The sequence below is a fragment of the Arthrobacter sp. MSA 4-2 genome (assembly GCF_016405885.1).
GTDB lineage: Bacteria > Actinomycetota > Actinomycetes > Actinomycetales > Micrococcaceae > Arthrobacter_D.
On record NZ_JAEKGC010000012.1, the window covers coordinates 56291 to 112235 of the forward strand.

At 70.8% G+C, this 55945-nt stretch carries 53 protein-coding genes and 1 tRNA gene (2 of these 54 cut by a window edge); 35 read left to right on the top strand and 19 right to left on the bottom strand.

Annotated elements, in window-relative coordinates:
* The 4 genes from I6N91_RS13685 to I6N91_RS13700 all read left to right on the top strand — a co-directional run.
* Positions 1–527 carry the final stretch of an NADH:flavin oxidoreductase/NADH oxidase gene (locus I6N91_RS13685; protein WP_198813551.1) on the top strand. 589 nt of this gene lie to the left of the window's left edge, so 527 of the gene's 1116 nt are visible here — the last part of the coding sequence; its start codon lies beyond the left edge, outside the window; it ends in the stop codon at positions 525–527.
* A gap of 30 nt (positions 528–557) precedes the next feature.
* Positions 558–857 (top strand): DUF3039 domain-containing protein, encoded by a 300-nt coding sequence (locus tag I6N91_RS13690; RefSeq protein ID WP_198813553.1) that lies wholly within the window; start codon positions 558–560, stop codon positions 855–857.
* 73 nt (positions 858–930) lie between these two features.
* Positions 931–2382, top strand: a complete 1452-nt coding sequence (locus tag I6N91_RS13695) for an MFS transporter (protein WP_198813555.1) — start codon at positions 931–933, stop codon at positions 2380–2382.
* Positions 2379–4157 carry a DEAD/DEAH box helicase gene (locus I6N91_RS13700; protein ID WP_198813557.1) on the top strand — a complete coding sequence of 593 codons (1779 nt, stop codon included), beginning with the start codon at positions 2379–2381 and terminating at the stop codon, positions 4155–4157. The genes I6N91_RS13695 and I6N91_RS13700 overlap by 4 nt, the downstream gene beginning before the upstream one ends.
* Positions 4158–4229: 72 nt before the next feature.
* On the opposite strand, the gene I6N91_RS13705 is transcribed toward I6N91_RS13700, so the two are convergent.
* Together I6N91_RS13705 and I6N91_RS13710 are read right to left on the bottom strand one after the other, a co-directional pair.
* Positions 4230–4853 (bottom strand): isochorismatase family protein, encoded by a 624-nt coding sequence (locus I6N91_RS13705; RefSeq protein WP_198813558.1) that lies wholly within the window; start codon positions 4851–4853, stop codon positions 4230–4232.
* Positions 4850–6193: a nicotinate phosphoribosyltransferase gene (locus tag I6N91_RS13710; protein ID WP_374058952.1), complete on the bottom strand. Its 1344-nt coding sequence runs from the start codon at positions 6191–6193 to the stop codon at positions 4850–4852. The genes I6N91_RS13705 and I6N91_RS13710 overlap by 4 nt, the downstream gene beginning before the upstream one ends.
* 78 nt (positions 6194–6271) lie before the next feature.
* On the opposite strand from I6N91_RS13710, the gene clpS reads away from it, so the two are divergent.
* From clpS to I6N91_RS13755, 9 genes are all read left to right on the top strand, one after another.
* The gene (gene clpS / locus I6N91_RS13715; protein ID WP_120165220.1) at positions 6272–6580 is read left to right on the top strand and encodes an ATP-dependent Clp protease adapter ClpS; all 309 of its coding nucleotides are present in this window, start codon (positions 6272–6274) and stop codon (positions 6578–6580) included.
* Between the two features lie 6 nt (positions 6581–6586).
* Positions 6587–7153: a DUF2017 domain-containing protein gene (locus tag I6N91_RS13720; RefSeq protein WP_159618477.1), complete on the top strand. Its 567-nt coding sequence runs from the start codon at positions 6587–6589 to the stop codon at positions 7151–7153.
* An 82-nt stretch (positions 7154–7235) separates the two neighbouring features.
* Positions 7236–8153, top strand: a complete 918-nt coding sequence (gene murI / locus I6N91_RS13725) for a glutamate racemase (RefSeq protein WP_198813562.1) — start codon at positions 7236–7238, stop codon at positions 8151–8153.
* Entirely contained in the window at positions 8150–8947 is a 798-nt protein-coding gene (locus tag I6N91_RS13730; protein ID WP_198813564.1) for an MBL fold metallo-hydrolase, read from the top strand. Before murI ends, I6N91_RS13730 begins: the two co-directional genes overlap by 4 nt.
* A gap of 122 nt (positions 8948–9069) precedes the next feature.
* Complete coding sequence (locus tag I6N91_RS13735; RefSeq protein ID WP_233091850.1) at positions 9070–9825, top strand: class F sortase; 756 nt, start codon at positions 9070–9072, stop codon at positions 9823–9825.
* 92 nt (positions 9826–9917) lie between these two features.
* Positions 9918–10736, top strand: a complete 819-nt coding sequence (gene rph, locus I6N91_RS13740) for a ribonuclease PH (protein ID WP_374058953.1) — start codon at positions 9918–9920, stop codon at positions 10734–10736.
* Positions 10729–11376 carry an RdgB/HAM1 family non-canonical purine NTP pyrophosphatase gene (gene rdgB / locus I6N91_RS13745; RefSeq protein ID WP_198813566.1) on the top strand — a complete coding sequence of 216 codons (648 nt, stop codon included), beginning with the start codon at positions 10729–10731 and terminating at the stop codon, positions 11374–11376. Before rph ends, rdgB begins: the two co-directional genes overlap by 8 nt.
* A 45-nt stretch (positions 11377–11421) precedes the next feature.
* Entirely contained in the window at positions 11422–12093 is a 672-nt protein-coding gene (locus tag I6N91_RS13750; protein WP_233091851.1) for a DedA family protein, read from the top strand.
* 64 nt (positions 12094–12157) lie between these two features.
* Positions 12158–12823: a GNAT family N-acetyltransferase gene (locus tag I6N91_RS13755; protein ID WP_198813568.1), complete on the top strand. Its 666-nt coding sequence runs from the start codon at positions 12158–12160 to the stop codon at positions 12821–12823.
* Here the strand turns inward: I6N91_RS13755 and I6N91_RS13760 are convergent.
* Entirely contained in the window at positions 12804–13418 is a 615-nt protein-coding gene (locus tag I6N91_RS13760) for an HAD family phosphatase (RefSeq protein ID WP_198813570.1), read from the bottom strand. The two genes, I6N91_RS13755 and I6N91_RS13760, sit on opposite strands and share 20 nt — an antisense overlap.
* Positions 13419–13512: 94 nt before the next feature.
* On the opposite strand from I6N91_RS13760, the gene I6N91_RS13765 reads away from it, so the two are divergent.
* A complete protein-coding gene (locus I6N91_RS13765; protein ID WP_198813572.1) occupies positions 13513–14502 on the top strand; it encodes an exonuclease domain-containing protein in 990 nt (329 codons plus the stop codon).
* 53 nt (positions 14503–14555) lie between these two features.
* On the opposite strand, the gene I6N91_RS13770 is transcribed toward I6N91_RS13765, so the two are convergent.
* On the bottom strand, positions 14556–15605 hold the full coding sequence (locus I6N91_RS13770) for an ADP-ribosylglycohydrolase family protein (RefSeq protein WP_198813574.1): 1050 nt from the start codon (positions 15603–15605) through the stop codon (positions 14556–14558).
* A 117-nt stretch (positions 15606–15722) separates the two neighbouring features.
* Between I6N91_RS13770 and I6N91_RS13775 the strand changes: the two genes are divergently transcribed.
* The 6 genes from I6N91_RS13775 (at position 15723) to I6N91_RS13800 (ending at position 24366) form a co-directional block, all read left to right on the top strand.
* Positions 15723–16670 (top strand): aquaporin, encoded by a 948-nt coding sequence (locus I6N91_RS13775; RefSeq protein WP_198813576.1) that lies wholly within the window; start codon positions 15723–15725, stop codon positions 16668–16670.
* Positions 16671–16781: 111 nt separating this feature from the next.
* On the top strand, positions 16782–17942 hold the full coding sequence (locus I6N91_RS13780) for an exonuclease SbcCD subunit D (protein ID WP_198813577.1): 1161 nt from the start codon (positions 16782–16784) through the stop codon (positions 17940–17942).
* Between the two features lie 90 nt (positions 17943–18032).
* Positions 18033–21098, top strand: coding sequence for an AAA family ATPase (locus I6N91_RS17520; protein ID WP_198813578.1), 3066 nt, complete (start codon positions 18033–18035; stop codon positions 21096–21098).
* Between the two features lie 64 nt (positions 21099–21162).
* The gene (locus I6N91_RS13790; protein ID WP_374058954.1) at positions 21163–22500 is read left to right on the top strand and encodes an MFS transporter; all 1338 of its coding nucleotides are present in this window, start codon (positions 21163–21165) and stop codon (positions 22498–22500) included.
* A 178-nt stretch (positions 22501–22678) separates the two neighbouring features.
* A complete protein-coding gene (locus tag I6N91_RS13795; RefSeq protein ID WP_198813579.1) occupies positions 22679–24007 on the top strand; it encodes an MFS transporter in 1329 nt (442 codons plus the stop codon).
* Between the two features lie 173 nt (positions 24008–24180).
* Positions 24181–24366: a hypothetical protein gene (locus I6N91_RS13800; RefSeq protein ID WP_120165235.1), complete on the top strand. Its 186-nt coding sequence runs from the start codon at positions 24181–24183 to the stop codon at positions 24364–24366.
* Positions 24367–24394: 28 nt separating this feature from the next.
* Here the strand turns inward: I6N91_RS13800 and I6N91_RS13805 are convergent, their stop codons facing one another.
* The 5 genes from I6N91_RS13805 to I6N91_RS13825 form a co-directional block, all read right to left on the bottom strand.
* Entirely contained in the window at positions 24395–25363 is a 969-nt protein-coding gene (locus I6N91_RS13805; RefSeq protein ID WP_198813580.1) for a serine/threonine-protein kinase, read from the bottom strand.
* A gap of 189 nt (positions 25364–25552) precedes the next feature.
* Positions 25553–26353 carry an alpha/beta fold hydrolase gene (locus I6N91_RS13810; RefSeq protein ID WP_198813581.1) on the bottom strand — a complete coding sequence of 267 codons (801 nt, stop codon included), beginning with the start codon at positions 26351–26353 and terminating at the stop codon, positions 25553–25555.
* A 46-nt stretch (positions 26354–26399) separates the two neighbouring features.
* Positions 26400–26729 (bottom strand): biotin/lipoyl-containing protein, encoded by a 330-nt coding sequence (locus I6N91_RS13815; protein WP_198813582.1) that lies wholly within the window; start codon positions 26727–26729, stop codon positions 26400–26402.
* Complete coding sequence (locus I6N91_RS13820) at positions 26722–27765, bottom strand: alpha-ketoacid dehydrogenase subunit beta (RefSeq protein ID WP_198813583.1); 1044 nt, start codon at positions 27763–27765, stop codon at positions 26722–26724. The genes I6N91_RS13815 and I6N91_RS13820 overlap by 8 nt, the downstream gene beginning before the upstream one ends.
* Positions 27758–28780: a thiamine pyrophosphate-dependent enzyme gene (locus I6N91_RS13825; RefSeq protein WP_198813585.1), complete on the bottom strand. Its 1023-nt coding sequence runs from the start codon at positions 28778–28780 to the stop codon at positions 27758–27760. The genes I6N91_RS13820 and I6N91_RS13825 overlap by 8 nt, the downstream gene beginning before the upstream one ends.
* A 228-nt stretch (positions 28781–29008) precedes the next feature.
* Here I6N91_RS13825 and I6N91_RS13830 point away from each other — a divergent pair, with 228 nt between their 5' ends.
* Genes I6N91_RS13830 through I6N91_RS13855 form a run of 6 tightly spaced genes read left to right on the top strand, consistent with a single transcriptional unit; the run spans position 29009 to position 35296 of the window.
* Entirely contained in the window at positions 29009–29509 is a 501-nt protein-coding gene (locus tag I6N91_RS13830) for an Lrp/AsnC family transcriptional regulator (protein WP_198813587.1), read from the top strand.
* A 58-nt stretch (positions 29510–29567) separates the two neighbouring features.
* Positions 29568–30275 (top strand): NUDIX domain-containing protein, encoded by a 708-nt coding sequence (locus I6N91_RS13835; protein WP_198813589.1) that lies wholly within the window; start codon positions 29568–29570, stop codon positions 30273–30275.
* Positions 30272–31558, top strand: a complete 1287-nt coding sequence (gene nadA, locus I6N91_RS13840; RefSeq protein WP_198813591.1) for a quinolinate synthase NadA — start codon at positions 30272–30274, stop codon at positions 31556–31558. The genes I6N91_RS13835 and nadA overlap by 4 nt, the downstream gene beginning before the upstream one ends.
* Positions 31555–33204 carry an L-aspartate oxidase gene (gene nadB / locus I6N91_RS13845; protein WP_198813593.1) on the top strand — a complete coding sequence of 550 codons (1650 nt, stop codon included), beginning with the start codon at positions 31555–31557 and terminating at the stop codon, positions 33202–33204. Before nadA ends, nadB begins: the two co-directional genes overlap by 4 nt.
* The gene (nadC, locus tag I6N91_RS13850) at positions 33201–34148 is read left to right on the top strand and encodes a carboxylating nicotinate-nucleotide diphosphorylase (protein ID WP_198813595.1); all 948 of its coding nucleotides are present in this window, start codon (positions 33201–33203) and stop codon (positions 34146–34148) included. The genes nadB and nadC overlap by 4 nt, the downstream gene beginning before the upstream one ends.
* Entirely contained in the window at positions 34145–35296 is a 1152-nt protein-coding gene (locus I6N91_RS13855) for a cysteine desulfurase family protein (protein WP_198813597.1), read from the top strand. Before nadC ends, I6N91_RS13855 begins: the two co-directional genes overlap by 4 nt.
* Before the next feature lie 133 nt (positions 35297–35429).
* Here I6N91_RS13855 and I6N91_RS13860 read toward each other — a convergent pair whose 3' ends face one another.
* The 9 genes from I6N91_RS13860 to bcp form a co-directional block, all read right to left on the bottom strand.
* Positions 35430–36353, bottom strand: a complete 924-nt coding sequence (locus tag I6N91_RS13860; RefSeq protein WP_198813599.1) for an oxidoreductase — start codon at positions 36351–36353, stop codon at positions 35430–35432.
* A 77-nt stretch (positions 36354–36430) separates the two neighbouring features.
* The gene (locus I6N91_RS13865) at positions 36431–36868 is read right to left on the bottom strand and encodes a MarR family winged helix-turn-helix transcriptional regulator (protein WP_307843363.1); all 438 of its coding nucleotides are present in this window, start codon (positions 36866–36868) and stop codon (positions 36431–36433) included.
* Between the two features lie 19 nt (positions 36869–36887).
* Entirely contained in the window at positions 36888–37985 is a 1098-nt protein-coding gene (locus I6N91_RS13870) for an LLM class flavin-dependent oxidoreductase (RefSeq protein ID WP_198813601.1), read from the bottom strand.
* Positions 37986–38108: 123 nt separating this feature from the next.
* Positions 38109–41459 carry an efflux RND transporter permease subunit gene (locus I6N91_RS13875; RefSeq protein ID WP_198813603.1) on the bottom strand — a complete coding sequence of 1117 codons (3351 nt, stop codon included), beginning with the start codon at positions 41457–41459 and terminating at the stop codon, positions 38109–38111.
* Between the two features lie 50 nt (positions 41460–41509).
* Complete coding sequence (locus tag I6N91_RS13880; protein ID WP_198813605.1) at positions 41510–43006, bottom strand: malate:quinone oxidoreductase; 1497 nt, start codon at positions 43004–43006, stop codon at positions 41510–41512.
* A gap of 64 nt (positions 43007–43070) precedes the next feature.
* Positions 43071–44786, bottom strand: a complete 1716-nt coding sequence (locus I6N91_RS13885; RefSeq protein ID WP_198813607.1) for an ABC transporter substrate-binding protein — start codon at positions 44784–44786, stop codon at positions 43071–43073.
* Between the two features lie 209 nt (positions 44787–44995).
* Entirely contained in the window at positions 44996–45688 is a 693-nt protein-coding gene (locus I6N91_RS13890; protein WP_198813609.1) for a fasciclin domain-containing protein, read from the bottom strand.
* A gap of 290 nt (positions 45689–45978) precedes the next feature.
* A tRNA-Leu gene (locus tag I6N91_RS13895) sits at positions 45979–46060 on the bottom strand.
* A 46-nt stretch (positions 46061–46106) separates the two neighbouring features.
* On the bottom strand, positions 46107–46577 hold the full coding sequence (bcp, locus tag I6N91_RS13900) for a thioredoxin-dependent thiol peroxidase (protein ID WP_198813611.1): 471 nt from the start codon (positions 46575–46577) through the stop codon (positions 46107–46109).
* A 132-nt stretch (positions 46578–46709) separates the two neighbouring features.
* Here bcp and I6N91_RS13905 point away from each other — a divergent pair, with 132 nt between their 5' ends.
* Both I6N91_RS13905 and I6N91_RS13910 read left to right on the top strand, forming a co-directional pair.
* The gene (locus I6N91_RS13905; RefSeq protein ID WP_198813650.1) at positions 46710–47234 is read left to right on the top strand and encodes a MarR family winged helix-turn-helix transcriptional regulator; all 525 of its coding nucleotides are present in this window, start codon (positions 46710–46712) and stop codon (positions 47232–47234) included.
* Positions 47235–47500: 266 nt separating this feature from the next.
* On the top strand, positions 47501–48274 hold the full coding sequence (locus I6N91_RS13910; RefSeq protein WP_198813613.1) for a sigma-70 family RNA polymerase sigma factor: 774 nt from the start codon (positions 47501–47503) through the stop codon (positions 48272–48274).
* 61 nt (positions 48275–48335) lie between these two features.
* Here I6N91_RS13910 and I6N91_RS13915 read toward each other — a convergent pair whose 3' ends face one another.
* On the bottom strand, positions 48336–49295 hold the full coding sequence (locus tag I6N91_RS13915) for a glycosyltransferase family 9 protein (protein ID WP_198813614.1): 960 nt from the start codon (positions 49293–49295) through the stop codon (positions 48336–48338).
* Between the two features lie 113 nt (positions 49296–49408).
* On the opposite strand from I6N91_RS13915, the gene I6N91_RS13920 reads away from it, so the two are divergent.
* The 7 genes from I6N91_RS13920 to I6N91_RS13950 form a co-directional block, all read left to right on the top strand.
* Entirely contained in the window at positions 49409–49954 is a 546-nt protein-coding gene (locus tag I6N91_RS13920) for an HAD family hydrolase (RefSeq protein ID WP_198813615.1), read from the top strand.
* Positions 49951–51051 (top strand): glycosyltransferase family 9 protein, encoded by a 1101-nt coding sequence (locus I6N91_RS13925; protein WP_307843364.1) that lies wholly within the window; start codon positions 49951–49953, stop codon positions 51049–51051. The genes I6N91_RS13920 and I6N91_RS13925 overlap by 4 nt, the downstream gene beginning before the upstream one ends.
* Positions 51048–52049 carry a glycosyltransferase gene (locus I6N91_RS13930; RefSeq protein WP_198813616.1) on the top strand — a complete coding sequence of 334 codons (1002 nt, stop codon included), beginning with the start codon at positions 51048–51050 and terminating at the stop codon, positions 52047–52049. Before I6N91_RS13925 ends, I6N91_RS13930 begins: the two co-directional genes overlap by 4 nt.
* Positions 52046–53329: a glycosyltransferase gene (locus tag I6N91_RS13935; RefSeq protein ID WP_198813617.1), complete on the top strand. Its 1284-nt coding sequence runs from the start codon at positions 52046–52048 to the stop codon at positions 53327–53329. The genes I6N91_RS13930 and I6N91_RS13935 overlap by 4 nt, the downstream gene beginning before the upstream one ends.
* Before the next feature lie 116 nt (positions 53330–53445).
* Entirely contained in the window at positions 53446–54015 is a 570-nt protein-coding gene (locus I6N91_RS13940; protein WP_307843365.1) for an SIS domain-containing protein, read from the top strand.
* Positions 54012–55373, top strand: coding sequence for a PfkB family carbohydrate kinase (locus I6N91_RS13945; protein WP_198813618.1), 1362 nt, complete (start codon positions 54012–54014; stop codon positions 55371–55373). Before I6N91_RS13940 ends, I6N91_RS13945 begins: the two co-directional genes overlap by 4 nt.
* Before the next feature lie 73 nt (positions 55374–55446).
* Positions 55447–55945 carry the 5' portion of an SDR family oxidoreductase gene (locus I6N91_RS13950; protein WP_198813619.1) on the top strand. The gene runs 248 nt beyond the window's last position, so the window shows 499 of its 747 coding nt (coding positions 1–499); the start codon lies at positions 55447–55449; its stop codon lies off the right edge, out of view.

Genomic DNA, 55945 nt, shown 5'->3' on the forward strand with positions numbered 1-55945 from the left:
ACCAGTTCCTGACCCCGCTGGTCAACACCCGCACCGACGGCTGGGGAGGCTCCGAAGAGGCCCGGTTCCGCCTCACGCTGGAGGTCATCGACGAGGTCCGCAGGAACATCCCGGCCGAGATGCCGCTGCTCCTTCGCATCTCCGCTTCCGACTGGGTCGAGGGGGGCCTTGACGGTGCCGCATCGGCGCGGCTCGCCGCGAAGGCGGCCGAGCACGGGGTCGACTTCGTCGATGTCTCCTCCGGCGGAGCGGTGGCGCATGTGCGGATCCCCGTCGGTCCGGGCTACCAGGTGGAGTTCGCCGAGACGGTGCGGGCGGCAGGGCTTCCCACCGGCGCCGTCGGCCTGATCGATGACCCGGAGCAGGCGGAAGGCATCATCCGCGAGGGGAAGGCCGACGTCGTCCTGATCGCCCGGGCCGCCCTGCGCGACCCCCACTGGTGGCTTCGGGCGGCGCACGTCCTGAAGCATGAGCTCGCCCCGGTGCCGCAGTACCAGCGGGCTGGATCGTTCGGCCGGGCCAGTTAACCGGCAGGGGGCCGGCGGTAGACTGGTTCCATGACGATGCCCGCAGACCCCTTTGCCAACGACCCTCTGGAGAGCCCCGGCGCCGGCTCGACCGCCACCCTCGAGCGGGAGGAACAGCGCCAGGAGGTGGAGCCGGGCGACAGTGAGCGCTTCGCGCACTATGTGCGCAAGGAAAAGATCATGGAGTCGGCACTCAGCGGTGAGCCCGTCATCGCCCTGTGCGGCAAGGTCTGGACGCCGGGCCGCGACCCTGAGAAGTTCCCGGTCTGCCCCGAGTGCAAGGAAATCTACAACGGCCTGCGCCCCGGCAAGGACGACACGCCGAAGTAGGCCTCCCGGCCGGTGTCCGGCCCCCACCACCTCCTGCGCCGCGCGGGAGGGAAGCAACGACGCGTAAGGTGCCATGACGGATACCCCCGCGCCCGAATCCGCAATGGCGGCACGCCTGCGCCCGCTGACCTTCGGGCTGATCGCAATCATCACCTGTGCGGCCTTCGAGGCCATGGCCGTGGCCACCGCCATGCCCGCGGTGGCGGACGAGCTCGATGGCGAGGCCAGCTATGGGCTCGCCTTCTCGATGTACCTCACCGCCTCCCTGCTGGGCACGGTCCTCGCGGGGTCCTGGACGGACCGGCGGGGGCCGCGCCCCGCGCTGAGGGTCGGCATGGCCCTGATGATCGCCGGCCTGCTCCTGTCCGGGGCCGCGCCGGAGTTCTGGGTGGTGACGGCGGGACGGGCGGTCTCAGGGCTCGGCGGCGGCTTCCTGATCGTCGCCGTGTACGTGGTGATCGGCCGGGCGTTCCCCGCCGGCGCGCAGCCCGTGGTCTTTGGCTGGCTCTCCGCCGCCTGGGTGGTGCCCTCGCTGGTGGGGCCCTTCGTGGCGGGGGTGGTGGCCGAGGAACTGCACTGGCGGTGGGTGTTCCTCGGGGTGGCCCCGCTGGTCGCGGCGGCCGGGCTGGTCGTAGCTCCCCGGATCCGCTCCCTGGGCCCTCCGGCGGACCCCGGCACCGGCGGAACCGGGGGCGCCGGCTGGCGCCGCGCCCTGCGGGGCCTTGGGCTGTCGGGCGGAGTGTTCGCCGTGCAGTGGGCCGTCATCCGCCTGGCGGCCGACGGCAACAGCGCCGCCGCGACGGGCCTGCTTGCCGCCCTCGCCGCCGCCGGGCTCGCGGCGGTCTTCATCACCCTCCCGGGGCTGCTGCCGCGCGGGACCCTGCGTTTCGGCCGGGGCCTGCCGAGCATCATCGGCACCCGCGGCCTCGTGAACGTCGCCTTCTTCGGCGCCGAGGCGTTCATCCCCCTGATGCTCGTGAGCGCCCGCGGCGTCGACGCCGCCACGGCCGGGCTGGCCCTGAGCGCCGGGGCGCTCGGCTGGAGCGCCGGGGCCTTCCTGCAGACCCGCGTGCGCTTCCGCCGCCAGTGGCTGCTGGTGGCCGGCTCGACCCTGCTCTCGCTCACCCTTGGCGGCTTCGCCCTCGCCTCGGGGGCCCAGGCGCCCCTGCCGGTCCTGATCCTCATCTGGGCCTTCGCCGGCATGGCCATGGGGATGACCCTTTCGAGCACCTCGGTCCTCGTCCTGTCGCTCTCACCCAGGGCCGAACAGGGGCGCAATTCGGCGTCGCTGCAGATCGCCGACCAGCTCGGCGGGGTGGCCGGGACGGCCGGAGCCGGCACCCTCTTCGCCCTGCTGCGCGATCCTGCGGCGCCGGGGCGCGTCGAGGTGTTTGTTGCGATCTGGCTGGCTCTGTGCCTGTTCGCGGCAGCAGGTATAGTTTCCGGTCTGAGAGGGGCACAGGCACCCAAGGCCGGCCCCAAGAAGGACACCAAGAAGTCAATGGAAGGTACTGTCCCGGCGTGAGTAGTGACACCCTGTTCGGGGCCGGCCCAGCCCTGCCGCCCGCCTACCCGGAGCGAGCGGCGTGGGGCGCGGCACCCAAGCTCCGGCAGTGGCAGAGCGAGGCCCTGGAGAAGTACTTCGCCGATTCGCCGCAGGATTTCCTCGCCGTGGCGACCCCCGGGGCGGGAAAGACGACCTTTGCCCTGCGGGTCGCGACCGAGCTCGTCGAGCGGGGCATCGTGAACCGGGTCACCGTGGTGGCGCCGACCGACCACCTCAAGCGCCAGTGGGCCGACGCCGCCGCGCGGGTGGGCCTGGCCATCGACCCGAACTTCAAGAACGCCGACGGCCGCCACGGCAACGGCTTCATCGGCGTCGCCGTCACCTACGCCCAGGTGGCCAGCAAGCCGATGCTGCACCGGGCCAAGACCGAAGCCGCGAAGACCCTGGTGATCCTCGACGAGATCCACCACGGCGGCGACGCCCTGTCCTGGGGCGACGGGATCCGTGAGGCCTTCGAGCCGGCCACCCGACGGCTCGCCCTGACCGGAACGCCCTTCCGGTCCGACACCGCGGCAATTCCATTCGTCGAGTACGTCGAGGACGGCGACGGCATCCGCCGGTCGCGTTCCGACTACACCTACGGGTACGGCCAGGCGCTCCGCGATCACGTGGTGCGCCCGGTGATCTTCATGGCCTACTCGGGCCAGATGCGCTGGCGCACCAGCACCGGCGACGAGATGGCGGCGTCCCTCGGCGAGGCGGCGGTCACCAAGGACATCACCGCCCAGGCCTGGCGCACCGCGCTGAACCCGGCAGGGGAGTGGATTCCCGCGGTGCTGGCGGCGGCCGACAAGCGCCTCACCGAGGTGCGGCGGACGGTGCCCGACGCCGGCGGCCTCGTCATCGCCACCGACCACGACGACGCCCGCGCGTACGCCGGCCGGCTGAAGAAGATCACCGGGGAATCCCCGACGGTCATCCTCTCCGACGACGTAAAGGCCTCCTCGAAGATCGAGGAGTTCTCCGCCGACACCACGCGCTGGATGGTCGCCGTCCGCATGGTCTCCGAGGGCGTGGACGTGCCGCGCCTGGCGGTCGGGGTCTATGCCACCTCCACCGCGACCCCGCTCTTCTTCGCCCAGGCCGTCGGCCGGTACGTGCGTGCCCGGCGCCGCGGCGAAACCGCGTCGATCTTCCTGCCCTCGGTCCCGAACCTGATGGCCCTGGCCAACCAGCTTGAGGCCGAGCGCGACCACGCCCTGGACCGCCCCACGACGGGGGAGGAGGACGGCTTCGCCCTCGAGGAGGGCCTGATGGAGGCGGCGAACCGCGAGGAAAAGGCCTCCGATTCGCTCACCAAGCAGAAGTTCGAAGCCCTCGAATCCCAGGCCTCCTTCGACCGCGTGCTCTTCGACGGCGGCGAGTTCGGCACCGGCGGTGAGATGGGCAGCGAGGAGGAGTTCGACTTCCTGGGCATCCCGGGGCTCCTTGACGCCGACCAGGTGGGGCAGCTGCTCCGCCAGCGCCAGCAGGAGCAGCAGTCGCGGCGCGGACGCGCCCCCGAACCCGCACCGGCCGACCCCGCGGTGCCCGACCACCGGCAGCTGACGGAACTGCGCGGGCAGCTCGCCAAGAACGTTTCGGCCTGGTCGGCGCGGACCGGCACCCCCCACGGCGTGGTGCACACCGAACTGCGCAAGGCCTGCGGCGGCCCGGCGGTGGCCCAGGCGAACGAGGAGCAGCTGCAGCGCCGGCTGAAGAAGCTCCAGGACTGGTTCATCGGACGGAAATAGTCCAGCCCGGTGTGCTCCGGCACCCCGGTCAAGGGGTGCCGGAGCTCAGTCAAGGGTGCCGGAGCATGGCGCTCAGTGCTGGACCTCGACCCCTGCCGCTTCCAGTTCGTCGAAGGTGTCGTCGAGCTTCTCGGCGTGGACGGCCCGCGTCAGGTCCGTCAGCACCGACACCGAGTAGCCGGCGGCCACGGCGTCGAGGGCGGTGGCGCGCACGCAGTAGTCGGCGGCGAGACCGGTAACCACCACCTCGTCGACGTCCCGGTCGCGCAGCCAGTCGTCCAGGCTCAGCGGCGTCTCATCGGGTTCGGTCAGGGCCGCCCCGAGCTTGCGCTCCCCGGTGGGAACCTCGTCCTCGGGGGCCAGGACCCCCTCGAAGCCCGAGTAGGCCGCCTCGAACTGTCCCTTCCGGAACACCGCGTCGACGTTCTCGGTGTCGAGGTCGGGATGGAAGTCCGCCCCGCGGGTGTCGGCCACGCAGTGGACGGGCCAGGAGTCGATGAAGTCGGGGGTTTCGGAGAAATGGGGGCCCGGATCGATGTGCCAGTCCTGGGTCGCGACGACGTAATCGTAGTCGGCGGCGCGGGCGTCGGCGTGGTCGCTGATGGCGGCCGCCACCTCGGCGCCGCCCTGCACCGCGAGGGAGCCCCCCTCGCAGAAGTCGTTCTGGACGTCGATGATGATCAGTGCACGCGTCATGGGAGGGTCTCCTCGTACTCGGTGGGGATGGCAGGCTCGCCGCGCTGGAGCCGGTGCACCGACTCCGGAAGCTCGGCGATGGACTCTGAGTGGCGCAGTGCCGCCCGCTGGACGCCCTCGGGCCCGGTCCAGCCCGGAAGGACCTCCCCGCCCTTGACCAGCTGCTGCAGCAGGGGCCGGTCGTTTCCGTCGTCGGAGGGCGATGCGGAGATGCCCACCACCTCGGCGGTGGCCGTCCCGTTCTCGTCGAGCCGGCGCAGGGCGTACTTCCGGCCGCCCACGGAGACCTTGTTCTTGGCGGCCTTGGCCACGGAGACGAAGGTGCCGTTGTTGTCCTCGCGGCTGACGAGCTTGTAGACCATTCCTGCGGTCGGGGCGCCCGAGCCGGTCACCAGCGAGGTGCCGACGCCGTAGGCGTCAACCGGGGCCGAAGCCAGCAGGCCGATGGCGAACTCGTCGAGGTCGGAGGTCACCACGATCCGGGTGTTGGTGTTGCCCAGGTCATCGAGCAGTTCGCGCACCCACCGGGCCTGGGTCACCAGGTCGCCCGAGTCGAGCCGCACCGCGCCCAGTTCAGGGCCGGCCACCTCGACGGCGGTGCGCACCCCCTGCTCGACGTCGTAGGTGTCGACGAGGAGGGAGGTGCCCCTGCCGAGGGCCTGGACCTGCGCCTCGAAGGCCTGGCGTTCGGTGTCGTGGAGCAGGGTGAAGGAGTGGGCGGCAGTGCCCACGGTCGGCACCCCGTATCGCCGCCCGGCCTCAAGGTTGGAGGTGCTGGCGAAGCCGCCGATGATCGCGGCCCGGGAGGCGGCCACGGCCGACTCCTCGTGGGTGCGCCGGGAGCCCATCTCGATGCACGGCCTGCCCGCGGCGGCGCTGGTCATGCGGGAGGCAGCCGAGGCGATGGCGCTGTCGTGGTTGAGCACCGAGAGCACGAGGGTCTCGAGGATGCACGCCTCCGCGAAGGTCGACTCCACGATCAGGATGGGGGAGTTGGGGAAGTAGGCCTCGCCCTCGGCGTAGCCGAAGATGTCGCCGGTGAAGGAGAAGCCGGCGAGCCAGTCCAGGGTCTTGTCATCGACGATTGAATTGTCGGAGAGGAACCCGAGCTGGTCGTCACCGAACCGGAACGCGGCGAGCGCTTCGAGGAGGCGCCCGGTGCCGGCGGTGACGCCGTACCGCCGGCCGTCGGGCAGGCGGCGGGCGAAGGCCTCGAAGACCGAGCGGCGGTGGGCCGCCCCCGAGTGCAGGGCCGCCTGCAGCATCGTGAGCTCGTACTGGTCGGTGAACAGAGCGGTGTTGGGCTGCCGGGGCGCCGGAGCGCTGCTGGGAGAAGTCACAGTCAAAACATTAGCCCTGCGTTCGCTTTGTGAGTACCGGGGCCACCCGGGTCCGCGGCGCATCTTAGAATGAGGTACATGACACTTGGCACTGCGACCGATACCCGTGTGCGGGACGAGGCCTCGACCCGTTCCGAGGCCGGCCTTGACCAGCCCTGGGTCGTTGTGGTGTGGAACGACCCGGTGAACCTGATGACCTATGTCAGCTATGTCTTCCAGACCTACTTCGGCTACAGCGAGTCAAAGGCGCGCAAGCTGATGCTCGAGGTCCACGAGCAGGGCAGGTCGGCGGTGGCCACCGGCAGCAGGGAAAAGGCCGAGCGGGACACCGTCGCCATGCACTCCTTTGGACTGTGGGCCACCTTCGAAAAAGCCGGAAGCGAGTAGGGCCCCATGGCGAAACCCTTCAAGTCAACCCGCCGCGGGATCACCGGGCATTTCGAGCCCGGTGAGGTGCGCCTGCTGGGCACCCTGTTCAGCGACATCATCACCATGCTCGAACCGGACACCGCCCCCAGCACCGATCCGCTGGCCGCGATGGTGGGCGTCGACGCCGAGGCGGCACGGCCCGAGGATTCGGCGCTGCAGCGGCTGCTGCCCGACGCGGTGCGGGACGACGACGCCGAGGCCCTCGAGTTCCGCCGGCTCACCGAGCGCTCCCTGCGGGAGCAGAAGATCGGTGCGCTGCGCAGCAGCGCCCTGCTGATCGAAAACAACCCGGTGACCCTGAACCCCGAGCAGGGGCGGCTGATGGCTCAGGCCTTCAACGACGTCCGGCTGGTGCTGGCGGACCGGCTTGGGATCGAAACGGACGAGGACGCCGCCCGCCTCCACGGGATCGACGACTTCGCCGACGCCGAGGACGTCGAGGCGTACCTGGCGCTGGTGTACAACTTCCTGACCTGGCTCCAGGAGTCCCTGCTGCAGGCACTGCTCAGCAGCACACGCACCGCCCGGTAGCCGGGAGCTCCCGCGGGGTGTGATGGATCCCACGCGGAATCGGTTAGTGTCCGGGCCCGACACGCCCTATTCTCAGTAGATTATGAGTTCAGAGCCTGCGGGAACACCGCTCTCGAGCAAGACCGGGGCGCCGATCGGTATTTTCGACTCCGGAGTCGGCGGCCTGACGGTCGCCCGCGCCGTCATCGACCAGCTGCCGAATGAATCGATCCTCTACGTGGGCGACACGGCCAACGGCCCGTACGGGCCGCTGCCGATCGCCAAGGTTCGCGCCCACGCGCTCGCCGTCATGGACGAGCTCGTCGACTCGGGCGTGAAGCTGCTCGTCATCGCCTGCAACTCGGCCTCCGCCGCGGTGCTCCGCGACGCCCGGGAACGCTACACGGCGCGGTACGGCATCCCCGTGATCGAGGTAATCCAGCCCGCGGTCCGGCGCGCGGTGGCCGCCACCCGCAGCGGGGACATCGGCGTCATCGGAACCGCGGCCACCATCGGCTCGCGTGCCTACGAGGACACCTTCGCCGCCGCCCCGCACCTGCGGATCACCTCGGCCGCGTGCCCGGAGTTTGTTGAGTACGTCGAGGCCGGCGTCACCGCCGGGCCCGGGCTGCTCTCGGCCGCGAAGCGCTACCTTGAGCCGCTGAAGCGTGCCGGCGTGGACACCGTGGTGCTTGGCTGCACCCACTACCCGCTGCTGACCGGGGTCATCTCATTCGTCATGGGGGACAGCGTCAGCCTGGTCTCCAGCGCCGAGGAGACCGCCAAGGACGTCTACCGCGCCCTCGTCTCCCACGACCTGCTCAGCAGCGGAACCGGTCCGGCGGTCCACCGCTTCCTTGCCACCGGTGACGCCGAGAGCTTCGAGGTCCTCGCCCGGCGCTTCCTCGGTCCCGAGGTGCTCAGCGTCCAGCACGTCGACCACGTCGCCGCGCAGTACCCGACGGGAAGCCTGGCGAGGATCACCCCGGACATGATCACGGCCTCCGGTGGCCCGCGATGAAGCTGACGATCGTGGGCTGCAGCGGCTCCTTTCCCGGCCCGCAGTCGCCCGCGTCGTGCTACCTGATCACCGCCGAGTCCGAGGGCCGGATCTGGCGGATCCTGCTTGACCTCGGCAACGGCTCCCTCGGGGCCCTGCAGCGGTACATGGACCTGCGGCAGATTGACGCGGTCTTCCTGAGCCACCTCCACCCCGACCACTGCATGGACCTGTGCGGGCTCCACGTCGCCGTCCACTGGGACCCCGCCGGCTGGGGTCGGGAGCGGATCCCCGTCTGGGGTCCGGCGGCGACGGCCGACCGCATGGCGACCGCGTACGGCCTGGCCCTGAACCCGGGCATGCACGAGGACTTCGAGTTCCACTCCTGGCAGGACCGCACCGCGGTCCGGCTCGGGCCCTTCAGCATCACCCCCTTTGCGGTGCTGCACCCCGCCGAGGAGGCCTACGCCCTGCGCATCGAGGTCACCGAGCCGAACGCGGACGGGGTGCCCGAAACCCGCGTGCTGACCTATTCCGGCGACACAGACTCGTGCGAGGGCCTGATCGAGGCAGCGGCAGAGGCCGATCTCTTCCTGTGTGAGGCTGCGTTCCAGGAGGGGCGCGACGACGGGATCAGCGGGGTCCACCTGACCGGACTGCGTGCCGGGGAAATGGCGGAGGCCGCGGCCGCCAAGCGCCTGCTGCTGACCCACCTGCCGGTGTGGAACGACGCCAATGTCTCGATCGGGGAGGCGCGCTCGCGCTACAGCGGGCAGCTCGCCGTCGCCGTGGCCGGGGTGTCCTACACCGTCTGACCGGCTGCCCTTTCCACCGGCCGGAGCACCGGTCTCCGCCACAACCGCGGCGGGGCCTGTACCCTATGCGGAAGTACCGGTCCCGAGCGGACCGGTAGGTCTCTCCGATTGAAAGGCTCAGCATGGCACCCTCGGCGCACCCCGACGAGCCCCCGGTCCCCGCGGAGCCGCCCCGGTCCGGGCACCCGCAGCAGGACAGGTCCCGGCGCCGGCGCATTCTCGTTGCGCTCCTGGGCTCGGCCGCGGCGCTCGTGCTCGTCCTGCTGGTGCTTCTTCCCCAGCTGCAGCAGGGATCGTCGGCGGCCGGTGATGACCGCCCCACCTCAACGCCCTCTCCGGCGCCCTCGGTAACCACCGCCCCTGCCTCTCCCAGCGCGTCGCCCGCCGTGCCCCCCAAGGCGCCACCGAAGACACCCGCCGGACCGGCCGCCGCCGCTCCCACCCACATCAAGGTGGAGGCCGCCGGCATCGACGTCGCGGTGCTCCCGCTGCAGCCCACCGCCGCCGAAGTGGCGAGCCAGTCGATCGTGCCGCCGTTCACCGACGACGGCTACTGGCTTTCCTCCTATGGCACCCCGGGCGCCGGCTCGATCAACACGACCTACATCACCGGCCACAGCTGGGAGGGCAGGGAGGCACCCTTCGACCGGTTCAGCACCCACACCGAAGTCGGTGACACCGTGACTGTCACGACGAAGACGGGCACCCTGCGCTACACCGTCGACTCGATCACCACCCATGACAAAGACACCTTGAAGACCAGCGACATCTGGAACATCATCCCGAACCGCCTCGTCATCATCAGCTGCTACACCGAGGACCCCTGGGGCAAGAACGTCGTGGTGACCGCCTCACCGGTTCCACCGGCCGCGGGCTGACCGGCCGTCCGCCCAGCCCAGGACCGCCCCGGCCCGCCCCGCGGCCGGACCGCGCCACCGGGGCGGGCATGCCGCCGGTTTAGACTGGCTCCATGAGCCCAGCCGATCCGCACCCCGCCACGTCCACCGCCGCAACGGCCAGCCCCGACGGCGTTAGCCCCGCTCTGCCGACAGTGCGGCGGGCCGACGGCCGCACCCCGGACCAGCTGCGGAACATCAGCATCACCCGGGGCTGGTCGAACCAGGCCGAGGGCTCGGCGCTGATCGAGTTTGGCAACACCCGCGTGCTGTGCACGGCTTCGCTGACCAGCGGAGTCCCACGCTGGCTCAAGGGGGAGGGGAAGGGCTGGGTCACGGCCGAGTACGCCATGCTGCCCCGGGCCACCAACACCCGCTCCGACCGCGAATCGGTCAAGGGGAAAATCGGCGGTCGCACCCACGAAATCTCCCGCCTCATCGGCCGGTCGCTGCGCTCGATCATCGACACCAAGGCGCTCGGGGAGAACACCATCGTGCTCGACTGCGACGTGCTCCAGGCCGACGGCGGCACCCGCACCGCGGCGATCACCGGCGCCTACGTGGCGCTTGCCGACGCCATCCGGTACGCGAAGGACAAGAAGCTGATCCCGGCCGGTGCCAAGCCGCTGATCGACACGGTCGCCGCCGTCAGCGTCGGCATCATCGACGGCGTCCCCATGCTCGACCTTCCCTACGTCGAGGACGTGCGCGCCGAGACCGACATGAACGTCGTGGTCACCGGCTCCGGAAAGTTCGTCGAGGTCCAGGGCACCGCCGAGGGTGCGCCCTTCGACCGGGCCGAACTCGACGCGCTGCTCGACCTCGCCCTGCTGGGCACGGCCCAGCTCGCGCAGATCCAGCTCGACACCCTCAAGGAAGCAGCCGGTGCCTGAGCAGGTGCACCGGCTGGTGCTCGCCACGCGCAACCCGGGCAAGCTCCGCGAACTCCGCGAGCTGCTGCGCGGACAGGTTCCCGGGCTCGACGTCGACACCCAGGTCGTTGACGCCGAAACCGCGGGCGCGGCCGACGTCGTCGAAAGCGGGGTGACCTTCGAGGAGAACGCCGTGCTCAAGGCGCGCCAGACCGCCGCGGCCACGGGGCTGGTGGCCGTGGCCGACGACTCCGGTCTCGCCGTCGACGTCCTGGGCGGCGCCCCCGGGATCTTTTCCGCCCGCTGGTCCGGCCGCCACGGCGACGACGCCGCGAACCTCGACCTCCTGCTCGCCCAGCTCGCGGATATCGGCCCGGAGCACCGCGGCGCTGCCTTCCACTGCGCCGCAGCGCTCGCCGTGCCCGGCGGTGCCGTGCACGTGGAACTGGGCGAACTGCGCGGCACGCTGCTGACCGGGCCGCGGGGCACCGGCGGATTCGGCTACGACCCGGTGCTCGTCCCCGAAGGGCTCGACCGGACCTGTGCCGAGCTCGCCCCCGAAGAGAAGAACCGCATCAGCCACCGCGGCCTTGCCTTCCGGGCGCTGCTGCCGCACCTGATCCGGGCGCTCGACGGCGGCCGGGACGGTGTCCGGTCCTGACCGTGTTTGGCGGCAGGCGCCGGACATAGGGCAGACTTGAGGGCGATGACTATTTTTCTGCAGCAGGGCCTGACCACCGAGTCCGACGGATCCGCACTGGGCGGGGTTGCCGAGTGGGCGGTGAACGTGATGGAGACGATCGGTGCTCCCGGAGCCGGCCTCGCGATCGCCCTGGAGAACCTCTTCCCCCCGCTGCCGAGCGAGGTCATTCTTCCCCTCGCCGGATTCACGGCGAGCCGCGGCAACTTCACGCTGTTCGAAGCGATCTTCTGGACCACCCTCGGCTCGGTGGTGGGCGCCTACGCGCTTTACGCGCTCGGCGCGGGGCTGGGCCGCCGGCGCATGCGTGCGATCGTGGCCCGGGTTCCCCTCGTGGACCTTGAGGACATAGACAGGGTGGAGGCATGGTTTGCCCGTTACGGCTACCGCGCCGTCTTCTTCGGCAGGATGATCCCGCTCTTCCGCAGCCTGATTTCCATTCCGGCGGGGATCGAAAGGATGCCGCAGGGGAAGTTCCTGCTCCTGACCGCCGCCGGCAGCCTCATCTGGAACCTCATCTTCGTCCTGGCCGGGTTCTACCTGGGGGAGAGCTGGCACCTCGTGGAGCGGTACGCCGACACGTTCCAGAAAATCGTGATCGCCGCGGTGGGCCTCAGCGTCGCCTACTTCATCATCAGCAGGATCCTCAAGCGCCGCCGGGCCCCCGAAGCGCGATGACCGGGACCGTGCGATGACAGGGACCGTGCGATGACGGGGACCGTGCGATGACGGGGACCGTGCGATGACGGGGACCGCCGGCACGCGTCTGGCTGAGTTCTGGCCGCTCTTCGGGCTGTCGATCAGCACCCCCCGGCTCGTCCTCACCCCGGTGCGCGACGACCAGCTGCCCGGCCTCGTTGACGCGATCCTCGCAGGCATCCACGATCCCTCGGTCATGCCCTTCAGCCCAGCCTGGACCGACGCGCCCCGGGACACCCTCATCCGCGAAAGCCTGAAATACCACTGGGGCCTGCGGGCCGCGGTGTCGCCGGAGAGCTGGACCATCAGCTTCGCGGTCCAGCACGAAGGACGCATCATCGGCGTCCAGGACCTCTCGGCGCGCAGCTTCGCGCTGCTGCGCCGGGTCAGCACCGGCTCCTGGTTGACGCTGGACGCGCAGGGCAGGGGTCTGGGTAAGGAAATGCGCTCCGCCGTCCTCTCCTTCGCCTTCGACCACCTTGGAGCGCACTCGGCCGTCTCCGATGCCGCTGTCTGGAACGCGGCCTCGCTCGGGGTGTCGGCGGCGCTCGGGTACCAGCCCAACGGCACCACCCTCACCGAGGCGCGCCCGGGCGAGGTGCGCGAACAGCAGCTGCTGCTCCTGACACGGGAGGATTTCCGCCGCCCTGAGTGGACGGCCGCCGTCGAAGGCGTCGACGCCGTCCGGCCTATACTGGCAGGCGCCTGAGCTCGCGTGAAAGATCGGTCTCCCGCAGGTGCAGCCGGGCGTCGATCCCGAGACCGCGTGCGGCCGCGATGTTCGCCGCCGAATCGTCGATGAACAGCACCCGGCCGGGCTCGGCGCCCAGTTCGGCGAGGACGTGGGAGAAGATGGCGCCGTCCGGCTTGATCAGGCGCAGCGACGAGCTGAAGAACAGCTTTTCGAAGTGTCGAGTCCACGGGGCTCCGGCGAAGTGCCCCACCATCGGGGCAGGCATGTTCGAAAGCAGCGCCAGGCGTGCGCCGGAGCCGGACAGTTCATCGAGAACGTCGAGGGTTTCAAGGTTGTAGTGCGACCACTGGTTGGCATCGAGGACATCGAGCCATGAGGCGCGGGCGTCGCTGACTGCGTGTCCGGTCACCCGCGACCAGTACAGCACCGGGGTCAGGTCTCCGGCGTCGTAGCCGTCGCGGTGCTGCCAGTAGGCGGACGAGCGCTCCCGCAGCCCCGGAACGCCGGCCTCCTCCTCGAGCCGGTCCCAGTCCTCGTCCGTGGGCTCGGTGGAGATCACCATTCCGTAATCGAAGAGATACCACTGCGGGGGAGAAAAAAATCCGGGCATGGTTCAGCCTACGACCCCCCGGCGGTTCCCGGCACGCCACCGGGGTTAACGTTGGATGAACGGTTTCGCCATCCGACACAGGTAGCCTTGAACGGTGGGAATTGAGTTCACGGCGATCGACTTTGAAACAGCTAACGGGTTTCGGGGCTCGCCCTGCGCAGTGGGACTCACGAAGGTCCGGGACGGACGAGTCGTTGACGAGGCCTCCTGGCTGATGCGTCCACCCGCCGGCCACGACTACTTCGATTCCCGCAATACCGCCATCCACGGCATCACGGCCGACCAGGTGGCCACCGCGCCCCGGTTCGGCGAGCTGTTCCCCGAGATCGGCGGCTTCATCGGCGGGGATATCCTGGTGGCCCACAACGCAGCCTTCGACCTCGGGGTGATCCGCTCGGCGCTCGAAGTGTCGGAGCTCTCAGGGCCCGGCTGGGACTATGCGTGCACCGTGATGCTCTCGCGCCGCAGCTACTCCCTGGCCTCCTACTCCCTTCCGTTCGTTGCCGAGGCCGCGGGAGTCCCGCTGGTGAACCACCACGACGCCGTTGAGGACGCGCGGGCCTGCGCGGGCATCCTCGTCGACATCGCCCGGCGCAGCGGCGCGTCGACGGTTGAGGAGCTGATGGCCGTCCAGCGGCTCCCGCTTTCGCGCGCCGAGCCCTATGAGCCCGGTGTCGACGAACTGTCCAAGGCCACCCGGACAGCGCTGGAGCGCGGCGCTGCGGCAGGGTGGGCCGGGTGGCCGGAGGAGGGCGACAACCCGCCGCCCAACCCGGCCGCCGACGCGAACCACCCCCTCTACGGGCAGACCGTCGTCTTTACCGGCGACCTTGGCATGCCCCGCCCGCAGGCGAAGGAACGGGCGGCACGGGTGGGGGCGCAGCCGGCCAGCGCGGTCACCCGCCGCACCACGGTGCTGGTGGTCGGCGACGGGTTCGTGGCCTCCGACCTGCGCAACGGCCGCGTCACGGGCAAGGCCCGCCGGGTGCTCGAACTACACGAGCGTGGACAGCAGATCGAGGTGCTCTCGGAGGCGGAGTTCCTGCAGATGATCGGCGGCCTCTGGCCCGTCGGCAGCCAGTAGGCCCCGCCGCAGGTCCCACGCGGCCGGCTCCCGCCACCGCGGGCCAGGTCCGGCTACTCGCCGGTTGCCGCCTTGATGAGGGAGGAGCCCACGGCCTGGATCACTTCGGTGCCGTCCAGGCGGTCGAGCCACGGCCGGGGCAGGGCGGCCTCCCCGTACAGCGCCCCCAGAATGTTCCCGGTGACCGAGCCGGTCGTGTCGCTGTCGCCGTCGTGGTTCACGGCCAGGACGACGCCGGCGGTGAAGTGCTCCGCGGGGTCCGGCCGGGCGGAGGCGAGAGCGGCATAGACGGCAAGGGCGAGTGCCTCCGGCGCGAGCCATCCGCGGCCCAGCTTGTCGGGCAGCCGTTCGGGCGCGACAGGACCATCGGCGGCAAGGGTGGCAGCAGCCGTGAGGCTCCCGGCGAGCTCCGTATCGCCAAGGAACCCGGCATGGGCGACCGCGGACTGCACGGCGGCCTCAAGTCCCAGCTCGTCGAGGGCCAAGGCGCGGATGAGGTGGCTGAAGACGGCGGCCGGAGTCTGCGCGGCGGGATGGCCGTGCGTCAGGGCCGCGGCGTCGAGGGTCAACCGGTCCGCCATCTGCCCGGGGATCCGCGGCACCAGGCCGAACGGAGCGGAGCGCATCAGCGCCCCCGATCCCTTGGCCTGCGGGTTGAGCGGACGCTTCCGGGTCCCCATGACCCCGGTGAGCAGCCCGGTGAGGCAGGCGTTGCCGGGGTCCCTGCGGTGGTGAAGGACCTCCTGGGCGTCGATCCACCGCGGCGGCGGAACCGGCGCGGGATCCGGAGCGGTTTCGCCCTGGGTCGCAAGCCAGCGCAGGTATGCCAGCCAGAGAATGGCCATCTCATCGGCCGACACGCCGTCATTGGCCCATTCGAGCGCCTCGACCAGTCCGTCGACCGTGTACAGGGTCAGCTGGGTGTCATCCGAGAAGACGAACGGCGAACCGTCCTCCGGCGGAGCGGTCACCCCGCCGGGGCCGAACCGGGTGCGGATCGCCTCGAGGCTGTCGCGTTCGACCGTGTAGCCGAGGGCGTCTCCGAGTGCGCCGCCGAGCAGACTCCCGGACACCCGCTGGGGGTAGGTTGCGTGGTATGCCATCGTTCAAGTCTAGGTCCGCCTAGGATGGGAGACTGGACGGGTGTGCGCCGCCGCCCGTAAGCGCGAGCGAGGGCGGCGGACACAGCCAATGGCCCCAACCGAAGGACGCACTGCCCTATGTCGCATGAAATCCAGCCCTCCACGGACGCGGGACAGGACCGGACCGGAGCCCTGGCCCCGCGCTCCTACGGCCCGGCTGCCCGGACTGCCGCCGAGGCGGTCGGCTCGTTCGTTGTCGTCCTCACCGGACTGGGCGTCACCATGCTCAACACCCAGTCAGGCGTGCCCCCGACCCTGGCTTTCGGAATCGCGCTGCTCGCGGCGATGATCGCCTTCGGCTACATCTCCGGCGGGCATTTCAACCCCGCGGTCACCCTTGGCTCGGCCGTCGCCGGCCGCACCGGATGGGGCTCCGTGCTGCCCTACATACTGGCCCAGCTTGTCGGCGGCCTCGCCGCCGCCGGCCTCCTGTGGCTTCTGCTCAGCGCCAACTCCCAGCTGACCGACGTCAACGGACTCTTCGCCGCGGCCTCCAATGGCTTCGAGGAGCACTCGGCGGCGCAGTTCCCGCTGAGCAGCTCGTTCCTGGCCGAGGCCGTCTGCACGGCCATCCTCGTCGCCGTGTTCCTCGGCGCCACCGCCCGGCACGCCGGCCGGAGCACCGCACCGTTCGCCGTCGGCCTGACCTACGCCGCCCTGCTCACCCTGCTGCTCCCGGTCACCAACGGCGGGCTCAACCCGGCACGATCCACCGCCTCGGCCCTGTTCACCGGTGACTGGGCGCCCGCCCAGCTGTGGCTGTTCTTCGCGGCGCCGCTCGTCGGAGCGGTCATCGCCGGTCTGGTCTTCCGAAGCGTCGACGCGGCCGGCCGGAAGTCCGAGTCAGCGCCCGCCGCGGCCGTCGCCACCACCGCTGCCCCTCCCGTCTCCACCGGCACGGACACGGTCGATGCCGCCACCGGAGCTCCGGCGGCAGCCCCGGCCGGCCCGGCGGCTTCTGCAGGTTCCGCGGACGACGCGCGCTCCTTCTTCGACAAGGGACCCGGGACGACGGGCCGCAGCTGACGGCTCCCCACCCCCAGACGCGGGCGCCGGGAAACCCCTTCGGGGGTGGAATTTCCCCGGCGCCCGCGCGGTGCCCGCAGGAATGTCCGGGGCGGGCGGTAGCGTAAAAATATGCTGTTACTCCACACCTCGGATTGGCACCTCGGCCGCTCCTTCCACGGAGCGGGAACCCTCGCAGCCCAGCGGATGTTTATTGACAATCTCGAAAAGACGGTGCGTGACGCCCAGGTGGACGTGGTGCTCGTCGCCGGGGACGTGTATGACCGGGCCCTGCCCGGGGTGGATGTTGTTGCGCTCTTTGACGAGGCGCTCGACCGGCTGCGCGCGGCGGGCGCCGAGGTGGTCATCTCGAGCGGCAACCACGACTCCGCGACCCGGCTGGGCTTCGGCGGACGCATCCTCGAACGCGGCGGAGTGCACCTGCGGACCCGAACCGAAGACATCGGGCGGCCGATCACTTTTCCGCTCGGGCCCGGGGCCGAACTCGCCGTCTATGGCATCCCCTACCTTGAGCCCCGGGTCGTCGCCGGCGCTCTATCCGCCGAACCGACCCACTCAAGCGTCACCCGGGCCGCGGTGGGGTTGATCCAGGAGGACCTGCGCCGCCGGAGGTCCTCTGGCACCGTGCACTCGGTGGTGATGGCCCACACCTTCGCCAGCGGCGGCATCAGCTCCGACAGCGAGCGGGAACTGGCACAGGGCGGGCTCGGCGCGGTCCCGCTGGACCTGTTCGATGCCTTCGACTACACGGCACTGGGCCACCTGCACGGGCAGCAGAAGCTTTCGCCCACGGTGAGGTACTCCGGTTCGCCGCTTGCCTACTCCTTCTCGGAGGCCCGCCAGACCAAGGGTGCCTGGCTCGTTGAGATCACCGCCGCGGGCCTTGGCCCGGTGACGCCCGTGCAGTGGCCGGCACCCAAGGAACTCGCGGTCCTCAAGGGCCGCATCGGGGACCTCCTGAGCGATGAGTCCCTCGCCGACGCCGAACACGCGTACTGCTCGATCACCCTTACCGATGCGGAGCGCCCGCCGCGCGCCATGGAACGGCTCCGCGCCCGCTTCCCCGACACCCTCGTCCTCGCCTTCGAGCCCGAGGGCGGACACACCGGTGACCTGCGCACCTACAGCCAGCGCATCGCCGCAGCGACGAACGACGCCGAAATCTGCTGCGGGTTCCTCGAGCACGTGCGCTCGCGCGAGGCCTCACCCGAGGAGCGCGAACTCCTGGCCGCAACCGTGGACGCCGCCCTCAGCCTTGCCTCCGAGCGGTGAGCCGCCGGTCGCGGGACCCAATAGCTAACCAGACCCAGACGATGACCGGCCCAGAAGCAGTCCAGTGAACAGGAACAGGGGAAAAGCAGCGTGAGGATCTCCCGCCTTGAAATCCAGGCCTTCGGCCCCTTCGCCGGGCGGCAGGTCGTGGATTTCGACGCGCTGAGCGCCCAGGGCCTGTTCCTGCTCAACGGCCCGACGGGTGCGGGGAAGTCGAGTGTCCTCGACGCGATCTGCTACGCGCTGTACGGATCGGTGCCCGGGGTCCGGCAGGGCGCCAAGCGCCTGCGCAGCGACCATGCTCCCGTCGGGCTCGCTCCGGAGGTCGAGCTCGAGTTCACCGTCGGCGCGCGCAGGTTCTCGGTCACCCGGTCCCCGCAGTGGGAGCGGCCCTCGAAGCGCGGCGGCGGAACCACGACCGAGCAGGCCCGGACCCTGCTCCAGGAATTCGTCGACGGCGCCTGGATGCAGAAGTCCGCCCGCAACGACGAGGCGGGCCTCGAGCTGCTGAATGTGCTGGGCATGGACAAGGAACAGTTCACCCGGGTGGTGATGCTGCCGCAGGGCGAGTTCGCTGCCTTCCTGCGCGCCGATGCCGGTTCCCGGCGCGAGCTGCTCCAGCGCCTGTTCTCCACCGATCGATTCGAGAACATTGAAAAACTGCTGAGCGACCAGGCCGGCCAGGCGGCGTCCCGCCTGGCCGCCGCGGAGGACGGACAGCGGCAGACCATCCAACGGGCGCTCGACGAGGCGGCACGGCACGGCATCGAAGCCGACCCTCCGGCCGACGACGGGCCCGCGCCGGGCGGCCAGGCGGTTGTGCAGACGCTGCTCGAAGCCGTCGCTGCCCGTTCCGCCGAAGCGGCGGCAGCGGCAGACCGGACGGCGCAGCAGCTGGAACAGGACAAGGCGCGCTACTCCGGGCTCGCCACGGCTCGGGCACGGGCGGTCGCGCTCGAGCGGCACCGTACCGCCCAGGCGGAACACGGCGCCGGCGCCGCGGAGGCGGCGGCGCTGGTGGCGGCCATGGAGCGGCACCAGGACGCCCGCCTGCTGGCCGGGGTCCTCGACGCAGCCGAAGACGCCGGCCTCGAACACGAGGACTGCAATGCCCGCTACGACAGCGCCCTCCACGCGCTGCGGACCGACGTCACCGCGGCCGCCTACCTCAAGGGTGCCGATGACGGCACCGATGCCCTCTTCGACCTGGCGCCCACTTCCGCCCGGCTCGACGCCGCGGCCCGCGCCGCGGCCTCGGATCTGGGAGTGCTGCAGGCTGCACTCCCCGACGAGGACAGGCTGCAGGGACTCAACGACCGAGTCCGGGACACCTTGGCGGAGCGTGCCTCACTGGCCGACCGGACCACCGGGCTGGAGGAGCGGCTGGCCGAGCTGCGCGCGGACAAGGCGCTGCTTGAGCAGGAGGCCGCAGGGCTGAGGGAAACCGCGGGGCAGGAGACCCGCTGCGCCGAGGCGCTTGAGGCCACCCGGGCGCTTGAGGCCACCATCGCCGAGCATGCGCAGGCGGAGCAGCGGCGCTCCGTGGCCGAGACGAACTACATGGCAGCACACGAGGAGCACCTCCGCCTCAAGGAAGCCTGGCTGACCCGGCTGCAGCTGCGCCTTGAGCAGGCCGCCGTCGAGCTCGCGGGCCAGCTCGAAGACGGCAAGGAGTGTGCCGTCTGCGGCAGCCTCGAGCACCCCGCCCCGGCCCGGGCGGGCGCCGACGAGAGGGTCACCCACGCCGACGAACAGGCGGCCCGGGAGGCCCACGCGGCGGCGGAGGCACGCTTGAATGAGGCGCGGTCACTGCGGGACGCCGCCGTGCTTGAAGCGGCCCGGCTCGCCGCCCTCGGTGGAGAACGGGACGCGGCCGTTGCCCGGGAGGCGACCCAGCAGGCGCAGGCCCGGCTCGCCGAGGCGCGCCGGGCCCAGCAGGAGCTTGAGGACGCCGCGGCACGGATCGACGCGCTCGTCGCCAGGGAACAGCAGATCCTCGCGCAGCAGGAGGACGCGGGCCGGGCCGCCGCCGAGGCCGCCGCCCAACTGCGGAGTCTTGAGGATCAGGCCGGGGAACTCGCAGCGCGCCTCGAACACCACCGGGGCGGTTTCGGTACCCTCCACGAGCGCGCGGAGGCAGTCGATTCCGCTCGTGCCGTGCTCGTCGCGGCCCGGGAGGCCCTCGAAGCCCTCGACCGGGCCGCGGGGCGCAGGGACAAGGCCGGAAGCGCCCTCGCCGACGCCCTCGCCGGCTCCCACTTCGACGGAGCCGCCGCCGTCCGGGAGGCCCTCCTCGAACCGGCAGCGCTCGAGGAGACCCTGCGCCGCATCCGCGCCCATGAGGCGGCAGGGCACCGGCTCGAGGCCGAGAGGGAAAGCCCTGACATCACCGCCGCCCTTCAGGACGAGGCCGAGGGCCGCTGCGTCCCCTCCGAGGATGAGGTCGAGGCCGCGGGCCGCGATTACACCGCGCTGGGGGAGAGGGCAGCCGACGAGGCGGTGGCCGTGCGGCTGCTTGAGCAGTCTCGAACCCAGCTCCGGGCCTACAACGCCCTGCTGGTGGAACAGGAGGCGGCCGTCGCGCCGCTGCGGGAGAGGCACGCGCTGCTGCGCTCGGTGGCCGACTCCGCCCGGGGCGGCGGCGAGAACCGGTACAAGATGCCGCTGAGCACCTATGTCCTCGCGTCGCGCCTCGAACAGGTCGCGGAGGCCGCGACCGAGCGGCTGCTGGCCATGACGGACGGGCGCTTCGCCCTCGTGCACAGCGACGCGCTGGCCGGGAACAAGAAGGCCGGGCTGGGGCTGAGTGTCATCGACGGGTGGACCGGAAACCGCAGGGACACCTCGACGCTCTCCGGTGGGGAATCCTTCATGGCGTCCCTGGCCATGGCGCTCGGCCTCGCAGACGTCGTGCAGCAGGAGGCAGGCGGCATCGACATTGAGACGCTCTTCGTCGATGAGGGCTTCGGCTCGCTCGATGACCAGGCACTGGAACAGGTGATGGACGCCCTCGACGGCCTGCGCAGCGGAGGCAGGGTCGTCGGCCTCGTCAGCCACGTCGCCGAACTGAAACTGCGCATCCCGGCCCAGCTCCAGGTCCATAAGGACCGGGAAGGCTCGCGCCTGGAATTTGTGGATCAACTCCAGATGGTGTAGATTCACTCAGTTACCGGGTAGGGCGCATCGGGAGGAGGGACGATGCGCGATTCGAAGCACCCGGATGACAATGAACGCAATTCCTTCCCTCAGCCCCGCTGCCGAACGTTCCCCCGCCGCCCCTGAGCGGCCCCGCCGGTTTGGCCGCTTCGGCCGCCTCCCGCAGCTTGCCGGCACCTCCTTCCTCTCCGTCGGGTTTCTGGCACGGCTTCCCCTTGCCATGCTGACCGTCGGCGCCCTGACCATCGTGACCTCGGCCAGCGGCTCCTACGCGCTGGGCGGGTTCGCGGCCGGCGCCGTCGGCATCGGCTCCGCCCTCGGCGCGCCGATCCTCGGCTTCCTCGCCGACCGCTTCGGCCAGCGGGTGGTCCTGCTGCCGGCGGCCGCCCTCAACACCGTCGCCATCGGGGCCCTGGTGGTACTCGCCCTTGCCCTCACCGGAACCGCCGCCGCGGCCGCCGTTCCCGTCCTGGCCGCCGCCTTCCTCGCCGGCTTCACCTCCCCCCAGATCGGGCCGCTCGCGCGGGTGCGGTGGGTGGCGATGACGCGCAGGCCCTCCGATCTCGACACGGCCATGTCCTACGAAAGCACCGCCGACGAGCTGACGTTCGTCCTCGGGCCCGCCCTGGTCGGCCTCCTCGCAAGCCTCGCCGCCCCCTGGGTCCCCCTGACCCTTGCCGCGGTGCTGACTCTGGCCATGGTGAGCGCATTCGCCGTCCACCCCACCGGCCGCCTGGTCGGATCCTCCCGCGGCCGCTCCGACGTTCAGGAGCCGGGGCCGGCCGTGACCGGCCGGCGGTCTCGCCTGCTGATCTCCATCCCCGTGCTGGGCATGGTCGCGATGGGCACCTTCTTCGGGGGGACCCAGACGACGCTCACCGCCTTCGCCGGGCAGTTCGACGCCGCCTCCGCCGCGGGGCTGCTCTACGCGGTCATGGGGCTGAGTTCGGCTGGTGCTGCCCTGTCGGTAGCCTTCTGGCCTGCCTCCTTTCAGCACTCCTGGCGGTGGATCGCCTCGGCGGCCGGCATGGTCGGCCTGGCCGCGCTGTTGTTCCTGCCCTCGGGCCTTCCGGCAATGGTGTTCGTCCTGTTCCTCCTCGGTATCCCCGTGGGGCCGACCATGGTCTCGATCTTCAGCATCGGGTCGATGGTGGCGCCCCGGCGCCTGCTCGGCACGGTCATGACCCTGCTCGCCAGCGGCATCGTCGCCGGGTCGGCCCTCGGCTCCGCCGTCGCCGGGTCCCTCGCGGAGAGCGCAGGGACCGGGGCCGCCTTCGCGGTGCCGGTGCTCGCAGCCGCCGCGCTCCTAGTGCTGGGCCTGACCGGTGCGGCCGGACTCCGGGCGCACCGCCGGTCCGTCGAGGCCACCGCCGCCGCTGCGTCAGGCGCCATGGGCTCCTGACGGGACAGCCCTTCGCGGGATTCAGCCCCGCCTCCGCCGGCACCCCGGCCGCAGCGAAGTCTTGACGCGCGGAAATTGATCCGCAGGACCTCCCCCATCCCGGGGAGGTCCTGCGTATGATTTAGCTCACATAACCGAACGTTCTGTCGGTAATGTTTTTCCGTCCCTTGGAGTGACAATGACGTCTTTCACTGCTGCGAAGGCCACGGGCCACCGCACATCACGCGAGGAGCGCCGGGTCCTTGCCGGCACCCTCGTCGGCACCACGATCGAGTGGTACGACTTCTTCATCTTCGCCCAGCTCACCGCCACGGTGCTGAGCGCGTTGTTCCTGACTCCTCTCGAGGAGTCCAACCCCGGCCTGGCGCAGATCCTCGCATTCTCCACGGTCGGCATCAGCTTCCTCTTCCGTCCCTTGGGCGCGATCGTCGCCGGACACCTCGGTGACCGTATCGGCCGGAAGTCGGTCCTCGTTTTCACCCTGATCCTGATGGGCACGGCCACGGCCCTGATCGGGCTCCTTCCCACCTATGCCTCGATCGGGGTGTGGGCGCCAATCCTGCTCATCCTCCTGCGTATCGTCCAGGGGTTCTCCGCCGGTGGTGAATGGGGCGGTGCGGCCCTGATGTCGGTGGAACACGCCCCGGTGGGCAAGCGGGGCCTGTTCGGTGCCTACCCGCAGATCGGGGTCCCGATCGGGATGATCCTGGCCACCGGCACGCTGCTGCTGCTGCGCACCACCATGTCGGCGGACCAGTTCCTCGAATGGGGCTGGCGGGTGCCGTTCCTGCTTTCGGTCGTGCTGATCGTCGTCGGCTACCTGATCCGCCGTGCCGTGAGCGAAAGCCCCGTCTTCAAGGAGATGCTGGCCCGCAAGGGTGAGAGCAAGGCGCCGCTGCGCCAGCTGTTCCGGAAGAACACCCGCGAGGTGCTCCTCGCCGCCGCCATCTTCATCGGCAACAACGCCGCAGGCTACCTGGTCATCGCGTTCTTCATCTCCTACGCCACCAAGTCGCTGGAGATGCCCCTGGTGCCGGTGCTGCTGGCGACGACGCTCGCCTCCTTCGGCTGGCTGATCTTCACGATGGTCGGCGGCTGGCTCTCGGACCGGATCGGCCGCGTGCGGACCTTCCAAATCGGCTACGCGCTGGTGTTCGTGTGGATGCTGCCGATGTTCCTGCTCGTCGACACCGCCAACATCTTCCTCTACGGGTTGGGCCTGTTCGTCCTCACCATCGGCCTGGGCCTTTCCTACGGGCCCATGTCCGCGATGTACGCGGAGATGTTCCCCGCCAACGTGCGCTACTCCGGAATCTCCATCGGGTACGCGCTCGGCGCGATCCTGGGCGGGGCGTTCGCGGCGATGGTCGCGCAGCTGCTGCTCGAGACCTACCAGTGGTCGGGGGCCGTGGCGATCTACATCATGATCCTGTGCGCCATCTCCTTCGTCGGGGTCACCCTGGCCCGGGAGACCCGCGGTGCGCCGCTTGGAGTCTCCCAGCACTAAGCCGGCACGCCCGGGGCCGTCGACGGCGGCGTCCGGGAGCACAGGCGCAGCAGACAAAAGACCGGAGGGCCAGGAAACCAACCTGGCCCTCCGGTCTTTCACGTTGCCCCCGGGGCTCCTAGGATCGAAGGAACGATGGATCGAAGGAGCGAACACCTACGCCGGAGGATGAAATGACCGAGACGCCGAACGGCAAGAAGCAGGACCCCAGCGGGCAAGGCCCCGACGGGCAAGACACAGGGGCGGGTCCCGAGGGCACCATCCCTGACAATCAGGAGGGAATCGGCGCCACGACGCTCGACGAGCCCTCGAACTTCGAGCCCGAAGAGGACGACGTCGAGGGCGGCGAACCGCGCTGAGCACTGCCCGGCCTAAAGCGGCCCCGGACTAACCGAGGCTCGGGGCGTGCGAGGGCGGATCGGGGATGTGGATGTTCCCGGTGGTGATTCCGCCGGTCGAGACCCCGTCGCCGTCGTCGGCGGGGGCGAAACCGGCGGCCGCCTGGGGTGTCCCGATCCCCGAGAAGCCCGCGGCCTCGTCGGAGTGGACCCGCAGCAGCAGGGCAACTTCGTGGGCGTCAGGACGGTCCTGGGGGTTCCGGGCGGTCATGCGGGTGAGCAGGCCCGCCCAGTCGGCGCCCAGCCATTCCGGAACCTCGGGATCGCGGAGCAGGCGGGCCAGGGCCGCCTCCACTACGGGCCCGGGGAAGGCCTTGTCGCCGGTAAGGCTTTCGAGTAGGACCAGCCCAAGGGAGTAGATGTCGCTGCGCTCGTTGATGTCGCCCGACTGGGCCTGCTCCGGGCTGAGGTAGTTCGCCGTGCCGATGGTGGCACCGACCGCGGTGGCCATCGTGGCATCCACCATGCGCGCGATGCCGAAGTCTGTGAGCTTGGGGTAGAGCCGGGTATCGTTCTCGCCCGAGTGGAACATCAGGATGTTCGCCGGCTTTACATCGCGGTGGACCACTCCTTGGGAGTGGATGTAGGCGAGGGCGTCGGCGAGGTCCGCTCCGACCTGGGCGACGGCGGCGGGAGCCAGCGGTCCCTTCTTCAGCAGCTTGCGCAGGTCCTCGCCGTCAACGAGTTCCATCACCAGGAAGCCGGTGGTGCGTCCGTCCTCATCCTGGTGCAGCCCCGCATCGTGGAGGGTCACCAGTCCGGGGTGGTTGAGGGTGGAAAGCAGAAGGGTTTCAGTGTGCTGCCGGCGGTAATCGTCGTCATCGGCGGTGGTGGGGTTGAACACCTTCACCGCGACGTCGCGCTGCAAGTTGCGGTCGATCGCCCTATAGACGGACGCGGCGCCGCCGACACCGAGCAGGTCGGTGGTTTGGTACCGCTCGGCAAGGAGCACATCCATGGGTGTTCTCCCGGGAAGGTGTTGAGTAAAGGGGGAAGCTGTGTGTCGCAAGAAGGTAAGTCTGCTGATGACTTACTTCGATTGTATCCTGCGCCAACCATTTTTTGCCCACGGCGCAGATCCCTTTACCTAAAGTTTATCCGCTGCGGCGGGCACCGGCGGCGGGCGGCAGGGTGCAAAGGGGCGGGTTCAGGCGGACAGGAACGCGACCGCGGCGGCCTTGAAGGCGCGCGAGGTCACCGCGTTGGCGTGGGTCCGGGCGGGCAGCTTCAGCAGTTCAGCGTGCGGGGCCAGGTCCGCGAGTTCCTGCGCCGTCGCGGCGAGGTCATCGTTCTCGCCGGCTACCAGCAGCAGCGGCATCCGGGGCACGGCCTCGGCTGGGATGAACGGCTCGTCCTTCACCGCCTCCACCATGGTCAGCAGCGCGAACACGTCGTTGGTCGGCACGAGCCGGGCCATCCGCATCAGCTCGGCGGTCCGGGGATCCTTGATCGGCGTGCCTTCGGCGAGGAGCTCCTGCGCCGCGGCGAGGTCGAACTCGGCAAGCGGGTCACCGCTGCCGGGGCCGCCCAGTACCATGCGGTGGACCAGTTCTGGCTGGGTGGCGCCGAATTCCCACGCCAGCCGGGAGCCGAGGGAGTATCCGATGATGTCGACGCCGCTGGCCGGCACGCCCTCGCGCAGGGGCGCCACGTGGTGGTCTTGGAGGACCTGCAGGACGTCGGCGCGGATGCGGCTCGGGGAGTAGGAGTCACGCGCCTCCGGTGCGGCGCTGTCGCCGTGCCCGGGAAGGTCGACGGTGATGACGGCCCGGCCCGCCTCGTTGAGGAAGCGGATCCAGCCGGAGTCGACCCAGTTGAGCTTCGTCGAGGAGGCGAAGCCGTGAAGCAGCAGCACCGGGCGCAGCCCGGCGTCGGAGGCGGGCGGATGCAGCGCCACGCTCAGCTGCGGATCCGATCCCTCCACCAGGTGGTCGCGGTGCCGTCCCATGCCTTGTCCTTTCCTGCCGTTGAAATCCCGCGCCGCGGGCTGGTGCCTAGTCGTCGTCGAGCACGGCGCTGAGCCGTACCCGCCGGGCCGGGGCCTTCTCGGCGGGCACCGTGCCCACGATGCCGGCCGTGTCGTCCGGCACCTCGAAGACGATCAGCGGATCGCCGACGGCGATCACCGAGCCCGCATCGCCGTGGACCTTCACGACTGTACCGGCCTGCGGGGAGGGCAGTTCGACGGTGGACTTGGTGGTTTCGACCTCGACGAGGGGCTGGTTCCGCTCGACCTGGTCGCCCTCGGCGACGAGCCACTCGAGGATGGTGGCCTCGATGAGGCCCTCGCCGAGGTCCGGCAGGGGGAATGAGAGTTCAGCCACGGCGGTGCTCCAATACGCGTTGGATTCCGAACAGGATCCGGTCAATGTTGGGAATGTACTCGTCCTCAAGGTCGCCCGACGGGTAGGGGACATCGAATCCCGTCACCCGTTCCACCGGCGCCTTGAGGGTATTGAAGCACCTTTCGGTGACGAGGGCTGCGATTTCCGCCCCGAGCCCGCTGCTGCGCGGCGCCTCGTGGACGACGACGGCGCGCCGGGTGCGGGAGACGGATTCGGCGAGGCCGTCGGCGTCGATCGGGCTGAGCCAGCGCAGGTCGAGCACCTCCACCTCGATGCCGTCCTCGGCCGCCAGTTCGGCGACCTGCAGGCAGCGGGCGACCATGGCGCCCCAGGCGATCAGGGTCAGGTGACGGCCGGGCCGGGCGATCCGTGCGCCCTCGAGTGCGCCGGCGTCCGCGGGATCCACTGGGCCCTTCTGCCAATAGCGCGCCTTGGGTTCCATGAAGATCACCGGATCGGGCATGGACCCGGCGAGCCGGAGCAGGTGGTAGGCCTGGTGCGGGTCCGCGGGGGAGACGACCTTCAGGCCCGGCACGTGGACGAAGAGGCTCTCGAGGCTCTCTCCGTGGAGTTCGGGTGCGCGGATTCCGCCGAAGCTGGGCACGCGCAGGGTGACCGGCATGGGCAGCGCCCCGCGGCTGCGGTAGTTCATGCGCCCGATCTGGGAGACGATCTGGTTCACGGCCGGATACGCGAAGCCGTCGAACTGCACCTCGGGGATGGGGTGGAAGCCGGCCATCGCCAGGCCGACGGACATGCCCAGGATGCCGGATTCGGCGAGCGGGGTATCGAAGACGCGCTCGGCGCCGAAGCGGGCCTGCAGCCCGTCGGTGATGCGGAAGACGCCGCCCAGGCGGCCGACGTCCTCACCGAAGATCAGGGCCTTGGGGTTGTCCTCGAGGACCTCCCCGAGCGCACGGTTCAGGGCTCCCTGCATCGAGAGCGTCAGCGGCGCGGGTGCGGCCGGCCCGTCGCCGGCGGCCGGGGACAGGGGGTTCGACAGGGTCTCAGACATGCTCGGATTCCGTCCTCCAGGCGGCGGCCTGGGCTTTCAGTGCGGGGGTGGGCTCCTGGAAGACGAAGTCGAACATCTCGCTTCCCGGGCGGGGACCAAGGCCTTCAAGGCCCTGCCGCACGGCCTCGGCCTCGGCCTCGCCCGCGGCGAGGGCGCCGGCGAAGAAGGAGTCGGGCGTGCCGAAGCGCGTGCGCAGCAGGGCCTCGCAGGCGGCCAGCGGATCGGACCGGCGGGCCGCCTGCTCCTCATCCAGGCTCCGGTAGCGCCCGGGGTCATCGCTCGTTGAGTGCGGGCCCAGCCGGTAGGTCCGGGCTTCGATGAGGATCGGGCCGCCGCCGTTCCGGCAGTGTGCCAGGGCCTGCCGGGTGGCCTCAAGCACCGCCGTGACGTCGTTGCCGTCCACGCTCAGGGACGGCATGCCGTACCCGGCGGCCCGGGCGGCGACGGACCCGCCCGCCACCTGGCGCTCGGTGGGCACCGAGATGGCCCAGCCGTTGTTCTGCACGAAGAAAATGACGGGTGCCTTCATCACGGCCGCGAAGTTCATCGCCTCATGGACGTCGCCCTGGGAGCTGGCGCCGTCGCCGAAGTAGCTCAGGGCCACGTTGTAGCCGTCCTCGCCGGGCCCGGCCAGCCTCTGGCCGTGCGCCCAGCCCACGGCGTGGAGCACCGATCCGCCGACCACGGCCTGGATGGGGGCGAAGTGGGTGGTGGCGGGGTTGTAGAGCCCGCCATGCCAGGTGGCCTTGTGGGTGGCCATGTATTCGACCATGTCCACGCCCACGGCGCGTGCAACGCCGAGTTCCCGGTAGGTCGGGAATAGAAAGTCCCGCGCGGGATCGACGGCGTAGCCGCTGCCCACCTGGGCCGCCTCCTGCCCGAGCAGGGGGGCGTAGCCGGGGATGATGCCCTGGCGCTGCCAGCGGACCGCGGCGGTATCGAGCTGCCGGACGGCGGCGAGGAGCCGGTAGAGCTCCTCGAGCTCGCTCGGGTCCGCAGGTGTCGGAGATTCCATGGTGCGTCCTTGCGTAGGGGGTCTTGGGCGACGGTATCCGTACCCGGAGCTCTGCGCAATCTGCCGCGTCGGTCCTCCGCAGTTTGCCGCAGTGAACGCCGCCTGTGCGTAGCCGACTGTACAGATTGCTTCGTTCTGCCGTTATCGTCTGTACAAACAGGCGTCCGCTCCGAAACCAGTCCGGGCGCCCCGCGGCAGGGCACGGTGTGTCCGGGAGGAAGGCAGCCCATGGAGATTGACCGGCTCGACGTCCGCATCGCTGACCTGTTCGCCGACAACCCCCGGATCTCGGTGCTCGAGGCATCGCGCGTCCTGGGGGTCGCGCGGGCCACGGTGTCGGCGCGGCTTGAGCGGATGCAGCGCAGCGGGGTGATCAACGGCTGGGGCCCCCGCATCGACCCCGGCTCCATGGGGTACGGCGTGACGGCCTTCTGCTCGCTGATCATCCACCAGGATTCGGGCCACGACGCGGTGGCCGAGGCGCTCGCGGACATCCCCGAGATCCAGGAGCTGCACACCGTGTCGGGGGAGAGCGACCTGCTGGCACGGGTCACGGCCCGCTCCAACGCGGACCTGCAGCGCGTGATCGACGCGATCATTGCCACCCGGACCGTCATCCGCTCCTCCAGCGTCATCGTCCTCAATACCCACTTCGAGGCGCGGACCCTGCCGCTGATGCGGGCCGCGGCCTCCGGGGGCCCTGCCGCAGAGGCCGCGAACCTGTTATAGTCATAGTGACTTTAACCCGGGCTGCCGCGGCGGACTGAACCTCGAAGGCGGTGCAGGCATGGACTTCAGCTCGGCGAACGTGACCGAACGCAGCCAGCTCGCCCCGGCGCTGGCAATCTCCACGGTGATCTTCGCCCTCCGCTCCGACGGCGGCCGGCAGGCGCTCTGGATGCCCCTGGTGCGGCGGATCCGGGAGCCGCACCTGGGCAAGTGGGCGCTGCCCGGCGGGCCGCTGTCCGGCCGGGAATCCCTCCAGGACGCCGCGGCGCGGAACCTGAACGAAACCACGGGCCTCGCCCCCCGGTATCTCGAACAGCTCTACGCCTTCGGCGGGCTCGACCGTGCCGCCACCCAGCGGCTGGTCTCCATCGTCTACTGGGCCCTCGTGCAGCCGGGGGAGGCGGACCTCGCGCGCGAATCGGAGAACGTGAAGTGGTTCCCCGCCGACGCCCTGCCGGATCTCGCCTTCGACCACAACACGATCGTCGAATACGCCCTCTGGCGGCTGCGCAACAAGATGGAATACGGGCCGATCGCCTTCTCCTTCCTGGGTGAGTCCTTCACCCTCGCCCAGGTGCGCGGGGTCTACGAGGCGGTTCTGGGCCGCGAACTCGACCCGGCCAACTTCCGCCGCCACCTCCGGGCCACCCCCGACATCGCTCCGACTGACACCTTCCAGCAGGGCGGCAGGCACCGCCCGCCGCGCCTCTACCGCTACACCGGCGCCGCCTCACCCGATCCCGGCTTTCCCAGGAGAACCCCATGACCTCTGTCAACACCGCGGTCCAGCTCATCACCCGGGCCCAGGCCGAGGCCGCCCCGGCCGCCGGCAGCACCTGTTCGCCAGCGCTCGCGGAGGGCCCGTGGGCCTTTGACACCCCCGTGCCCAGCTACGGGCCGGGGGCTTCGATGGCCGACCCCGCGCCCGCCGCGACCCCCCGCCAGGGCGAACTGCCGGAGGAGTACCGGAGGGCCGGCGACGACGAACTGGACCGGCGCATCACCGCGGCGCGGCAGGCCCTGGGCAGCCAGGTGGTCATCCTTGGGCACTTCTACCAGCGCGACGAGGTCATCCGCCACGCCGACTTCGTCGGGGACAGCTTCCAGCTCGCCCGCGCGGCAACCCAGCGCAGCGAGGCCGAGGCGATCGTCTTCTGCGGCGTGCACTTCATGGCCGAGACAGCAGACCTGCTCTCCCGGCCGGACCAGGCGGTGATCCTGCCCAACCTCGCCGCCGGCTGCTCCATGGCGGATATGGCCGACATCGACTCGGTGACCGACTGCTGGGAGCAGCTCGCCGAGGTGTACGGCACCGAACCCGACGCCGAGGGCAGGGTCCCGGTACTCCCGGTCACCTATATGAACTCCTCGGCGGCGCTCAAGGGGTTCTGCGGCGAGAACGGCGGAATCGTCTGCACCTCCTCGAATGCCGCCGCGGTGCTCGAGTGGGCCTTCGAACGGGCGCAGCGGGTGCTCTTCTTCCCCGACCAGCACCTGGGCCGGAACACCGCCAAGGCGATGGGTGTCCCGCTGGAGCTGATGCCGCTGTGGAACCCGCGCAAGGACCTCGGCGGCCTCGCGGAGCAGGAGCTCCTCGACTCGCGCGTCATCCTGTGGAACGGCTTCTGCTCCGTCCACAAGCGCTTCACGGTCGCCCAGATCGAGAAGGCCCGGGCCGAGCACCCGGGCGTGCGGGTGATCGTCCACCCGGAGTGCCCGATGCCCGTCGTCGACGCCGCCGACGAGGCCGGGTCCACCGACTACATCCGCAAGGCGATCGCCGCCGGTGCGCCGGGCACCACCTTCGCCGTCGGCACCGAGGTGAACCTCGTGAACCGCCTCGCCGCGGAGCATCCCGAACACACGATCTTCTGCCTCGATCCCGTCATCTGCCCGTGCTCCACGATGTACCGGATCCACCCCGGGTACCTCGCCTGGGTGCTCGAGGGCCTGCTCGAGGGCGAGGTGCGCAACCGGATCACCGTCCCGGCCGCGACCGCAGGGCCCGCCGGGACCGCCCTGCAGCGCATGCTCGCGGTCCGGCCATGACACCGGCCCCGGCCGCCCACCCGGACGCCCCGCGCCGGGTGGTCGTTGTGGGCGGCGGGGTGGCAGGGCTGGCAACGGTGCTCCGGATCCGCCGTTCCCTGCCGGGCGCGCGGCTGACGTTGATCACGAAGGCCGCCCTCGAGGAGAGCAACACCTGGTATGCCCAGGGCGGCATGGCCGCGGTCCTGTCCGGTGCCTTCGGACGGGAGCCGTCCGGGACCGGTCCCCGGGGAGGCGGCCCGGACAGTGTGGCCGCCCACGTGGCCGACACCCTGGCCGCCGGTGCGGGCCTCGCCGCCCCGGACGCGGTCGGGCTGCTGTGCGCCGGGGCAGAGGGACAGGTGAGCTGGCTTGAGTCCCTTGGGTTCCGCTTCGACAGCGCCGACGGTGCGCTCTCGAGCGGCCGGGAGGCCGCTCACAGCGCGGCCCGGATCCTCCACGCCGGTGGCGACGCGACCGGCCGGGCGCTGGCCGGCGCCCTGATCCGCGCGGTGCGCGCCGATCCCTCCGTGCGGATCCTCGAATCCACCTTCGTCACGGACCTGCTGCGTGCGGGCCCGCCCGGGGAGCCCCGCGTCTCGGGCGTGCGCGTCCGCCCGGCGGGCCCCGCCACCGCCGGGGAGCCCGCTGCACGGGAGATCGCGGCCGACGCCGTCGTGCTCGCCACCGGCGGGGCGGGCAGGCTCTATGAGCACACCACCAACCCGGCGGTGGCCACCGGCGACGGCGTGGCACTGGCCTGGCGGGCCGGGGCGGTGGTGGCCGACGCGGAGTTCTTCCAGTTCCACCCCACCGCGCTCGATGTCCCCGGCAGCCCGCTCATCTCCGAGGCGGTGCGGGGCGAAGGTGCGGCCCTCCGCGACGCCTCCGGAACCCGCTTCCTTCCCGCCTACCACCCGGACGGTGAACTGGCACCGCGCGACGTCGTCTCCCGCAGCATCGCGCAGCACCTCGCCGCGCGGGGTGAAGGGTGTGTGTACCTCGACGCGACCGCCCTGGGCGGCCCGTTCCTCGCCCGGCGGTTCCCCTCGCTGACCTCCCTGACGGTGCGCCACGGCCTGAACTGGGCGCGCGAACCGATCCCGGTGGTGCCCGCCGCGCACTACTGGATGGGCGGGATCCGCACCGACACCTCGGGCCGGACCTCGCTTCCCGGCCTGTACGCGGTGGGGGAGGCCGCCTGCACCGGCGTGCACGGCGCCAACCGGCTCGCCTCGAACTCCCTCCTCGAGGGACTCGTCTTTGCCGGGCGGACGGCCGAAGCCCTGGCCGCGCCGGGAGCCCCGTGGCCAGCGTTCCCAGCTGACCCGCTCGCCCTTGACTCCCCCGACGCCGGCGAACCCTTCGACCGGGCGCAGCTGCAGCGCCTGATGACCCGGCAGGCCGGGGTCGTCCGGGACGCGGCCGGGCTTGAACTGGCCGCCAAGCAGCTGGCCGCCTATGCGCCCGCCGGCAGCACCGTCGGGGAACTCGAAACCGCCAACCTCCTGCTGTGCGCGCGGCTGCTGGTGCATGCCGCCACGGCCCGCAGGGAAAGCCGGGGTGCCCACCACCGGTCCGATTTCCCACTGGCCGATCCGCGAAAAGTTCCCGGGAGCACGGCGTACGTCCGCGCTTCCACCCCCGAGGAAGGATTCCCACAATGACCCCACCGGCAGCAGCCTCCGCCCCGTCCGCGGCGGTCTTCGAAGCCGTGATTCTCGCCGCGCTCGCCGAGGACTCACCCTGGGGCGACATCACCTGCCAGGGCCTCATCGCGCCGTCGGTTCTGGCCACCGGCGCGGTCACGGCTCGGGAGGGCGGGGTCTTCTGCGGGACGCACGTCATCGAGTCGGCAATGCGCCTGACCGACCCGCGCATCACCGTGGAACCGCAGCTGAACGACGGCGATGCCTTCGCCCCCGGCGCCGTGCTCGCAACCCTTTCCGGTCCCGCCACGGGGATCCTTGCCGCCGAGCGCACCGCGCTCAACCTGGCCCAACGGCTCAGCGGCATCGCCACCCTCACCGCCCGGTATGTCGAGGCGGCCCGCGGAACCAGCGCGCGCATTGTCGACACCCGCAAGACCACCCCCGGCCTGAGGGCGCTGGAGAAGTACGCGGTGCGCTGCGGCGGCGGGTTCAACCACCGGTTCAGCCTCTCGGACGCGGTGCTGGTGAAGGACAACCACCTGGCCCTGCTGTCCGCGGACGGCCCCGAGGCACTCACCGCCGCCCTCGCGGACGCCCGGGCACGGCTGCCGCACACCGTGCATTTCGAAGTGGAGGTCGACCGGCTCGACCAGATCGAGCCGGTGCTCGCCGCGGGGGTCGACACGATTATGCTCGACAATTTCTCCCTGGCCGAGCTCGCCGAGGGGGTCCGCCGGGTCGGGGGCCGCGCCCTCGTCGAGGCCAGCGGCAACGTCACGCTGGAAACCGTCGCCGCCATCGCCGCGACCGGCGTCGACCTGATCTCCTCGGGGGCCCTGACCCACAGCGTCCACAGCCTCGACCTCGGCCTCGACTTCCGGCCCGCGGCCCCCGGCTATGCCGGCGCGGGGGCGGGGGCAGTTGCAGGTGTGCGGCTCCCGGCGGAGCTGCGGCCATGATCTACCTCGACGCCGCCGCCACCACGCCGGTGCGGCGGGAGGTGCTTGAGGCGATGTGGCCGCTGCTGACGGGCGGTTTCGGCAATCCCTCAAGCCACCACGCGGTGGGTGAGGCCGCCGCGGCGGCCCTCGCTTCCGCGCGGGAGGCCGTCGCCGCGGACCTGTTCTGCCGCCCGGCTGAGGTCGTCTTCACCTCGGGCGGCACCGAGGCGAACAACCTCGCCCTGAAGGGGATAGCCCTCGCGGTGCCGCGCGGACGGCACATCGTCACGAGCGCGCTCGAGCACGCCGCGGTCCGTGAGCCGCTGTCCTACCTTGAGCGGTTCCACGGCTTCCGGATCACAGTCCTGCCGGTGGACGGTGCAGGGATGGTCGACCCGGAGGAGCTCGCGGCGGCACTGACCGCGGAGACGACGCTGTGCAGCGTAATGTATGCCAACAACGAGGTCGGCACCGTGCAGGACATCGCCAAACTCGCGGGGATCTGCCGGAGCCGGGGGGTGTACTTCCACACCGACGCCGTCCAGGCCGCGGCGTGGCTTCCCCTCGACGTCCAGGCGCTGGGCGTCGACGCGCTGAGCATCTCGGGACACAAGCTTGGGGCGCCGAAGGGCTCCGGGGTGCTGTACCTCCGGCGCAGGGTCCCGGTGGAGCCGGTGATCCACGGCGGCGGCCAGGAGCGGGGGCGCCGCTCGGGCACCGAAAACGTGGCCGGCGCCGTCGGCGCCGCGACGGCGCTGACGGCCGCCCGGCGGGGCTGGGCCGCTGCCGCGGAGGCCTCCACCGGACTGCGGGACCGGCTCACCGCCCAGGTCCTGGCCGGGGTGCCGGGCGCCGTCCTGACCGGGCATCCGGAGCGGAGGCTGCCGAACCTCGCCTCCTTCTGTTTCCCCGGCCTCAGCGGCGAATCGGTCCTGCTTGAACTGGAGCGCCTCGGCGTGGTGGCGTCGTCCGGCTCCGCCTGTGCCGCAGGGTCGGACGAGCCCTCCGCCGTCCTGCTCGCCCTGGGCCTCGACGCCGACACCGCCACCACTGCGTTGCGGCTCTCCTGGACCCGGGAAGCGACGGCGGCGGACCTTGAGGCGGCGGCCGCCGCGGTCGTCGAGGCCGTCGGCCGGGTGCGGGCCCCGCACGCCGCACGGCTCTAGGCCGCTGCAGTCCGGCCGGTGTGGGCCCCTCGGCGGAGGACCGGCCGGCAGCGCCTGATTAGCCCCGGCTGTCCACCAGCAGCCCGCCAGCGGCCCACGTCAGGGCTGCAGCGGATTGACAGGAGCCCGGGTGTCAGGTGCGCGGCTCCAGGGCCCGGTAGTCGACGCCGGTCAGTTCGACACTGCGCTCCCAGAGCCGTGCGGCGGGTTCGGGGTCGAGAACGCGCGGGGAGGGCGCGACGAGGCGGACGTTTCCGCGGGTTTCTCCGGGGCCGTCCGGCCCGTAGTAGTCCCCGCCCTCAACGTCGGGGGCGGTGGCCGCGTAGAGCACCGGAAGCGCTCCGGCCTCATCGGACTGGCTCAGCACGCCGAGGAAGCCGCCGAGCAGGTCGAGCACCGGTCCGGCCTGGCGGTTCCGCACAAGGTTGGTGCGGGCGAGGCCCGGGTGCGCCGCCGTCGCCGTGAGCTGCCACCCGGCCGCGCGTGCACGCCGGTCGAGTTCGATGGTGAAGTAGAGGTTGGCCGCCTTGCTCTGGCCGTACGCAGCCCAGGGACGGTACGCCCGGGCGGACTGGAGGTCCGCGAAGTTCAGGCGGCCGCGTTTGTGGGCGAGGCTTGAGACGGTCACGACGCGGGAATCACCGGCCGCGCGCAACTGCCCGAGGAGGAGCCCGGTCAGGGCGAAGTGGCCGAGGTGGTTGATTCCGAACTGCGACTCGAAGCCGTCCTCGGTGAGAACCCTGCGCGGCGGCGCCATGACCCCGGCGTTATTGATCAGCAGGTCCAGTGGGTGCTCCCAGCCGGCGGCGAACTGCCGGATGGAGGCGAGGCTGGCCAGATCCAGCAGGCGCAGCTCCACCGCCGAACTGCCGCTGAGGGAGCGGACGTGCTGCTCGGCTTCCGCCCCCCGTCCCGCATCCCGGCAGGCGAGCACCACGTGGGCGCCCTTCCGGGCCAGGGCGACGGCGGCCCGGAGGCCGATGCCGCTGTTGGCCCCGGTGACAATGGCGCGCCGGCCGGTGAGGTCGGGGACGTCGTCGGGGGTGAAGCTGTGCATGGGGCCGCCTTCGCTCGTACGGCTGACCCCTGATGGGTGCCGTGCCCCCAGCATAGGGGCCGGCCGCCGGCCCCGCGTCAGGAAGGGCGCTCCAGCCCGGCACTGATCTTGGTGGTGAGCTGGCGGAGCTGTTCGAGTTCCTCGACGCTCAGGACCGGCCCCAGGGTCTCCTGGATCACCCGCACGTGCGAGGTGCCGATGCGCTTCTGGAGCGCCTGGCCCTCCTCGGTCAGGGAGAGCTCCACGCCGCGATGATCGTTCTTGGCCGGCCGGCGCTGGATCAGCCCCTTGGCCTCGAGCCGCTCCACCATCCGGCTCAGGCTCGGCTGGCTGATCAGCAGGTTCGCGTTCAGCTCATTCAGCCGTGCCCACCCCGTGGCGCACCTGCTCAGGTTGAAGAGTACGTCGTAGTCGCGGATGCCGAGCTGCTTGAAGGCATCGTCTTGCCTCAGGACCTTCATCACCGCGACCTGGGCGCGGAACAGCGACTCCCACGCCTCGGCCGTGAGTCGCACGGGAGGGAGTTCCGGGCCCTCACCCACGCGACACCGCCGGTGAGGTTGTCCCCGCGGCGCGCCGGTTCTCGAAGGTCGGAGGGGCCGGAACCGTGGCCGGGGTGCGCTTGGCGAACTCCGCGCGCAGTGTCGGCAGGACCTCGGAGCCCAGCAGGTCCAGCTGCTCAAGGACGGTCTTCAGCGGCAGGCCCGCGTGGTCGACCAGGAACAGCTGGCGCTGGTAGTCGCCGAAGAACTCACGGAAGGTCAGGGTCTTCTCGATCAGTTCCTGCGGGCTGCCGACCGTCAGCGGAGTTTGTGAGGTGAACTCCTCAAGGGACGGGCCGTGGCCGTAGACCGGGGCGTTGTCGAAGTACGGCCTGAACTCCCGCACGGCGTCCTGCGAGTTGCGGCGGATGAAGAACTGCCCGCCCAGGCCGACGATCGCCTGCTCCGGCGTTCCGTGGCCATAGTGGGCGTAACGCTCCCGGTACAGGCCGATGAGCTGCTGGTAGTGCTCCTTGGGCCAGAAGATGTTGTTCGCGAAGAACCCGTCGCCGAAGTAGGCGGCGATCTCGGCGACCTCCGGGGTGCGAATGGAACCGTGCCAGACGAAGGGGGCCACGCCGTCGAGCGGGCGCGGGGTTGAGGTGAAGTTGCGCAGCGGGGTGCGGAACTTGCCGTCCCAGTTCACGACGTCGTTGTCCCACAGCTGGCGCAGCAGGTTGTAGTTCTCCACCGTCAGTTCGACGCTGTCCTGCTGGTTCTTGCCGAACCAGGGGTAGACCGGCGCGGTGTTGCCGCGGCCCAGGATCAGGTCCACGCGGCCGTCGGCCAGGTGCTGGAGCATCGCGAAGTCCTCGGCGATCTTCACCGGGTCGTTCGTGGTGATCAGCGTCGTGGAGGTCGAGAGGATGATCCGCTCGGTCTGGGCGGCGATGTACCCGAGCATTGTGGTCGGCGAGCTCGGCACGAACGGCCGGTTGTGGTGCTCGCCGGTGGCGAAGACGTCGAGCCCGACCTCCTCGGCATGCTTCGCAATCGTCACCATCGCCTTGATGCGCTCGTATTCGGTGGGCGCGGTCCCGTTGGTGGGGTCAACGGTGACGTCACCGACTGTGAATATGCCGATCTGCACGGGGTCTCCTCGTTCGGGTAGATGCATTTGCATCCATTATACGCCGATTCGGACCGGTGCCGGCCGGGCGGGCCGGTACGGCGGCCGTACGGGCCAGGGCGGGCCATCGTGGGCCAGCGTGGGCTAGGCCGGCACCGTTTCCCGAGCCTGCTCCGCGCGGTCGGATGCTTCACGGCGGCGGGCGCGCAGTTCCCGCCGTCCCTCGATCAGCCGGTACAGAACGGGCACCAGGATCAGGGTCAGGGCGGTGGAGGAGACCAGCCCGCCGATGACGACGACGGCGAGCGGCTGGGAGATGAAGCCGCCCTCGCCGGTCAGCCCCAGGGCCAGCGGGGTCAGGGCGAAGACGGTGGCCAGCGCGGTCATCAGGATGGGGCGGAGCCGCTGCCGGGCGCCCTGCAGGATTGCCTCGGCCACATCCAGCCCGGGCCCGCCGTCCCGCGGCCTGCGGTACTGGTTGATCAAATCGATCAGCACGATGGCGTTCGTCACGACGATTCCCACGAGCATGAGCATGCCGATGAGCGAGGGCAGTCCGAGCGGGATGTGGGTGATCACCAGCAGCGCAATCGCCCCGGTCGCGGCGAACGGGATGGAGACGAGCAGGATCAGGGGCTGGAGCAGGCTCTTGAAGGTGGCCACCATGATGACGTAGACGATGGCGACGGCCGCCCACAGCGCAATGAAGAGCTGGCCGAAGGATTCGCTCTGCTGTGCCGCCGCCCCGCCGACCGTGGCGGTGGCGCCAGCCGGCAGGTCCACGCCGTCCAGGCGCGCGGACACGGCCGCGGTCAGGGCGCCCAGGTCATCGCCCGCTGGGGTGACCGAGACGCGTGCCGTGCGCTCCCCGTTGGCGCTGGTGACCGTCAGCGGGACCTGGACCTCCTCGATGGTGGCCACCTCGGTCAGGGGCACCGGGCGCCCGGCCGCCGGAATGACCAGGTCCTGAAGCTGGGCCAGGCTGGAGATGGGCGTTCCCTCACCGATGAGGACGGGATAGTCGGTGGCCTCCAGCCGGAGCACTCCGGCAGGGACCGGGCTGATGCTGCCGCCGAGCAGGCCGGCGATCTGCCCTTCGGTGAGCCCCGCTGCGACCGCGGCGGCCCGGTCCACGCTGATCTGGACCTGCGGCTGGGCGGCGGAGAGGTTGCTCGTGATCTCGCCGGCGCCGTCGATGCCCTGGAGGCTCTCGACCACCGCATCGCTTGCGCGCTGGAGGTCCTCGGGGACCGGAGCGGTGATGTTGATGTCGATGGTGCTTGAGGTGCCGAAGCCGCCCTGCTGGCTCGAGAGCGAGAAGTCCCCGGCACCGGTGAGCTGCTCGAGGTCGTCCCGGATCCGGGCCTGCAGCGCGTCCTGGTCGGCGTCTTCGTCCGTGGTGACGGTGAAGCTTGCCACCGAGGCCCCTTCGGAGAACTGGGCGGCGAACGCGCCCTGGGCGTTGCCGACGGTCAGTTGGATGTCGCGGATCGCCGGGTCCCGGGCGAGCACTTCCTCCGTGCGTGCGGCCGCCTCGGCCGTCGTGGCGAGGCTTGAGCCGGCCGGGAGGGTCTGGGAGATGCTGAAGTTGTTCTGGCCACTGCTGCCGAGCAGGTTGGTCTGGAGCAGGGGAACCATGGCGGCCGTGGCCCCAAGCACCAGCACGCCGGCGGTGAGCGTCCAGACGGGGTGGCGCTGGGTTCCGCGGAGGATCGGAAGGTAACCGCGCTGCAGCCAGGAGCGGCGTTCGGCCCGGTGGGCCTCCTCGACCGCCCGGGCGCGCGCCTGCCGGGCCGCCTCGGACGCGGCGTCGTCGTCGATGTCGGTGGTCCGGGTGCGGGGCAGGAACCAGTAGGCGAGGACGGGGATGATCGTCAGGGACACGGCGAGGGAGGCCAGCAGGGCAATCCCGGTGGTGACGGCGAAGGGACGGAACAACTCACCGGCCAGCCCGCCGACGAACGCGATGGGCGCGAACACCGCCACGGTGGTCAGGGTCGAGGCGGTCACCGCACCGGCCACCTCCCGCACCGCCGTCAGGATGGCCGTGCGTTTTTCCTCGCCGTAGCTCAGGTGCCGCTTGATGTTCTCGATCACGACGATCGAATCGTCGACCACCCGGCCGATGGCGATGGTCAGCGCCCCGAGGGTGAGGATGTTCAGGGAGTACCCGGCCGCGTAGAGACCGATGAAGGTCACCAGCAGTGAGAGCGGGATGGAGATTGCGGTGACCAGGGTGGAGCGCACCGAGAGCAGGAACACCAGGATCACGACGACGGCGAAGGCGAGGCCGAGCAGCCCCTCGGTGGTGAGGTCCTTGATGGAGCGTTCGATGAAGGGCGCCTGGTCGAAGACCACCGTGATGTTGGCGCCGTCGCCCAGTTCCGTCTCAAGCTCCGGGATGAGCTCGCCGACGGCCCGGGAGATGCGCACCGTGTCGCCGTCGGGCACCTTCGTGATGGTGAGGCCGAGGGTTTCGACGCCGTTGGTTCGAGTGATCGAGGTGGCGGCATCGTCGGCGAGTTCGACGTCGGCGATCTCCCCGATGGTGACCGGAGCGGCAGGGGGCGCAGGTGCCGGCTCGGCGGGCAGCGCGGTCGCCGGCTCAGTGCCCCCGGGCGAGCCCGGAACGCCGCCGGGGGAGCCAGGGGCGCCGCCGGGAACGGCGGGCGCCGGCACGCCCGGTGCAGGGAAGCCGGGGGCGGCCGGAGTCGAGGCGGCCTCCGGGGCCGGCCCAGCGGTCCCGGCCGGCTCGGAGGGCAGCACGGGCAGGCCCCGGATGTCGTCGAGGGACGCGACGGGGCTGCCGGCCTGGATGGTGAGGGACCGCAGCTCCTCCTCGAGCGTGCCCACCGGGAACAGGGCGCCGTTGGCTTCGAGGGTGTCGACGATGTCCCGGACCTGCACTCCGGCTTCGGCGAGGGCGCCGTCGCGGGGAAGCACCGAGATGTGCTGCCGCGAGCCGCCGGTGATGTCCGCCGAGCGGACCCCCTCGAGCTTCTGCAGCCGGGGAACCGTCAGCCGGGTCAGCTCGTCGTTCAGCTCGCTGAGCGTACGGTCCGAGGAGATGGCCAGGAAGGCGATCGGGAAGTCTCCGATGCTGCCGGCCAGTGCCTGTGGCTCGACGTCCTCGGGGAGGTTGGGCCGCACCGCGGAAATGGCCCGGTCCACCTGGGCGCGGGCCCGGTCGAGGTTCGTTCCGTAGACGAACTCGAGGTTGACGGTGGAGACGCCGCTGCGGGAGGTGGCCGAGGAGGTTTCGAGCCCCTCGACACCGCTGAGCGCGGTTTCCAGCGGGCCGCTGACCTGCTTGTCGATGTATTCCGGGGAGGCGCCGGGCACCGAGGAGATCACGGTGATCCGGGGAAACTCGAGCGAGGGGATCAGTTCCTGCTTGAGCGAGCCGACGGTGATCACGCCGAACACCGAGGCAAAAACGGTGATCAACGCAATCAGGGCCCGGTTTCCCAGGGAGAGCTGCGCCAGACGGAACATGGGCCTGCCTTCGGTGCTGACGGTGCCTGGTGTCCCGGGGCAGCCGCGGCTTACTGGAGTTTCAAGACCCGATCCGTCATCGACTGGACTTCCGCGGCAAGCTCCTCGTTCTCATTGAGTTTCACGCCGTATCCGGGGATCATCTCCTTCAGCTTCGCCTCCCAGCCCGACATCTTCGCCGGGAAGCACCGCTTCAGGAGTTCGACCATGATCGGAGCCGCCGTGGACGCCCCCGGCGATGCACCGAGGAGCGCCCCCACCGACCCATCGGCCGAGGTGATGACTTCCGTTCCGAACTGCAGAATTCCACCCGTCTTGGGGGCCTTCTTGATGACCTGTACACGTTGGCCGGCGGTGATGAGTTCCCAGGCGCCGCCGTTGGCTGACGGAACGAACTGGTTGAGGGCCTCGTTCTTGGCGTCGCGGTTCTTCAGGACCTCGGAGATCAGGTACTTGGTGAGCGGGACGTTGTCCTTGGCGACGGCGAGCATCGGCACAAGGTTGGAGGGGCGGACCGACCCGGGCAGGTCAAGGAAGGAGCCGCGCTTGAGGAACTTGGTGGAGAAGCCGGCGTAGGGCCCGAACAGCAGGGACCGCTCGCCGTTGACGAACCGGGTGTCCAGGTGCGGCACCGACATCGGCGGGGCGCCGACCGAGGCCTGGCCGTACACCTTGGCGTTGTGCTGGTTGACCGTGTCCGGGTCGGTGCAGCGCAGGAACTGCCCGGACACCGGGAAGCCTGCGAAGCCCTTGCCCTCGGGGATGCCGCTGCGCTGGAGCAGGTGGAGGGCACCGCCGCCGGCGCCGATGAAGACGAATTTCGTGCTGACCGTGCGGGTGGCACCGGTACCGCGGTTCTTCACCTTGATGTCCCAGCGCCCGCTGGAGGCACGGGAGACGTCGACGACGTCGTGGTGGTAGTTCAGTTCGACGCCGTTGCCCTCGAGGTAGGTGGTGAGCCCGCGGGTCAGGGCGCCGAAGTCGACGTCGGTCCCGCCGGCGACCCGGGAGGCCGCAACGGGCTGGCCCGGGTTGCGGTCCTTCATGATCAGCGGGGTCCACTCGGCGATCGTTGCCGCGTCCTCGGAGTGCTCCATGGTGCGGAAGAGCGGCTGGGCGCTGAGGGCCTCATGCCGCCGCCGCAGGTAGGCCGCGTTCGCGGTGCCCCAGACGAAGCTCATATGGGGCACGGGGTTGATGAAGTTGCGGGGGTCCCCGAGGTGTCCGCTGGAGACCATGTGGGCCCAGAACTGGCGTGAGACCTGGAACTGCTCGTTGATCGCCACGGCCTTGGCCGGATCGACCGAACCGTCCTTGCCCGCGGGGGAGTAGTTGAGCTCGCACAGCGCCGCGTGCCCGGTCCCGGCGTTGTTCCACGGATCGGAGCTCTCAAGGCCGGCGCGGTCGAGGCGCTCGAAGACGGAGATATCCCAGTCCGGCTGAAGCTGCTTCAGGAACGCCCCAAGCGTGGCGCTCATGATGCCCCCGCCGATCAGGACAACGTCGGTGGTGGATGCGGATGATGCCGCCTGGCTTTGTGCAGTCAACGTTGTCTCCAGTCGCGAGGTCCTAGCCCTTGAAGCCTAACGGCTGGGACCCACCTTAATTAAATCAGCCGGGGCTTGCGTCGCCACCGGGGGTGGGCACACCGTCGAGGTCGATCCGGTTGAAAACCTCGTTCATGACGGGGCTCACCGGGTAGGTCGCCACCCGGGGGGCCATGGCCAGGGCCGAGATCGGGAAGGCCAGCGGAACGGCCGGCAGCCGCGTGGCGATCTGGCTGCTGATGTCGGCGTAGGCCTCCCGCCGGTCCTCGCCGTTGGGCAGGGTCCCGGCCCGGGTGATCTTGCTGAACAGCTGAGCGTCCCTGAAGCCGAACTCGCTCGAGTATTTGCCGAAGAGCGCGCCGGCAAAGTTGTCGGGATCCTGGTAGCTCCCGCTCCAGCCCAGCAGGTGGAAGGCGCGGTCGCCGTCCTCAAGGACCCGGTCGAGGTAGCCCTCGTTCCAGTCGACGGGCACGGGTTTGAGGTTGAACCCGGCGGCGGTGAGCTGCCTGCTGAGTTCGGCGTAGATCTTCTCCGGGGCCGGCAGGTACGGCCGGGAGATGTTGCGCGGGTAGTAGAAGGGCAGGGGCGCGCCCGTATACCCTGCTTCCTTGAGCAGCTCCCGGGCCCTTTCCGGGTCGTGGTTGTAGGAGGGGACGGACTCGCTGCTCACGCCGAGCTTCTCGGGAAGGAACTGGCGGGCCGCTTTGGTGCCGTTGAGGAAGCGGCCCTCGATCAGTGCCTCCTTGTCGATGGCGTGGGCAACCGCCTGACGGAAGAGCACGTTCTCGACGCCCGGGAAGTTCTGGTTCAGCCCCAGGTACAGCACGGAATAGGGGTCGCGCTGCAGCAGCTGCTGGCCCGCCCGGGCCAGTTCGGCGGCGTTCTCCACGGTGACGAAGTCGTAGCCGTCGATACGGCCCGCCTTCAGCGCGCGCAGCCGTGAATCGGGGTGGACGATGGTGGTGAACACCACGTCCGTGACCTCGCCGGGGTCCCCCCAGTAGGCGTCGGACGCGGTGAGCCGCACCTCGTCCCCGGTCCAGCTCTCGAGCCGGAAGGGGCCGGTGCCCACGGGTGCCAGGGCATACCGGGACAGCCGGACTCCCTCCCGGGTCTCGGTCGGTTTATCCGCCTCCAGCTCCTCGAGTGCCCGCGGGGAGGACATGGCGAAGGAGGGCAGGGCGAGGGCGGGGATGAACTCGGTCATCCGGCTGTTCAGCTCGATGAGCACCTCATGCTCGCCCAGGGGCCGGCAGCCCTTGTACAGGGAGGCCTCGGCGTTGTCCGAGAAGGCCAGGAAGACCGTTTCGAAGGGAAGGGCCGCCCCCGCGGCGCGCGCCGCGGGGGGAATGTTGAACCAGCGGGAGAAGTTGGCGCACACCGCCCTGGCGTCGAAGGGCTCCCCGTCGTGGAAGACGACGTTCTCCCGGAGCTCGAAGGCGTAGGCCCGGCCCTCGTCGCGTTCCTCCCACGACTCGGCCAGCAGCGGTGCCGGCTCGGAGGTCAGCGGGTCGATGCCGATCAGGCCCTCGAACAGCTGCTGGGTGACCCGGAAGGATTCGCTGTCGGTGGCCATCGCGGGGTCAAGGCCGGTCGGGTCGGCCGCCGCCCCGAACCGGAAGGTGGCGTCGGGTGCGGCGGAGGTGGCCGGCGCCGGAGTCGAAGGGGACGGCGGCGCGGGCGGCGCCGAGGTGCAGGCGGGAAGGCTGAGCGCTACGGCGGCCGCGGCAAGGACTCGGAGGACACGACGGGACGGGACGCGCCCGGCGGTATTCTTCACAGCCAGATTCTCCAAAGGGGCGCAGCGCCCGGGCTAGGTGGTCGGAAAGCTCAGTCTAGGCGATCCGGCCGGCGCGGCCGCCCAGCCCGCGGCGTCCTGCCTGTGCCGGCCACGGTCCGTTCCGCACAGAGGATGGGCCCCCGCACGGCGAGTGCGGGGGCCCATCCGGGTTCCCTGGTCACGTTAGAGGAGTTACACCAGGGAGGTTCCTAGCCGGCCGGCGGCGTGAGGACGCCGTCGATCAGGTACACGGTGGCGTTGGCTGTCTGGACGCCGCCGCAGATGACGTTCATGCCGTTGACCATCAGCTCGTCGCCGGATCCGGTGATCTCGACGTCGCCGCCCTGGACGGTGGTCTGGGTGGTTCCCTCGAGGTCGGCCGGAAGCATCCTGCCGGGCACCACGTGGTAGGTCAGGATGCCCGTAAGCAGGTCCTTGTCGGTCTTGAGTGCCTCGACGGTCTCGGCGGGCAGCGCCTTGAAGGCGTCATCGACCGGGGCGAAGACGGTGAACTCGTCGCCGTTGAGGGTGTCGACGAGGTTGACGTCAGGGTTCAGTTCGCCGGAGACGGCGGCCGTGAGCTGGGTCAGGATGGGGTTGTTCGAGGCGGCTACCGCGACCGGGTCGAGGGCCATGCCTTCGACCGAGCCGGCGCCGTCGGGAACCTCGGCCGCGTAGTCGGCGCAGCCGGGCCCGACAAGGTTTGCCGCCGGGTCCATTGCCTCGCCGGAGGCCTCTCCGGTGCTCTCCGGTGCCATCGACTCGGCTGCCTCGGTCTCCATGCTCTCGGCACTGGGGGCCGACTCGGAGGCTGCTTCGCCGCCGCCACAGGCCGACAGACCGAGCACCGAGACGGCTGCGAGTCCGAGGACGGAAAGGTTCCTGCGCTTGGTGAGTTCCATCAGATTTCTCCTTGATCGACTCGGCCCGGTGGGGGAGTCCGGGGCCGCTTGCTGGGGGGTGGAGCGCATCGTGTCGATGTCTCGGAGGTACTTCGACAGTGCGTCGAAGTCGGATGGGTCGGACCTGGAATTTTTCCGCCGGGCCGGAGGCCGGGGGAGGCGGAGGATGGTCGGAGCTTCCGGCGCGGTCGCGGTCGGAGGGCGGGGCCGGGCACGCGCGAGCGAAAGAACGGCACCCCGGTCCGAAGACCGAGGTGCCGTTGGGTGCCGGCCGGGGGCCGGCGCTGAAGTGCGCAAGGGGGGACTTGAACCCCCACGTCCGAAGACACTGGAACCTAAATCCAGCGCGTCTGCCAATTCCGCCACTCGCGCGCCGACGCTGCGCGAAAGCGCAGCGTCGGCCTTTAGTCTACGGGAATCAGGAAACCCCGAGGTCGCGGCGCAGTTTCGCGACGTGTCCGGTGGCCTTGACGTTGTACTGAGCCAGTGCGACCTGCCCGCCCTCGTCGAGGACGACGGTCGAGCGGATCAGGCCCTCGTAGGTCTTCCCGTAGTTCTTCTTCTCACCCCACGCGCCCCACGCTTCGGCGACCTTGTGGTCCTCATCGGAGAGCAGCGGGAACGTCAGCTGCTCGTCCTCGCTGAAGGCACGGAGTTTCCCCGGGGCGTCGGGGGACACGCCCAGGACCCGGTACCCGGCCGCCGCGAGGGAGGAGAGGTTGTCACGGAAATCGCAGGCCTGGGTGGTGCAGCCGGGGGTGGCGGCCGCCGGGTAGAAGTAGACGACGACCTTTTCGCCGCGGAACTCCGAGAGCGACACCGAGTTGCCAAACGCGTCAGTGAGCGTAAAGTCGGGGGCATGATCTCCGGCCGACAGTTGTTGTGTCATGCGGGTTCCTCAGTTCAATAGGGGCGGCGCGAAGGCATTAAGAATGACTGGGACGCCTAGTTATCATAAAGGGGACGGGTTGGCGCCATCCATGAGCGTTGATCAGCTTAGCGAAAGGGAGTGCACAATTTCATGCCGGATCTGGAGCAATGGCCCACAGGCCGACTGCTGACGACGGCTGCACGCCTGGTCGAGCACGCCTGGAATGAGCGGCTGGTGGACATTGGCGTTACCCACGCCGGAGTGATTGCACTGGGAGTCCTCGCGTCGCAGGGCGCCATGACGCAGGCGAGCCTCGCCCAGATCGTCCGGGTCCAAGCCCAGACCATGGGCAAGACCCTGGCCCGCCTCGAATCCCGCGGCCATGTGGCCCGCGTGCGGAACGACCTCGACCGCAGGTCCCACCTTGTCTCCATCACCGACGCCGGCCGTGAAGTGCTCGTTCGGGCCGACGACGTCGAACGCACCCTCGTGGCAGGCGGCGGCCTCGTCTCCGATGAACTCCGCACGCATCTGCAGAGCGTCATTAAGGAACTTGGCGCCCCTCGATGGAACTGGGCGGCCGCCGCGGCAGCGCCGGAGGTCGCCTCCGCACTTCAGGACGACGCCGTTCCAGGACCGGAGTCCTCCGGGCCCACCGCCACCATCGGCACCTGACCCGGCCTCCCTGAGATCCGGGATCCATCGTCGACGATCCGGCGGGTTCCCTGGGAACCGGCTCGGGCCGGATCGCCGCGGTTTTCCGCGAGAACGACGGCTGGAGCGACAGCTGAGCCGGGCGGGAGAATCGCCGAGAACGCATACTCCATCGGAATTGAAAATAGAAGATTTTCGGAAGTAAAACTTTTAGCTAATCGTTGCAGGGCCCGGTGGCCCGTGGTTCTTTGGGGGTGTCAGTTGGACACACCGAGCTGGAGAACCATATGTCGAATCCTGCCGCCGCCCCGACGCCCCCGTTCGAGCCTCATGGCAGGACCGACGGGCCACTGCGGGCCGCGTTGCAGGACGACATCGCGCTGCGGCACCTAGGCCTGGCCGAGTCGGTCGCCCGGTCCTTCTCCTCGTTCGGCCCGGACGCCGCGGACATTAGGCAGGTGGCCTACCTCGGCCTGATCAAGGCTGTGCAGCGGTTCAATCCAGCCCGGGGAGTGCCTTTTGCCTCCTTCGCCATTCCCACCATCACGGGCGAGATCAAGCGCTACCTGCGTGACTGCTGCTGGGTGATCCGCCCCCCGCGCCACCTCCAGGACCTGAGGACCGAAGCCGTGCGGGCCGCCCCCGTGCTGGCGCAGCGGCTCGGGCGGGAACCGACCACGAGGGAGCTGGCGGCCGAACTCGGCGCCGAGGAGCCGGCGGTGGCTGAGGCGCTCACCTGCTCCACGAGCCTGCGGCCGGAGTCGCTCGACGCACCCTTCGACGGCAAGAGCTGGGGGGACACCCTTCCCTCGCCGGATAACTGCATCGAGCGCAGCGACGACCTGGTCTCTCTGCGGGCGGCGGTCAACGGCCTCACCTCGGCGGAGAAGGAACTGCTGTACCGGAGGTATTTCAAGGAGGAGACCCAGCAGCAGATCGGTGAACACCTCGGGATGACCCAGATGCAGGTGTCCCGGAAACTGGCCCGCATCCTGGTGCTGCTGCAGGAGCGGCTGGCGGGGCCGGCGGGCAGCGGTTCGGTGGACATCCGGATCGCCTGAACCCTGGTGGTCCGTCTCGGCGGGCCAGGGCATGGGCGATCGCGCGCGGGCTAGTGCACGGCTAGTACACGCCGAGCCGGGAGGCCGCCGCGAGCACCGCATCGGGAGTCACCGCGAGCAGCGCGGGGTCCGGCTCCGAGGCGAAGGTTTCGCCGACGCGCTTCGAAGCGTCGGTGAGCACGATGTGCGGCCCCGGCGGAGGGCCCCACTCCTCGACCGGCGCCGGCCCGAAGAGCACTACGGAGGGCCGGGCGTACGCGGAGGCGAGATGTGCGGCGCCGGTATCGGCCGACACGACGAGGCCGGCCCCGGCCACCAGCGCAGCGAAACGCTCGAGCGGCAGTTCCCCGGCGACGACGGCGCGCTCGGGCAGCCCCGCGGCCTCGGCGACCGCCAGCGCCCGCGCCCGCTCCCCGGCGCTGCCGGTCAGCAGCACCTGATGGCCGGCGCCGGCCAGGGCCTTGGAGACGGCGGCGAAGCGGTCCACGGGCCACAGACGGCTCCCATACGCGGCCCCGACGTGCACGACGACGGCCCCGGGCGCGGGGCTCTCCTCATCGGGGATGCGCAGGCGCAGGTCCAGCGGGTCGGCCGGCACGCCGTGCCAGGAGACGAGGTCGGCCCACCGGTGCCGCTCGTGGACGCCGTCCTGCCAGGGCGGGCCGTCCCACCCCGGGGAGCGGTGGCCCATGCGCCGGGCGGGAGCGATCTCCTCGAGCCGCTCCCGGCTCTCGGATCCGTTGCCGTGGAGGTTGACGGCGATGTCGACGCTCCCGGGGGCAAGGTCCAGGGGCTCATCGAGTCCGTGCGTGGGCAACAGTTCATCGACGGCGTCGGTGAGCGCCACGATCGGTGCAAGCCAGGCCTGGGCGGCGTACCGGATGCGGTGCCCGGGGAACGCCCGGCGCAGCCCGCGCAGTGCGGGCACGGCCACCAGGAGGTCGCCCAGCTTCAGGGCACGCAGGGCCAGCAGCTCCGGCCGGCTGTCCGGGGGAAGGGGCGCGGCGAGGTTCGATGCCATGGCCCCATCCTTGCAGAGGAAACGGGCGCAGGACCGGGCACTTTCGGCGGCAGCGCGGAAAGAAGTTTGCCTTCAAGTGTTTAGCACTGCATCTTCTCGGGAACAGAGCTTGTATGAGAAGCAGGGCTTTGATTGCGGCCGCTCCACAGGCGGTCCTCTTCGACCGTGACGGAACGCTTGTCGTCGATGTCCCGTACAACGGTGAGCCCGCGCTCGTCCGGGAGATGCCCGGTGCACGGGAGGTCCTTGACCGGCTGCGGGACGCCGGCGTCGCCGTGGGGGTGGTGACGAACCAGTCCGGGATCGCGAGGGGCCTCCTGACCCGCGCGCAGGTCGACGCCGTTCACGCCCGCATCGAAGAGATCCTTGGCCCCTTCGCCCTCTGGGAGGTCTGCCCTCACGGCCCGGCCGACGGGTGCCCCTGCCGGAAACCGGAGCCCGGCATGGTCTTGGCCGCCTGCCGCAGGCTCGGGCTTGAGCCCGCCCAGGTGGCGGTGATCGGCGACATCGGCGCCGACATGGGGGCTGCCCGGGCGGCCGGTGCGGCCGGTGTCCTGGTGCCCACCGCCGTCACCCGGCCGGAGGAGATCGCTGCCGCACCGGCCGTCGCCTCCTCCCTCGGCGCGGCCGTGGAGCTGCTCTGGCGGGATCCGCGGTGACCGGGCGCGTGCTGGTGGCCCGCCTCGACAGCGTGGGGGACGTCCTGCTCGCCGGACCGGCCGTCCGCGCTATCGCTGCCGGGCGCGGGGGAGCGCCGGCCGAGGTGGTCATGCTGTGCGGGCCGCAGGGCGCACCGGCGGCCCGGCTGCTGCCCGGCGTCGTGGACGTGCTCACCTGGGCGGCGCCCTGGATCGTCGATCCGGCGCCGCCGGTCACCTCCGGCCTGCTGCGGGAGGTCATCGACCACGCCGCGGCATGCGGCGCCGCGGAGGCGGTCATCCTCACCTCCTTCCACCAGTCACCGCTGCCGCTGGCCCTGGCGCTGCGGCTCGCCGGCATCGCGCGGATCACGGGGGCGTCGGTCGACTACGCCGGGTCCCTGCTCGATGTCCGGCTCAAGCCCGGCGAGGACTTCCCCGAGGACCAGCCGGAGGCCGAACGGGCGCTGTGCATCGCCGCGGCCGCCGGCTACCAGCTCCCCCCGGACGACGACGGACGCCTCCACGTCACGGGCCTTCCCGACGTTTCGGCCCTGGTGGGGGAGGCTCCCTATGTCGTCGTGCACCCCGGGGCCGCCGTGCCGGCGCGCGCCTGGCCTCCGCTGCACCACGCCGCCGCCGTCGAACTGCTCACCGCCGCGGGCTTCCGCGTGGTCGTCACGGGCGGACCTGCGGAGACCGGGCTGACCGCGACGGTCGCCGGACCGGAGGGCCTTGACCTCGGAGGCCGCACGGACCTTGCGTCGCTGGCGGCCGTCCTGCAGGGAGCCGCAGCCGTCATCACCGGCAACACCGGGCCGGCCCACCTCGCCGCCGCCGTGGGGACGCCGGTGGCCTGCCTGTTCTCGCCGGTGGTGCCCGCCGTGCGGTGGGCGCCCTATAAGGTGCCCGTTGAACTCCTCGGGGACCAGGGCGCGCCCTGCGCGCTGAGCCGTGCCCGGACCTGCCCGGTGCCGGGGCATCCGTGCCTCTCAAGCGTCCAGCCCGAGGAGGTCGTCGACGCCGTCCGCCGGCTGACTGCCGGAGTCGCTTCGATCGGTTCACGGCGCCGCATCGGCCGAGCGGAGGCGCGCGGCCGCGAAAGGAGGAGCCAATGAAGATCCTGCTCTGGCACGTCCATGGAGGTTGGACCGACGCCTTCGTGCGCGGCAGCCACACCTACCTGCTCCCCACCACCGCCGAGGGCGGGCCGTGGGGCCTGGGACGCGCGGGGAGGGATTGGCCGGATTCGGTGCGTGAGGTTGAGCCCGGACAGCTCGCCGGGCAGGACATCGACGTCGTCGTCCTGCAGCGGGTCGAGGAGATCGCGGAGTGCGAGCGGCTCCTGAACCGCACACCCGGACGGGACCTGCCGGCTGTCTACCTCGAGCACAACACCCCCAAGGGCGACGTTCCGTCGGCGCTACATCCCCTCGGGGGGCAGGACCTCATCCCCGTGGTCCACGTGACCCACTTCAACGAGCTGATCTGGGACAACGGGATGGCCCGGACCACCGTCGTCGAACACGGCATCGTCGATCCCGGCCCGCTCTACACCGGAGAGCTGGAACAGCTCGGGGTGGTCATCAACGAACCTGTCCGCAGGGGACGCGTCACCGGCACCGACCTGCTGGCCCGCTTTGCCCCCACCGCACCCCTTGAGGTGTTCGGCATGGGCGGCGACGGCCTTCCGGACCTGCTCGGGCTGCCCCCGGAGCGGCTGCGGCTCGGCGGGGACCTGCCCACCGCGCAGCTCCACGCCCGGCTCGCCCGCTCCCGCGCCTACCTCCACCCCCCTAGGTGGACCTCCCTTGGACTCGCCCTGCTCGAGGCGATGCACCTTGGCATGCCCGTGCTGGTCCTGGCGACCACCGAGGCGGCCAGGGCGGTCCCGCCCGAAGCCGGAGCCGTCTCGACGAACGTCGGTGACCTCACGGCCACGGCGGCGCGGCTGCTGGACGATCCCGACGAGGCCCGTTCCCGCGGCCGCGCCGCCCGCCGGGCCGCCCTCGACCGTTATTCCCTCGCCCGGTTCCTGACGGACTGGGACGACGTGCTGGATGCCGCTGCCGGGCGCGGGCGGGTCCTGGCAGTAACCGAAAGGAGAGCGCAGTGAGGATATCCCTGGTTTCCGAACACGCGAGTCCGCTCGCGGCCCTCGGCGGAGTCGACGCAGGCGGGCAGAACGTGCATGTCGCGGAGCTGTCCCGTGCCCTCGCGCAGCGCGGCCACGACGTCACGGTCTACACTCGACGGGACGAACCCGGCCTGCCCCGGCGCGTGCGCTCCGCCGCGGGCCTCGACATCGTCCACGTCGATGCCGGTCCTCCCCGCGCAGTGCCGAAGGACCAGCTGCTGCCGTTCATGCCTGACTTCGCCCGGGGCATCCTGGCGGACTGGGGTGCCCGTCCGCCCGAGGTGGTGCACGGACATTTCTGGATGTCCGGGCTGGCCTGCCTCGACGCGGCGGCGCAGTGCCCTCCCACCCGTCGGCCGGTGGTTGTCCAGACCTTCCATGCCCTGGGCACAGTGAAGCGCCGCCACCAGGGCGGTGAGGACACCAGCCCCGCGGAGCGCATCCGGCTTGAGACGGCCGTCGGTCAGGGTGCGGACCGGATCATCGCCACGTGCAGCGACGAGGTCTTCGAGCTCAAGGCGCTCGGCATCCCCGGCACCCGGGTCTCCATCGCACCGTGCGGGGTCGACCTCGACCTGTTCTCCCCGACGGGGCCCGCAGCTCCCCGCGGGCGCGCACACCGGATCGTTTCCGTCGGACGCCTCGTCCCGCGCAAGGGCATGGACCTGACGATCCGCGCCCTGCGGATCCTCGCCGACGGCGGGTACGACGTCGAGCTCGTGCTCGTCGGCGGCCCCGGGAATGCTGCCCGCCTCGAGGAGGACCCCGAGGCACGGCGGCTGAAGGCCCTGGCCGCCGACCTGGGCGTCGGGGACCGGGTGGTGTTCGCCGGGCAGGTGGGGCGGGAGGAGATGCCCGGAGTCCTGCGCAGCGCCGATGCCGTCGTCTGCGCTCCCTGGTACGAGCCCTTCGGCATCGTCCCCCTCGAGGCCATGGCATGCGGGGTTCCCGTTGTCGCGGCGGCCGTCGGGGGGCTTGTCGACACAGTGGTCGACGGACGCACCGGCAGGCACGTTCCGCCGCAGGACCCCGGTGCCATCGCCGGTGCGGTGGGGGAGATCCTCGACAGCCCCGACTGGGGCGCCGAACTCGGCCGGAACGGCTACCGGCGGGTCCGCGCCCGGTATTCCTGGAACCGGATCGCTGCAGACACCGAAAAGGCCTACCTGCTGACGCTGCGCAGTGCCCGCCTGACAGATGAGGCGCAGGGGCTTCCGCTGCCGCGCCCGCTGGAGAGCACGGGAGGGAGGGCGCTGTGACCGCCGAATACCTCAACGCCGGCCGGCCCCTCGGAACCCTGCCGGCGCACGACCGGGACCTTCCGGCCGGACTCGAGGGATTTTCCGACGAGCGGCATGCGCACTCCCTCAAGGCCGTGGTGGACCACCTCGCGGCGGTCCTTCCCGCCCTCGAATCCCTGCGTGCCGAGGCGGACCACCTCGCCCGCTGGGGCGTGGAGCTGGCCGGGCGCCTGCTGGCCGGGAGCCGGCTGCTCGCCGCAGGAAACGGCGGGTCGGCTGCCGAGGCGCAGCACCTCACCGCCGAACTGGTGGGGAGGTTCGACGGCGAGCGCGAGCCGTTCTCCGCGATCTCCCTCCATGCCGAGAGCTCGGCGGTGACCGCGATCGCCAACGACTACGGGTACGACCAGTTGTTCGCCCGCCAGGTGCGCGCCCACGGCCGGCGCGGCGACGTGCTGATCCTGTTGAGCACGAGCGGGAAAAGCCCGAACCTGCTGCACGCGGTGGAGGCGGCCCGGGCGGCGGGCATCACCACCTGGGCCCTCACCGGTTCGGCGCCCAACCCGCTCAGCTGCTGCGTCGACGACTACGTTGCGGTGGAGGCGGCCTCGGCTAACGCCCAGGAGGGACACCTGATCGCCCTGCACGCACTCTGCCGGGCGTTCGATTCGGAAGTGCGCCGGTACCGGGAGGAACGCTCATGAGGGTCCTGGTGATCGGCGATGTCCTCCTCGACGCCGACCTGTCCGGAGCGGCGGAACGCCTCTCCCCGGACGCCCCTGTGCCGGTCGTCGACGTCGACACCGTGCAGCGGCGGGCCGGCGGCGCCGGGCTGGTGGCGCGGATGCTCCAGCGCGACGGCCACGACACCGAACTGGTCACGGTGCTCTCCGACGACGACGCGGCGGTCCTCCTGCGTGCCGAGCTCGAGGGGATCACCGTGACCGCCGGCCCGTCCGGGGCCCCGACCCCGGTGAAGACCCGGGTCCGTGCCGCCGGGCACCCCGTGGTGCGCTTCGATGAGGGGTGCGCGCCGGCGCCGGTGCCGGCCTGCACCCCGGAGATGGCGGCCGCCCTGGAGCGCGCCGAAGCGATTGTGGTGGCCGACTATGGTCGGGGGCTGCTGCTCAACAAGGAACTTCGCCGGGCGCTGGCGCAGCAGGTGGGAAGGGTCCCGGTGGTCTGGGACCCCCACCCGTCGGGGGCCGACCCGCTGCCCGGAACCTCTGCGGTGACGCCCAACTTCGCCGAGGCGCTCCGGTTCGCCGGGGTCGACGGCGAGCGGACCGCCGCGGCCGCCGAGGCCGCCGACCGCCTGCGCACGCGGTGGAAGGCCCGGGCCGTGGTGGTGACCCTGGGGGAGCGGGGTGCGCTGGTCTCGGCGGAGGATGCCCTGGCCCAGGCCGTTCCCGCCCCGAAGGTCACGGCCCCCGATCCCTGCGGCGCCGGCGACCGCTTCGCCGCCACCCTCGCTGTCGCCCTGGCCCGCGGGTACCCCCTTGACGCCGCCACGCAGGAGGCGGTGGAGGCCGCGGCCGCTTTCCTCGGCGCCGGCGGGGTCTCTTCCCTCCGCGCCGTCCGGGAACCGGAGGTGCTCGCCGTCCCCGGCGTGGACGCCCTCGACACGGCCCGGCGGACGCGCGAAGCGGGCGGCACGGTGGTGGCCACCGGAGGCTGCTTCGACCTGCTCCACGCCGGCCATGCGCGTACCCTCGCCGCCGCGCGGGGGCTGGGCGACTGCCTCATTGTGTGCCTGAACTCGGATGCCTCCGTACGCCGGCTCAAGGGCGAAACCCGGCCGATCATGCAGCTTCAGGACCGGGTGGAGCTGCTCCTCGCCCTCGAGTGCGTCGACGCGGTGCTGGTCTTCGAGGAATCGACCCCGGAAAACGCCCTCGAACGCCTTCGGCCGGACATCTGGGTCAAAGGCGGCGACTACGCCGCAGCCGACCTGCCGGAGGCGCGCCTCGTCGCCGGCTGGGGAGGCAGGACCGTCACCGTTCCCTACATTCCGGCCCGTTCCACCACGAAACTCGCGGCTGCACTGGCCCGCGTGGGCTGAGCGGCCCCGCCCTGATGACGGCCCGGTCGATCCGCCGGGCCGGGAGCACCTCCGCAGCAACCGAAAGGAAGAAATGACCACTCCATCAACTGAACAGACCAATCCAGCGACCGAACACCGGTCCCCGGCCGCGGCCAACCCCGGACGGGTGCTCGTCACCGGGGGAAACTCCGGCCTCGGAGCCGCCGTCGTGGAGGCCGTCCTGGCCGCCGGCGGCACCCCGGTCGTCCTCGACCTCGACGTCAGCCGGGTCTCCGGGGTCAAGGCCTTCGAAGTCGATGTGGCCGACCGGAGCGCGGTCGAAGCCGCCGTCCGGGAGGCGGGAGAAACGCTCGGCGGCCTCGACGCGGTGGTGACCGCCGCCGGCATCGACCGCTGCGGCAAGCTCGAAGACGTCCCGGCCGAGCAGTGGGAGAAGGTCCTGGGCGTCAACCTGCTCGGCACCGTCTCCACCGTCCGGGCCGCCCTGCCGTACCTCCTGCCCGTCCACGGTCGGGTGGTGACGATCGCCTCGACCCTCGGCATCCGTGCGGTGGCCGACGCCACCGCCTACTGCGCCTCGAAGTTCGGCG

What these genes read in the sequence shown, in the direction of transcription:
- I6N91_RS13690 (WP_198813553.1), top strand. Translation starts at nt 558, where the DNA reads ATGACGATGCCCGCAGACCCCTTTGCCAACGACCCTCTGGAGAGCCCC.
- I6N91_RS13695 (WP_198813555.1), top strand. Translation starts at nt 931, where the DNA reads ATGACGGATACCCCCGCGCCCGAATCCGCAATGGCGGCACGCCTGCGC.
- I6N91_RS13705 (WP_198813558.1), bottom strand. Translation starts at nt 4,853, where the DNA reads ATGACGCGTGCACTGATCATCATCGACGTCCAGAACGACTTCTGCGAG.
- clpS (WP_120165220.1), top strand. Translation starts at nt 6,272, where the DNA reads ATGACACTTGGCACTGCGACCGATACCCGTGTGCGGGACGAGGCCTCG.
- I6N91_RS13720 (WP_159618477.1), top strand. Translation starts at nt 6,587, where the DNA reads ATGGCGAAACCCTTCAAGTCAACCCGCCGCGGGATCACCGGGCATTTC.
- murI (WP_198813562.1), top strand. Translation starts at nt 7,236, where the DNA reads ATGAGTTCAGAGCCTGCGGGAACACCGCTCTCGAGCAAGACCGGGGCG.
- I6N91_RS13730 (WP_198813564.1), top strand. Translation starts at nt 8,150, where the DNA reads ATGAAGCTGACGATCGTGGGCTGCAGCGGCTCCTTTCCCGGCCCGCAG.
- I6N91_RS13735 (WP_233091850.1), top strand. Translation starts at nt 9,070, where the DNA reads ATGGCACCCTCGGCGCACCCCGACGAGCCCCCGGTCCCCGCGGAGCCG.
- rph (WP_374058953.1), top strand. Translation starts at nt 9,918, where the DNA reads ATGAGCCCAGCCGATCCGCACCCCGCCACGTCCACCGCCGCAACGGCC.
- I6N91_RS13750 (WP_233091851.1), top strand. Translation starts at nt 11,422, where the DNA reads ATGACTATTTTTCTGCAGCAGGGCCTGACCACCGAGTCCGACGGATCC.
- I6N91_RS13755 (WP_198813568.1), top strand. Translation starts at nt 12,158, where the DNA reads ATGACGGGGACCGCCGGCACGCGTCTGGCTGAGTTCTGGCCGCTCTTC.
- I6N91_RS13760 (WP_198813570.1), bottom strand. Translation starts at nt 13,418, where the DNA reads ATGCCCGGATTTTTTTCTCCCCCGCAGTGGTATCTCTTCGATTACGGA.
- I6N91_RS13770 (WP_198813574.1), bottom strand. Translation starts at nt 15,605, where the DNA reads ATGGCATACCACGCAACCTACCCCCAGCGGGTGTCCGGGAGTCTGCTC.
- I6N91_RS13775 (WP_198813576.1), top strand. Translation starts at nt 15,723, where the DNA reads ATGTCGCATGAAATCCAGCCCTCCACGGACGCGGGACAGGACCGGACC.
- I6N91_RS13780 (WP_198813577.1), top strand. Translation starts at nt 16,782, where the DNA reads ATGCTGTTACTCCACACCTCGGATTGGCACCTCGGCCGCTCCTTCCAC.
- I6N91_RS13790 (WP_374058954.1), top strand. Translation starts at nt 21,163, where the DNA reads ATGACAATGAACGCAATTCCTTCCCTCAGCCCCGCTGCCGAACGTTCC.
- I6N91_RS13795 (WP_198813579.1), top strand. Translation starts at nt 22,679, where the DNA reads ATGACGTCTTTCACTGCTGCGAAGGCCACGGGCCACCGCACATCACGC.
- I6N91_RS13800 (WP_120165235.1), top strand. Translation starts at nt 24,181, where the DNA reads ATGACCGAGACGCCGAACGGCAAGAAGCAGGACCCCAGCGGGCAAGGC.
- I6N91_RS13805 (WP_198813580.1), bottom strand. Translation starts at nt 25,363, where the DNA reads ATGGATGTGCTCCTTGCCGAGCGGTACCAAACCACCGACCTGCTCGGT.
- I6N91_RS13810 (WP_198813581.1), bottom strand. Translation starts at nt 26,353, where the DNA reads ATGGGACGGCACCGCGACCACCTGGTGGAGGGATCGGATCCGCAGCTG.
- I6N91_RS13820 (WP_198813583.1), bottom strand. Translation starts at nt 27,765, where the DNA reads ATGTCTGAGACCCTGTCGAACCCCCTGTCCCCGGCCGCCGGCGACGGG.
- I6N91_RS13825 (WP_198813585.1), bottom strand. Translation starts at nt 28,780, where the DNA reads ATGGAATCTCCGACACCTGCGGACCCGAGCGAGCTCGAGGAGCTCTAC.
- I6N91_RS13830 (WP_198813587.1), top strand. Translation starts at nt 29,009, where the DNA reads ATGGAGATTGACCGGCTCGACGTCCGCATCGCTGACCTGTTCGCCGAC.
- I6N91_RS13835 (WP_198813589.1), top strand. Translation starts at nt 29,568, where the DNA reads ATGGACTTCAGCTCGGCGAACGTGACCGAACGCAGCCAGCTCGCCCCG.
- nadA (WP_198813591.1), top strand. Translation starts at nt 30,272, where the DNA reads ATGACCTCTGTCAACACCGCGGTCCAGCTCATCACCCGGGCCCAGGCC.
- nadB (WP_198813593.1), top strand. Translation starts at nt 31,555, where the DNA reads ATGACACCGGCCCCGGCCGCCCACCCGGACGCCCCGCGCCGGGTGGTC.
- nadC (WP_198813595.1), top strand. Translation starts at nt 33,201, where the DNA reads ATGACCCCACCGGCAGCAGCCTCCGCCCCGTCCGCGGCGGTCTTCGAA.
- I6N91_RS13855 (WP_198813597.1), top strand. Translation starts at nt 34,145, where the DNA reads ATGATCTACCTCGACGCCGCCGCCACCACGCCGGTGCGGCGGGAGGTG.
- I6N91_RS13860 (WP_198813599.1), bottom strand. Translation starts at nt 36,353, where the DNA reads ATGCACAGCTTCACCCCCGACGACGTCCCCGACCTCACCGGCCGGCGC.
- I6N91_RS13875 (WP_198813603.1), bottom strand. Translation starts at nt 41,459, where the DNA reads ATGTTCCGTCTGGCGCAGCTCTCCCTGGGAAACCGGGCCCTGATTGCG.
- I6N91_RS13890 (WP_198813609.1), bottom strand. Translation starts at nt 45,688, where the DNA reads ATGGAACTCACCAAGCGCAGGAACCTTTCCGTCCTCGGACTCGCAGCC.
- bcp (WP_198813611.1), bottom strand. Translation starts at nt 46,577, where the DNA reads ATGACACAACAACTGTCGGCCGGAGATCATGCCCCCGACTTTACGCTC.
- I6N91_RS13905 (WP_198813650.1), top strand. Translation starts at nt 46,710, where the DNA reads ATGCCGGATCTGGAGCAATGGCCCACAGGCCGACTGCTGACGACGGCT.
- I6N91_RS13910 (WP_198813613.1), top strand. Translation starts at nt 47,501, where the DNA reads ATGTCGAATCCTGCCGCCGCCCCGACGCCCCCGTTCGAGCCTCATGGC.
- I6N91_RS13915 (WP_198813614.1), bottom strand. Translation starts at nt 49,295, where the DNA reads ATGGCATCGAACCTCGCCGCGCCCCTTCCCCCGGACAGCCGGCCGGAG.
- I6N91_RS13920 (WP_198813615.1), top strand. Translation starts at nt 49,409, where the DNA reads ATGAGAAGCAGGGCTTTGATTGCGGCCGCTCCACAGGCGGTCCTCTTC.
- I6N91_RS13930 (WP_198813616.1), top strand. Translation starts at nt 51,048, where the DNA reads ATGAAGATCCTGCTCTGGCACGTCCATGGAGGTTGGACCGACGCCTTC.
- I6N91_RS13945 (WP_198813618.1), top strand. Translation starts at nt 54,012, where the DNA reads ATGAGGGTCCTGGTGATCGGCGATGTCCTCCTCGACGCCGACCTGTCC.